The organism is Candidatus Pedobacter colombiensis (genome assembly GCA_029202485.1).
Lineage (GTDB): Bacteria > Bacteroidota > Bacteroidia > Sphingobacteriales > Sphingobacteriaceae > Pedobacter > Pedobacter colombiensis.
This window is the reverse complement of record CP119313.1, coordinates 3,748,646-3,806,316: the sequence shown is the minus strand read 5'-3', so window position 1 is coordinate 3,806,316 and position 57,671 is coordinate 3,748,646. Positions and strand designations below refer to the sequence as shown.

Sequence of the window (57,671 nt, the reverse complement as noted above, 5' to 3'; positions counted from 1 at the left end):
AGGGAGGCAATTCTTGTTTTTTAAATAATAGTCTAGGAAAAGATAAATCTGAAACTTGGAATGTTTAATCAGGAATTGGGTTAAATCCCGTTCCTCGTTAAGGGTATGCACTGAACGAAAAAGCTCTAGTCGTTCAATTAATGCCGAAAAAGAGTCAGCAAATAAAAGGTGATCATCAAATACTATTGCTATGGGCTTTTCTTTTTTCATGTAGCTTCTATAAATGCTTCGAATGTAGCAAAAACATGAGATTTGATACAGCTGAATAATGTTTTTCATGATAAATAGCAATAAAATGCTGTTTGATTAAATAACATAGCATTTTATTGTCTAAATAGTTAATCATTTGTTTCAATTCATAACGTCTGTATTAGTTTTGGATAACCTAATGGCTGAGCTCAATTATGACTATCACCGGTACAAGTATTAATCAATAAATATGATCCTTTAATAATGGTAAGCCATTAGCTGTGCAAATAACATAATAATCTTTAATTTTTGAAATGCGATTAACCATTAAAAATGCCGAAGCCGTTTACATTAATCCTGCTTTACGACCAAGCCGATTAAATGTAGATATTACAGAAATAGAGCTGCATGATGTATTATTTCAGGTAGATATTAACCAAGCTATAAGCTATTACGGTATAACTGAATTACTTGATGCGATTGGTGATCAGGAGATTAGGTCACATCTTTTAGACTTGGAAAGACAGGACCCGCAGGATTAACATATCATAATTTATGCCTGGATATCTACTTGCTGATATCACATGAGGCAATTACTATCATTAATGATGATAAACATTAAGGAAACAAGTAGAAAAACGGCTTTATTACACACCTTTATTTTTACTAATTGCATAACAAATTATTGTTATTCTTCTTAATAATATAGCATGATATTGGTGTAATGCATGCATCCGTGATTTACTTCACAATAAGTAGTCTTAATTTCAGTTTGTCATAGTTTCAATTTAATTATGGCTAGCTAAAAGAACGCACATCATCCCTAACCCCTAATGAAGATAAAATTAAAATCCCTGTTATCTACGGGAAAAGCTCATGCCCATCAAAAAGAAATAATTGGTTTTATATCTGGAAACGATCCTAAAAAAGGTGCGGTTTTTAAAGCTAATATTTTTAAAAACCTTTTGTATTATGACGTAGCCAATATCATGAAAAAAGTCATGTGGATTAGCTTGATATTAGGCTTCTCTACGGTGGTTTCTGCTCAGCAAAAGATAAAAGATGGTTCAGTTGGTGGTAATGGCTTGCCGAACAAAGACGCCATTCTTGAATTGGAGAGTACTAACAAGGGTATGTTACATGTGCGGGTTGCCTTAAAGCTTACTACGGATGCTTATCCGCTGAATATGCATGTAGCTGGTATGATGGTTTATAATACTACTGCTCAGAATGATGTGGTACCAGGTATTTACTATAATGATGGAACGAAGTGGATTTTGGCAAAGGGTACCTCTGGTACTATACATGTGCAAAATATGGAAGGCACAACAGGTGCACCCGGTCAGCCTGGTCAGCCTGGTGGTCCTGCAGCAGGAGTTACCGTTGTAATCAACGATAGTGGCACTTATGTATATAACTCACAAAACAATACATGGACGAATATTAAGGGTGCGACAGGTGCTCAAGGCCCTATAGGGCCTCAGGGTGTTGCAGGTGCTCCCGGACCGAAAGGTAGTTCGGTAAGCATCGGAACAGGTAATCCTGTTAATGGAAATGGGACAGCAGGTGATAGCTATATCAATACGATTACAGGAGAAATTTTTGTTTACAATGGCACAACCTGGATTTCTAATGGTAACATCAAAGGCCCGAAAGGAGAAGCTGGCGCTACTGGAGCAACCGGCGCACAGGGTATTGCAGGAACAAACGGGACCAATGGTACAAACGGGACTTCAGTAAGCAGTGGTGCTGCTGCACCAACTGGAACCGGTACAACAGGTGATACCTATATCAATACGACTACAGGTGAGACTTATGTTTACAATGGTACGACCTGGGTTTCTAGCGGTAACATTCAAGGTCCGAAAGGGGATGCTGGAGCAAGCGGTGCTGCTGGTGCACAAGGTATACAGGGTATTGCAGGAACTAACGGGACCAATGGTACAAACGGGACTTCAGTAACCAGTGGTGCTACTGCACCAACTGGAACCGGTGCAACAGGTGATACCTATATCAATACGACTACAGGTGAGACTTATGTTTACAATGGTACGACCTGGGTTTCCAATGGCAGCATTCATGGCCCTAAAGGGGATGCTGGAGCAACCGGTGCTGCTGGTGCACAAGGTATACAGGGTATTGCAGGAACAAACGGAACCAATGGTACAAACGGGACTTCAGTAAGCAGTGGTGCTGCTGCACCAACTGGAACCGGTACAACAGGTGATACCTATATCAATACGACTACAGGTGAGACTTATGTTTACAATGGTACGACCTGGGTTTCTAGCGGTAACATTCAAGGTCCGAAAGGGGATGCTGGAGCAAGCGGTGCTGCTGGTGCACAAGGTATACAGGGTATTGCAGGAACTAACGGGACCAATGGTACAAACGGGACTTCAGTAACCAGTGGTGCTACTGCACCAACTGGAACCGGTGCAACAGGTGATACCTATATCAATACGACTACAGGTGAGACTTATGTTTACAATGGTACGACCTGGGTTTCCAATGGCAGCATTCATGGCCCTAAAGGGGATGCTGGAGCAACCGGTGCTGCTGGTGCACAAGGTATACAGGGTATTGCAGGAACTAACGGGACCAATGGTACAAACGGGACTTCAGTAAGCAGTGGTGCTGCTGCACCAACTGGAACCGGTACAACAGGTGATACCTATATCAATACGACTACAGGTGAGACTTATGTTTACAATGGTACGACCTGGGTTTCTAGCGGTAACATTCAAGGTCCGAAAGGGGATGCTGGAGCAAGCGGTGCTGCTGGTGCACAAGGTATACAGGGTATTGCAGGAACTAACGGGACCAATGGTACAAACGGGACTTCAGTAACCAGTGGTGCTACTGCACCAACTGGAACCGGTGCAACAGGTGATACCTATATCAATACGACTACAGGTGAGACTTATGTTTACAATGGTACGACCTGGGTTTCCAATGGCAGCATTCATGGCCCTAAAGGGGATGCTGGAGCAACCGGTGCTGCTGGTGCACAAGGTATACAGGGTATTGCAGGAACTAACGGGACCAATGGTACAAACGGTACTTCGGTAACCAGTGGTGCTACTGCACCAACTGGTCCAGGTGCAACAGGTGATACCTATATCAATACGACTACAGGTGAGACTTATGTTTACAATGGTACAACCTGGGTTTCTAGCGGTAACATTCAGGGTCCGAAAGGAGCAACCGGCGCTGCTGGCGCACAGGGTATTCAGGGTATTGCAGGAACTAACGGGACGAATGGTACAAACGGGACTTCAGTAACCAGTGGTGCTACTGCACCAACTGGAACCGGTGCAACAGGTGATACCTATATCAATACGACTACAGGTGAGACTTATGTTTACAATGGTACAACCTGGGTTTCCAATGGCAGCATTCAGGGCCCTAAAGGGGATGCTGGTGTACAAGGTATTCAGGGTATTGCAGGAACTAATGGGACGAATGGTACAAACGGAATCAATGGTACAAACGGGACTTCAGTAACCAGTGGTGCTACTGCACCAACTGGAACCGGTGCAACAGGTGATACCTATATCAATATGACTACAGGTGAGACTTATGTTTACAATGGTACGACCTGGGTTTCCAATGGCAGCATTCAGGGCCCTAAAGGGGATGCTGGTGTACAAGGTATTCAGGGTATTGCAGGAACTAATGGGACGAATGGTACAAACGGAACCAATGGTACAAACGGTACTTCAGTAACCAGTGGTGCTGCTGCTCCAACTGGTCCAGGTGCAGCAGGGGATAGCTATATCAATACGACTACAGGTGAGACTTATGTTTACAATGGTATAACCTGGGTTTCTAGCGGTAACATTCAGGGTCCGAAAGGAGCAACCGGCGCTGCTGGCGCACAGGGTATTCAGGGTATTGCAGGAACTAACGGGACAAATGGTACTAACGGTACTTCAGTAACCAGTGGTGCTGCTGCCCCAACTGGAACCGGTACAACAGGTGATACCTATATCAATACGACTACAGGTGAGACCTATGTTTACAATGGGACAACCTGGGTTTCTAACGGCAACATTCAAGGTCCTAAAGGAGATGCTGGCGCACAGGGTATTCAGGGTATTGCAGGAACAAACGGAACCAATGGTACAAACGGAACTTCAGTAACCAGTGGTGTTGCTGCCCCAACTGGAACTGGTGCAACAGGTGATACCTATATCAATACAACTACAGGCGAGACCTATGTTTACAATGGTACGACCTGGGTTTCCAATGGCAGCATTCAGGGCCCTAAAGGGGATGCTGGTGTACAAGGTATTCAGGGTATTGCAGGAACTAATGGGACGAATGGTACAAACGGAACCAATGGTGCAAACGGGACTTCAGTAAGCAGTGGTGCTACTGCACCAACTGGAACCGGTGCAACAGGTGATACCTATATCAATACGACTACAGGTGAAACTTATGCTTACAATGGCACGACCTGGGGTTCTAGCGGTAACATCAAAGGTCCTAAAGGAGATGCTGGCGCACAAGGTATTCAGGGTATTGCAGGAACAAACGGTATCAACGGTACAAATGGCGTGGATGGTCAAGGTGGTGTTACGCAAGAAGGAACTGGTATCAGCATTACTGGCACTGGAACTACAGCTAGTCCATATATCATTAATAATACAGTTATTGATACCGATAACCAAACTATTACAGATTTTTCGGTTGACGCAGCTACAAAAATACTTACGCTTACTTTAGAGCGAGGAAATACGAAAACAATAGATTTGACTGCCCTAACAGCAAATACTGCGGATAATGGCTTAACCAAAACAGGTGCAAATACCCAATTAGGTGGCGCTTTGATTAAACCAACCACAATTACCGCTAACGCCACCAATACAATAGCAGTTGCAGGTTTACAAGCCGGTACAGTTACAGATAATTTAGTTGTTGCAGATCCAACAACTGGGGTGTTAAAATCTATACCCATGCTATCGATGAATAATATTTATAATGCAAATGGTACGCTTACTTCTACCCGCACACTTGGACTTAACAACCAGCAACTTACTTTTAATGGCACTAAACAACAAACTTTTTGGAGTGCCGATGGAAGTATGAACCAGTCTGGTTCAGGCGGGAGAGCTTCGCTAAGCATGTATGGTGGTGATGATAGTAACCTGTTCATCCAGCAATTTGAAAATGCCGAGGCGCTGATAACTATTGGGGGTAATAGCACTAGTTTGAATTTGAGTACGAACAGAACTAACGTTTCGGCACCCATTACCTTTAGCACCTCTATTGGGACTGGGAGTAACGGTACTGAAAAAATGCGTATTACTGGTGAGGGGAATGTTGGTATAGCTACTGACTCGCCTTCAGAAAAATTAGATATAGGTAGTGGAAATGTACGTATCCGCGATATTTTTGGCGCTGCTGGAAGCCCAACGACAGACAGAATAGTTGTAGCAGATAATACAGGAATTCTAAGAACTGCTGCGATTACCGATTTGAATACCAATATCTACGCCAATAACGGAACATTAGCATCGAATAGAATTGTGACTACAGGGGATAACTTCTTGAGGTTTTCTGGTAATGGAAATAATGTTACGGTGACGAATACAGGTACACAAGGAAGATTAGCTGCAACAGGTAGCACCAGAGGATCCTTAGGTATCATTGGTGGTTCAGGGGCAACTACCAGTTCGCTAGAACTATATACGGATGCGAGTAGCCTCGCACAAATAAATGCTTCTGGTGCTGGATCTACTGGTTTGTCTATCGGAACATCAGTAATTACACCTCTTACTTTTAAAACGAATGGTTCAAGCAGGATGACATTAACCTCAACTGGTGAACTGGCTATAGGTGCTACTACTGCTCCATCATTTGTAGTAGGAGGCTCAACAATCCAACCTAAATTACATGTAGCTGGAGATATTTCTACTACTGGTAAAATCTGGACAACGAATAGTGTTTACGCTGATTATGTATTTGAAGATTATTTCAACGGATTCTCTAAGATCTATAAAGATTACAAATTCAAATCTTTAAAAGAGGTTGCCGAGTTTATCAAAGCTAATAAGCACTTACCAGGCGTAACACCAATTTCAGAAGTTAATGTAGGTAAAAATGGTTACAACATAGATTTAACCCAATTGTCTATGCAACAATTAGAGAAACTAGAAGAGTTGTATCTGCATGTAATTGAGATGAATGATAAGTTGAACCAAAAAGATAAGGAGATCAAAGCACTTCAAAATAAAACTAACGAATTGGAAGAACGCTTGAAAAAACTAGAGCAGTTATTGAATACTAAGCAATAACAGGAAAAGAAAATCTTAATGAGATCCCTTTCTGCTTTGAAGGAAAGAATCCATCAACGAAGACTATGAGAACACTATACGTATTAATATTATCCGCTTTCCTGGCTTGTATTTCCATATCAAAACTACATGGACAAACGCCTGGAGGGGTTTTAGGTCTTGATTTCTGGGTAAAATCAGACGATGCAGGAACTATCTCTACTGCCTGGAAAGATAATTCTTCCAATGCAAATGATATTCCGAATGTAGATGGAATGACACTTTCTCCTGCTGATAGAGCGCATAATTTCTATCCTTATACCAGAGGTTATACTACATCTAAATTCTTTTTCGCAACTTCAGCTCCTAATACAGTTCTTACTAAAAGTGTTTCCCCTGCAAATATTCCTTCTGGTGGTACAGCGACTTATACTTTTACCCTTAATAATACTACTTCCGGTAGCGTTGCGCAAACCAATTTATCTTTTACGGATAATTTGCCAAGCGGTTTGCGTTTGGCCGCCAACCCTAATGTGGTAGTTACTGGTTTAACAGGCGGTACGGTAACAGCAGTTGGTGGAGGAAACGTAGTTACTGTATCTGGCTATAGTCAGGCTGCAAGCTCTACGGCTACAATTACGGTAGATGTTACCAATATGCCCGGCCAAGGAAATGCAAGCTGTGGAAGTAACCCAGCAGCTTTTACCAATACGGCAGTCAATATTACTAATGTGAGCTCAAATATTACTAATAATGTTGGCAATATTTGCCTGGTAGTTTCTCCTTTGCCATTTGATTGCAATTCGCAGATGTATTTAATACAAAATACCAATACAGGGCTATATAATATACTGACTTCTACAAATCCTTTCACTTTCCCTATTATCGGCTCAGCAGCAGCGTATCAATACAATGCAGCTGGTTTTAATCCAGTCGATGGTTATATCTATGCTATGAAGACTTTGAGCAACAATCTTCTTAGAATTGATCTTTCGGGCACCATTACAGATATGGGGGCTGTTACGGGTTTACCAGCTGTAACTGGAACAACTAACTATAATAGTGGAGAGATAGATCACCTCGGGAATTATTACATTAAAGCTTCAGGGGCTAATTCCACCTTGTATAAGGTAAATATAAATACACAAACAGCAAGTACAATCGTATTAAGCCAATCTTCACGACCATCTGATTTGGCGTATAGCGTAACCACAGGGTTATTATATGGCGTTGATTTCGATGGTACATTATTCACTATTAATCCTTCAAGTGGTGCTGTTACTTTTATTGGAACTTCTCCAGGTACGGCAACTTTCGGAGCGCTTTTTGCATCAAGTACAGGTCCTATTTATGGTATTGACAATGCAGGAGGCTTTTTCCAGTTTAATTTAACCACGGGAGCTAGGACGCTTATTTCCGATGCACCATTAAGTGGTAATAACGATGGTGCCCACTGTGTAACTGCTCCCATTACTTTTAGTGCAGATCTTTCAGTTACTAAAACTGATAATGCAACTACTTACACCCCTGGATCAAGTAGGGTATATACCATTGTTGTAAAAAATAATGGCCCTTTCGGAGTGCTTAATGCTAGTGTTCTGGATAATGTACCGTTAGGAATCCCTAATGCTAATGTTAGTTACACAGCTGTTGCTTCTGCCGGTAGCGGAACAGCAGTTACCGGCACTCAAATTGGAGCAATTAACGATTTGGTATCCTTACCTGTAAATGGAACAGTTACTTACACGGTTACGGTTTTGGTTCCCGCTTCTTTTACTGGCGATTTAGTAAATACAGTAACTATATCCCCACCAACTAACATTGTAGATCCTGATTTGAGTAACAATCAAGCAACAGATACAGATATTAATGGTTGTACACAGCCAGGTGTTTTCGATCAACCAGGAGAAATTAGTAAAACCGGTATTTCTGATCTAGAGGGCTTTACTGGCGGAACAACAGGATGGCCAGCTAACGTGCCGAATGGGTTTATTGTTGTTGAATCGAAGAAAAAAGGTTTTGTTATAACTAGGGTGAGCTCTTCTGCTGCAATTACCGACCCTAAAGAAGGCATGTTAATTTATGATTTAGCCGCTAATTGTGTTAAGTTATACAATGGGACAACTTGGAATTGCCTGACTAAAAGTTGTTTATAAACAGATACGAACTTGAAGATGATGAAAAGATTTTTAATATTAATACTATTGGGTTTTAGATTAGGTGTATTGGCTCAAACCGCTGTTGAGAAAAAAACAGTTGATGGAACATCTACAGTTTTGGATTTTGCTTCTGGCACCACAAAGGGTATCATTTTACCCGCCGTTGAAACTTTACCGGTATCACCTGCTAACGGAACTTTTTTACTTGATAAAACGGACAAAAAAATTAAGATGTTCCAGAATAATGTGTGGGTTGAATTATCCGGAGCAGGGGATATTGCAGGAATGGTACCTATAGCGCCATATAGTGGCACTGTTGATAATGGAAAGCAAACAGTAATCGGTGCAAGATCCACCTCGGCAGATGGTGTTTTGGTATTGGAATCTGCAAACAAAGCTATGATTCTGCCTAAAATTTCAAATCCGCATCTTAACGTAAAAAGCCCATATCCTGGCATGATGTGCTATGATACAAATAGAAAGGCATTAGCTGTGTTTGATGGAAAAGTTTGGAACTATTGGAAATAAAAACGAGGTATCAAATGATCTTTTTTAAAATGGAGCAAATTATTAAAAGACGTTTAGAGCTATGTGGTTTAATACTTGTCGCATTTATATGCCTGGTACAAACAAGTGTGGCCCAAACAGGTTCCGGAAGTATGACTGTAGATAATTCTGTTGTTACAGTTTCTGCTGGTACAACAGAACAGCGTTTTAGTGAGGGTACTTATTTTGGTCCGAATGCGAACTGGCAAATCGATGGTACATTAGAAATTTATAGTAAGAATATTTGGATTGCGCCTGGAGCAACGTTTAGGGGTTCTGGTAAAATTGTGATTTATAATCCAGGGAGTAATCCATTTTATACATCGATGGCATCCGGACCAAGCAATATCGATGGAAACAATTCAGACTTCATTAACTTATTAATTGAACATCGCAATTCCGATAATATCCTATTAAAAGATATTAATGATCCTGGGTTTGGAATTACAAACCCAAGTGGGGTATTATCGGCGACATTAAATATGGGAGGTACTTTAGATCTTGCAGTTAATGGTGCCGATGTAGTTCTTAACGGGCATAACTTAGCATTCAACAGTAGTGGGAAAATTACAAATTTCAGCAAAGATCGTATGGTAATTACCGGAAATAGTATTGTTGGTCACTTGGTCAAAGAATATGCCGGTGCAGATTCATTTGTTTTCCCGGTAGGTATTGCAGAAAATGATTATACACCTGCAACACTAACAACCCAAAGTGCCAATAAGTTATTTGTGAGTGTGCAAGATTATGCAAGTGCAGATAAAACAGTTAAAAATCAGGATCAAAGTATGGACAGGGTATGGCACATATACGGTTCATCTTCTGCAATTGCATTAATGACATTACAGCACAATAGCATAACAAATAGGAACCTTTTTACAGATGGAAATGCGGCGATTTCTCGCTACATAAGCGGCGATAGATGGGATATTTTAAAAGGAACTAATCCTGCTCCGGGAGTGCATACGCGGAATAATATAATGGTTTCAACTGATATGGCAGCTAATGGTAGCTACTTTACTAAACTAGCTGTTTCAGGGGCATCGTTATTTATTCCGAACCTTTATACCCCTAATGGCGATGGTAAAAACGATGCTTTTGAAATACGAGGATTAGAGCTATTTGCTGAAAACGACCTTACCATTGTAAATCGTTGGGGTAACGAGGTGTATAAATCTCATAACTATCGAAATAATTGGACAGGAGAGGGCTTGAATGAAGGTACTTACTATTATATTCTTCGGGTGAAAGAGCGTACAGAAGGTGAATGGCAAGTATTTAAAGGATATATCACTTTGATTAGGACATTTTAATATTAATGTACAAGTTGGTGAACAATTATCTTGTTTAGCTAGTTGTCGACCATTGTTCAACCAACATATTTGAAAAACATGAAAAGGATATTACAGATATTAAGCTTACTTTTTTTATTCTCCAATGTGGTTAATGGCCAACAGGATGGGCAGTTCAGTCAATATATGTTCAATGGAATTTATATTAATCCAGCATATGCAGGGTACAGGGAACAGTTAAATCTTCATGCATTTTATCGCAATCAGTGGGCTGGTATTACTGGGGCACCTAAAACCATGTCATTAGCAGTTGATGCCATTGCCAATGATGGAAATGTTGGTCTTGCCTTACAAATTTCAAGTGATCGTTTGGGCGCTCAGCATAACGACGCTGTGTATGGTAATTATGCCTATAGATTACGCATGAACCATGATGGCTCAGCAAGACTTGCATTTGGTCTTGGAGTGGGAGCGGTACAATCGGGCATTGATGGAGCCAACTTGAACCCCAACGAAACTGAAGTTTATCAGCCCGCTGGTATCCAGAGTAGTATAGTGCCTGATGCAAGAGTTGGAGTCTACTTTTCTAATGATCGTTTTTATGCAGGATTTTCGGCAGATAATCTGATATCTCAATATAACAGAATTGATAGGTATACTTTTATTGCCCAGCTAAAACCTCATTATTATCTAACAGCAGGTATATTGTTCCCTTTAAATCAAGATATTTTATTAAAACCGTCGATTTTATTAAAAGATGATCGGGGAGGCCCAACCAGTTTGGATATAAATGCTTTCGTTATCCTGGTAAATAAGTTTTGGGTAGGAGGTTCCTACCGTACTGGAGTAAAATTGTATAATAAAAATTATCTACAAAAAGAGTTAAGCCAATTGAATTCGGCTGTTATAGCTGTACAATTTCTAACAACAGAAAACTTTAGAATTGGTTATGCATACGATTTTTCTATTGGTCCGTTTCAAGGCTATAGTGGTGGAACACACGAAATTTCGATAAGCTATTTATTCAATCGAAAAAATACGAGAATGCTTACACCGAGATATTTTTAGTTTCTGTTCAAGTTTAAACTAAATTCCTGGAGAAAAAACATGAAAAAAAGCATATACAAATTAATTATAATTGTTATCACTTTGTTTATCAGCCAAACTCAGGTACGGGCTCAATATGTACTGCTTGAAGCCAATAAGCAATTTGAGCTTTATAACTTTAAAAAAGCTATTGATTTGTATGAACAGGCATATCAAAAGAAGCCAACATTGCATGCGGCCGAAAGACTAGCGCAAGCTTATGGCTATCAGAGTAATTACAAACAAGCTGAAAGCTGGTATGCCATTGCCGTTGGAATGCCCAGCACACCAATAGAAAATGTACTGCAATATGCTAAAGCATTACAGCAAAATTCAAAATATGCAGAAGCAAAAGAGCAGTATAAAAAGTATATACAATTAAATAAAACGGTTGATGCAAAACAACAAAATCTTTGGATGTTGAGCTGTGATTCGGCCAGGTATTGGTTGGAAAATCCTTCCAGGATTGTTATAACTAATGAGAGGACATTAAATACTCCCCAATCAGATTGGGGTGCAACCGTTTACGGGCAAAGCATTGTTTTTTCATCAGATCGTAGAAGTACACTGAATGACAAAGCATCGGTAAATAAGCCCTTCCTAAAGTTTGATCATGGCAAAAAACCAGATCGATTTATTTATGGTTGGACGGGAAACCATTATCTAAAACTTTATAGAAAAAATCAAGATAGCATTTTCAGTTTTGATTTAAATGTAAATACAAATTATCATGTTGGACCAGCAAGCTTTACGAAAGATGGAAATGAGGTCTTTTTCACTTTAACCAGAATACCCAAAAAACCAAAGTATGTTAAGGGGAAATTAGCTACTGTAAACATCGAGATTTATTCCAGCAAAAAAGATGCGCAAGGTAAATGGACAAATCCGGTCCCATTTAAGTATAACAAAGTAGATGAATATTCTGTTGGTGATCCTTTTATAACCGAAGATGGCAAACAGCTTTATTTTGTATCTAATATGCCAAATGGACTAGGTGGAACAGATATTTATGTAAGCGAGCGCAATGATAATGGAGATTGGAGATTGCCCAGGAATTTAAAGGAAATCAATACCAAAGGCAACGAACGTACGCCAATACTTGATGGTGATAACAATTTCTATTTCAGTACTGATGGTAGGATTGGAATGGGAGGTTTGGATATCTTTAAAACCCAATTGCTGGGAGGAAATACTACTGAACCCAAAAACTTAGGTTATCCTACAAATTCTCCGCAAGATGATTTTGCCTATTTAAAAACTTCTGAACTGACAGGTTACTTTAGCTCAAATAGGGCAGATGGATATGGCAGCGACGACATTTATAGTTTTACGGCGGAGAAGATTTTAAATTTTAAATTGAGCGGTAGGGTATTTGATAGAAAGAGCAACCAACCGTTGATGAACACTATAGTGAGCCTTGCTCGCAACAATAGTCAAATTTTAAAAGTTCAAACAGATGAAACAGGGAATTTCAGGTTTAACCTCGACCAGAACGCTGATTATCAATTAACAGGAGAAAAAACAAATTACAGAGCTGATGTTGCAATACTTACAACAAATAATTTAGCAGCCTCTACTGAAATCAAAAAAGACCTTTATCTGGAGAAAATTGAACTAGAGAAGGCCATTAAGATTGAAAATATTTATTATGATTTTGACCAGTCGAATATCCGACCAGATGCAGCTATTGAATTAGATAAATTGGTTAAAATTTTGAAAGATAATCCTACAATCTGGATTGAACTGGGGTCACATACCGATAGCAGGGGGAATGATCAATACAACCAATGGCTTTCGCAACGTAGAGCAAATGCAGCAGTTCAATATATCATCGACCGTGGTATTGATAAAAATAGGATCACGGCGAAAGGCTACGGCGAAAAGATTTTATTGAACAAATGTGCTAATGGTATTAAATGCTCAGAAACGGATCATCAGTTGAACAGAAGGACGGAGTTTAAAATAACTAAAAAATAAGAAAGGATTGGCCGATCTGTCATTGCAGTCCTACATTTGCTATCATAGCGTCCGTAGCAAGTAGTGGCTGGGGATTTTGGCCATACGAGGGATTACAATGGAATTGTTATCACAATTTCGGTGCCCTTTGTTCGGGAACTGATCTTGATATCTCCATTGAGGTATTTGGTACGCCTGCACATAGATTCCAACCCTATGGCAGATTTCCCATTTCCAGATTTCATTTTCCCTAAACCAACCCCGTCATCCATGACTTCCACGATAAGACTGGCTACTTCCTCGTAGATCAGGATATCGATATTTTTTGCCCTGGCGTGTTTGATAATATTGGTGATAGCTTCCTGGATGATATGGAGCAGTGCAATTCGCATATCCGGTCCAACTTTGCTCATCGCGTTGTCGTCAATGTGGATATTCTTGTTGTAACGGTCGTCGGGTAGTGTCTTGTCTGTCAATAATTTGATCTGTTTCTCAAAGGACTGTTCCAGTTGTCCTGCAGAAGCATTGAACCACTCGTGGCTTTTGTTCCGGGTTGTTTCGTAGGCCTTTGCTGTTTCCAATTGTAGTCTTCCAAGCCTGTTTTTTAAATTCATATCCTCTGTATCCATTGATAGAATTTCCAGTTGGTGTCTGATGGATGCAATGGAAGAGGAAAGTCCGTCGTGGAGATCCTGCCCCAGCCGCTGTTGTTCTTCCTTTACGGCCTCATATCTTGCTTCCTCCATTGCAACGATCTGCATGTTTGCAATGTTATTGAGCGCTTCTACCTGTGCCTTTGCTTTTTTGCTTCGATAAACCATAGTAAGATAGATGACCAGTATAAGAACAGATGCAGAAACAGAAATAAGTACCAGCCACATCGTCCGTTGATGCTTTATTTTTTCCGTCTTTTGAAGTGCTATGCTACTGTGTTCTGCCTGGGTATAGGCGTACAGGAGATCGCTGGATTCTGTCATAAGGCTTGCCTGTAGGTCCCGTTCCAGCTCCAGTGCCTCGGCAAGATGACTGTAGGCTCCTTGGTAATCTCCTCTTATCACCCGTAGCTTGGCTTTGAATTCGGCAAGGTCTGCGCTTTGGCTTTTGCCGAAATTCGAAGAAGATTCGTATTTCGCAATGTAGGATTGGAGACTGTCGGGATTCTTTAGGTTAAGGTAGTTTTCTAAGCGCAGACGCACCAGATTAATATCGATAAAGCTTGTCGCCTGGTCCTTATAAGTAGCTTTGAGAGCCTCCATACGGTTCAGCAGTTTTTTTACATCACCATACCTGTGTTCAAAATTAGCAACAGAATGCTCAATGTCAATCATTAAAAGATCGTTGTATAGCATCTGAGGCCTTCGGATCGGGTATTTGTGTTGGAGTGCTGTACCGATTTCCCTAGCCAATATCGCAGTTCGACGCACCGATCCCGTATCATTTATCTTGATATATCCCGTCAGAACCGGGGATAAAATATACATGGCATTGAGTCCGACCGACTCATCAGTACGGTTCTGTCGCAGGCGCATGGGGAGGCTTTCCAGGTATTTTTTTTCGTTCCTGAATACCTCTATGACTTTGTTATAAAGCCTTTGCTCCTGATAGATCTTACATTTTTGCAGTTGTTCAACCAAGGGGTGTTCTTCACCCTGTTTTTTATATTCTTCGGTAATTTTTTCCGCATAATACATGGATGCGCCTTTCTTCTTAAACATACGTGCATTGTTGAAAAAAAGGAAGTAATAGCTAACGCGGGCGCGTCCGTATTCTGTTTTGCTCCATGCTGTTTCTTCATATAGGTCTAGAAGATCAAGTAGTTCTTTGGTCTCAAAATGTCTGCCCTCAGAAAATAGCTGATGTGTAATGGAATCTGCCTTGATAAAGTACTGTAGTGCCGATACTTTGCCAGAATAGTATGCGTCATTCAGTTTGCCAAATTCTTTTTGTGGATCTGTCTTGGATTGGCCAAAGGCTTTCCGGCTTTGCCAGGTCAGCAAAAGAAAGAAAACAATCAGAAAATAAAAAATGCTCTTGGATGGGTAAAATCTGTTTTTCACAAAGGGGACAATAGGTAATTTCATGTACAAAGAAAAATAAAAACCTCTAAATCCAACTCAGAAAGATATTTTTTGTCTGATTTTTCTTTGATCACCTGTTGATAGGGATACAGATGGAAAAGGCATCAATTTCGGTAGCAAGTGTTAGAATCGTTGTTTTGAGATCAAGAAATTCAATAATACTATTATAAGAACTTATCAATTCACTAATTTGTTGCGGGATTTAAAGTTGGATTGCAATCATGTCCGTAACATTTTTAATAGATACGTCGTCTTAAGCTACAGTATCATGTTATGATAGAAATATTTCAGAACATCCGGGAAATCTATGACTTTACTGAGCCGTGCGGAGAGTTGCTGCCTTACGTGGAGTTCTTTTCAGAATCTTCTACAGAAAAGTGCGGGCTGTACTTTAATCGGGGCCATGCTAGTGTGACGATGTTCCAGAGTTGGACACCGACCTTCTATATTAACCTGACGGGTGGCTATATGATTGATGTCGGCGGTAAACTTCACGTCATCGATAATGAACAGGATATCCTTATCCTGCGAAATGGGACGGTGACGAGGCAAAACCGGCCTGGCGACCGTATCTTTACGGTCAAGTTTTACCCAGGCGGGCTGGAAGCGGTACTGGGCCTTAACCAAGTGTCCATGAGCGACCGTGTTATTAGCCTGGATCGCATAGTGTCGGTAGCATTGCTCGCTAAGCTGAAAGGCGCTTCGTCTTTTTGTGATCGGGTAACTGTTATAGAGACGTTCCTGCTGACCGCAATACGGGGAAAAAAGAAGGCCGACTACTATTCGCGGATGGTTAATGAGGCGATTGGCGAATATACCGCCACGGGTTTGCAGCTGAATACATCGGAAATTGCTGAACGCCTGTTCCTTACTTCAAAAAGTATGACCCGCTATTTTAATCGGGTGGTCGGTGTAGCGCCTAAAAGTTACTTTTCAGTGCTGCGGGCAAGAACAGCCTTGACGGCGATGATCAGCGGCCCTAATGGATTTAAGCCCTGGGCTTATGGTTACTATGATCCGGCGCATTTCTATAAGGATGTATTCAAGTTTACGGGGCGAAAAATCAGTGAGATTTTTTAAGATATGCAGATTGTCCGTTTTTTACTTTAAGCCGCAAGCTAATTCAAGTTACTTTGAAGTATGAAAGTCTATTCTCTTATCCGCATATATCTGACCTTAGCGCTCGGGCTAGTATTGCAAATTTTTGGGCAACCGGCATTTTCACAAAAATATTCGGTCCTTATTGAGCCTTGTCCCAAACTGGTAAAGGCTGACCCGCGGCTGACCCTGAAGACCGGCTACCTGGTGGTGCCGGAGAACCGGGGCAAGCCCCAAGGACGCAAGATAAAGCTGCCCTTTTTCTTTGTGCGACGTCCGGACCAGGACGCTCGCAAAAATGTATCGATCTATATAACAGGCGGGCCGGGTTACAGTACTACGGCGGGTATCGACAGTATCAGCTATAACTCAGGTTTTCTCAGGTACGGGGGCTTTATCGCTTTTGATCAGCGCGGTACAAAGCGGGCCATACCGAACCTGGACGCCGATGAGGTGTATGACGCGATAAAACAGAGCTATCTCGAAGATAAGAACAAAGACAGCCTTGTGATGCTGGCGGTTAAAAAATCCCGTGAGAATTTAATCAGTCAGGGCATTGACCTATCTGCCTACAATACGGCGGAAAGCGTGGAGGACATCAATGATCTGCGGCTGAAGCTTGGGCTTGACTCACTCAATCTGGTCGGCATTTCCTACAGCGGTGGGCTGATGCTGTCGATGGCGCAGCAGCATCCTGAAGGTGTGCGGACGCTGGTGCTGAATTCACCGCTGCCATCTTTTGTCACTTATGAGGAAAGTGCGCTAAACAATATCAATGAAGCGCTGGAACAAGTGTTTTCCAATTGTGCGGCAGATTCGGGAAGTGTCTATAAAGATCTGAAAATCCGCTTTCATAACTACTTCACTGATCTTGGAACTAAACGATTCCAGGTCAGGTATCTGGAAAAGAACGGTGCCGACAGTACTATTATTCATTATGGCAAACAGGAACTACTGGACGCTATTGTAAACCGACTCAATACGGCGCAGGTAAAAACGGTGCCATTGGTGATCTCAGAGATCCTGAGCGGACGAGCAGAACCCTATGTACGTGAGGTATTGGATGGTCATTTTGCGGGTAACCCATCTGTAAGCTTGGCGATGCGTTACTCCGTTTATTGCAGCGGACAGATCGCCTTTGCTAATCCCAAAGTCCAAAAACAGGAGGAAACACGTTTCCCGTGGCTGGCTGGTTATGTCTTCAACAATGTGGACCACCTGGTCTGTGATTGCTGGCAGGTGCGCCCTGTACGAAAAGCAATCCGGAAAAAGATATATTCTACTGTACCGGCACTGATCACTGCAGGCGATGCAGATCCCTGGTGCCGACCTTATTATAACCGGCTGATCAAAAGTGGTATGCCCAATGCGCAGCTGCTGATCTTGCATGACAAAGGGCATGGTCCAGGTTATGTATTTGGCGGTGTAAACTATCTTGACGAATTTATGAAAGCGCCGATGCAGCGGCTTAAGCCTATTGCAAGTGGTGTTACCGTTGAGTAATAGTGATGCTCAGCTCATGGCTTTTGCCAGAAATAATTGGGATTATTGGTAGCGTACGAAATGTTATCACCACTTATTTTTTTAGTTTGCTGCTGTATGGTACTGTACTTACCCGGATATAGGTTTACGTACTCGATAAATTGCTTCTCACCTTTTCGTGTTTCAAGATCCCAAGTACTTTTCACTGCACATTTTAGCCAATACAAGTTTTTAGACATGTAATAATCAAGGTAATTTTCCTTGGTTTTTTTCTCCTGATTATTCCAGTTGGCACCATCGTTCAACACCAAAGGACTCCCGTTGATCAATCTTGCCCTTACCTCTTCAATGCTCAGTAAGTTGCCTTTGTTATCACTTACATAAGCGTTGAACGTAGGGTCCATCCAGAGCCATTTATTCAGTGATCTTGACCATACCACATTGATTACATGGCAGTCAAAATCGGCCGTATCTTTTGGCATACAGGTTACCATACGTGATTTAAAGCCCATCGCCTGGTAGGCATCCTTCAATATAGTGGCCATCATCCTACAGTTAACTCCACGATTTTCCTTTTTGCAAACAGCAATCAGGTCAATTGCATTTCTCGATTTGGGGTTATCCGATGATCCATCATGCCTAACCACATTATGCGCCCAATACAAAAGGTTTTTGAACTTGCTGATCTCATCGCCATTACCACTTATGGAGTCGAGATTAAACTGATTTTTAAATGCAACCAGCTCTGGCGCTGATGCTTCTTGGTAAGAAAACGTGGGTAAACCGACATTTTGGGCAACATTATACGCACCTGATATTTTGAGTATATTACCATAATCCCCCTTTTCACGTAGCCGCTGTAAGGCATCTCTAAATCTTTTATCCTTTCGCAATCTGTCCAGATCACTATCTTTAACAGCGTGTGCATAGTTGGAATAACCCGCATCAACAGCTTGTCCAAAATAAGCAATCGCCTTTTCTTTTTGCCCTTCAAGAGCAGTAAAACGAGCTAGGTAATAATAGATATTTGGAACATAGCTTTGGTATTCTTTCTTTAATTCCGGAGATAACTCATTGTAACGCGCTAACACCTCATTAATTATAGCAAGCCCCTTAGCGTAATCTTTAGCTGCAGTAGCCTCCTTAATACTTTTGCTACAGGCACTGACAAAGGAGGTAAAGGCATTTCCATTGTTTTGTTGAGCCTGAGCAAAAAAAACAATTAGGCAAAGGTTTGAAATCAATAGTATCTTTTTCATAAATAAAATTTAAGTTTAACTGTTGACGTTCTGATTCGAAAAAAGGTTGCATAGCAAAAAACAGTCTGGGACTGTCATTGTAAACACTAAGTGTTCAAAGTATTCCCATTGAGGGGTACATTAAACCCTCTTTAATTAAGTTTAAAGAGGGTTTTTTGATTTTAAGAAAATTTCGATAATCTCATCAAAAGTAATTACAACTAAAATTGCTTATCGGGATGGATGATTCTTAACCCGAACTTAGGTTACTTAAGATAGTTTTGATACTCTGCATCTGTGGCAGTATCCCACCAAACAGGCATAGACCAGATATTTGGATCAGTTGCATGAGGATTTAAAGCAAGTGTATTTATAGAATTGTACTGTATTTCATATACCGGTGGTAATGCCCAACGGCGCATCCAATATCTTGGATCAGTTTTACCAGCACCCGTTAATTGAGCAGTACCTGTAAATAATGGCCCCCTGTCATAACCAGGATAAACAATCCCAAAGGATCCTACATTCCCTGCGCTAAAATTAAAACGGCGCATATCGTTCCAGTTTTCAAGGCTGCATCCCATTGCGATATATTTTTGCAACATAATGTCCTGCATGGTTAAAGCACCTCCATTCTGAACAACCGCATTACTTAAAAGATAGGTAGAAATGTCCGCTGAGCTCATTGGTTTCATGTCTGGATTTGTTGTACCATATACACCTTGCCATTCGGTCAATTTTGCCTGCATCATATTCAGGTGCGCATCTATTCCTCTTCTATAAGCTGTATAGGCACTGCCGGTTTGGCCTTTTCGCATATACACCTCAGCTTCAATAAAGCACATTTCATGGTAGGTTAAAATCTCAAAATCAGAAACCGGATGAATTTGGTATGAACCGGTAGAGCCAACCACGCCAGCTGTATACGCTGTAGAATTGACATACCAATTCACATCTGTCTGAGGTTGAGCTGCTATTCCCGAAGTGGCAATGGAGTTACTGCGTAAGTTTACATAAACCGTATCGCCAGCATATACATAATTAGTACTGTTGATATACATCGAACCAACCGGATAAGTAATGGTTATATCATTTCCGCTAACAGTATACGTTTTTCCTTTAGCAGCTAAAGAAGCAATAAAATCAGTCCTGTCACTTAAGTTTGATATGGTATACTTTATAGATGTATTTGTAGTAGCGTAAGCTGGCGTTACAATAGAAGTAGGGCTACCTGCTTTCAGCAGTCTTGTTGCGGAGCCATAGGAATCTACACCTATTGAACGGACCCAGGTATAAGATTGTACTCTACCATTGGCATCCAGTTTAACATTCGACATGGAAGCAGGTACAATTTTGGTCATCCGGGGATCTATTGCATTTGAACCACGCAAATTGGTTAGCAAGTTATAATAAAACTGAGAAATACGCTGATTGTTACCATAACCGGCATAATTAAAGTTTCCATTTGTGACTACAGGATCGGCAAGTAAATAATCAGTTGCCGTGCTGTTATTAAGACCTTGTTCTACTATATTATCGCCAATGGATTGTGGTCCTTTTGATAAACAGTAAAGAATAGAATCTGCATTATATAAATCTGATTTTTTTGATAGCTTAAGCATATAACGGGCTTTCAAGCCCCAGCATAATTTTATCCATTTGGATGCATCACCTTTGTTAATCATATCACCGGCTGCGAGCGCAGGCGCCCCTGCTTCCTGTGCCTTACTGAACAGGCTGATGGCTTCGTTCAATTTTGCCATACATCCATAATAAATGGTTTTGCCATCATCAGGCTTAGGGCTTGGATTTCCTGTCGCTGCCTGTGTGTACGGCATTTCGCCATAGAGGTCAAGCATTTGCATATAGCCTAATGCATGGAAAACATCGGCTGCAGCCATATAATGATAAGCACCCTGTGTTTTAGCTTTATTGTACATATCCTCCACGTTCGAAGATGTGGCCACAAACCATGTTTGGTATGGAGTGGTGGAATTGGCATTGGAACATTGCCATGTGGTAGAAAACGTGTTTTGAGCAGCTGCAATGGCATAATAAACACCAGCCTGGCAGGCCGTACGGAAATTAGTTACTCCTGCCGAATACATATAAAAGTGCTGAATCCAGGGCAATCTGTTTTCGATCTTTACAGTTTCGGTGTTTGGGTTATCTGGATCTACGTTAACATCTAACCATTTTTTACAGGAAGTTACCCCAACTATGAGTATGCATCCAAGTATAATATATTTTAATTTTTTCATGATTTATTTTTTGAAGTAATTAAAGACGAAAATTTAATCCGAAGGTGAAAGTTCTGACTGCAGGTACACCGAGGTAATCTATTCCCGTAGAGCCTGAGCCGCCCGTTCCTCCTGCAGCACTTACTTCAGGATCCATTCCTTTATAGTTCGTTATGGTAAAAAGATTGGTGCCTACTGCCGTAGCCGACAAGCCCTTGATAAATTTTACGTTCTTCACTATATCCTTAAAGTCGTACGTTAAGGATAAAGAGCGTAATTTTAGCCAATTCACCGAGGTGATAAAGTTATTGGAATTGGCCGCATAGTTTTCCCAATATCGTTGAATCATAGCTGTACCTGCAACAGTAGTGGTGCCGATGGGATAACTTTTATCAGCTTCGTAGGTTTGTATAAAATCTGCTCCGGTTTGGCTGTTAACTCCGGTTACAGTAACCGATTGCCTGTCGTTTAGTAAGGTTCTTTTGCTTAACCCATTTAAAACCAAAGCATATTCGGTACCATTAAACACATCACCTCCTTTACGAATATCAATCAGGAATGAAAGTGAGAGCTGTTTGTATCGTAAGGTGTTATTGAAACCGCCAATAAAGTTTGGCTCACGGTTACCTACAACCGGGTTATTGGTATTTAATTTATACAAGCCGGTTGTTGGGTCAACCTGATAACGTCCATTTGGAATTTCTACTTTATTTGCGTCTAATTCACGGAGATATGGCTGACCAGTCATTCCAAGGAAGAAACCACCATTAGGAACAGATGCCGCTTTTACTGTTCCAAACTGGGCATCTGTAGGATAAAAATAGGCAATTCCCGGAATAAAGGCGCCCAATCTACCTTTATTGTAGGAAAAGTTAAGCATTACATCCCATGAGAAATTCTTCTGCGCGATAGGTTTACCTGTCAGTCCTATTTCCATACCCTTGTTAATTACGGTACCACTATTAAGCGTGCTGAAAATAAATCCGCCGGATTGCGCTAAACGTGGTGACCCAATTTGATTTCTTGTCGGGCTATTATAGTAGCTATAATCTAAACCAATACGCCCCTTCAGAAATCTAAACTCTCCACCAATTTCCCAGGAATTCTGCATCTCGGGTATTAAATTTGGATTACCTGCAGCATATTGATTGCCCACACCGGTAAAAGAACCAATATTGATTGGTGGATTTACGTATGTACTGGTTTGGTAAGGATCTGTATCTTTACCTACCCTTGCCCAGCTTGCCCTGATTTTTCCGAAAGAAAGGATATTGTTTTCCGGCAGTAGTTCAGTAAAGATAAGTGATCCGCTTACGGAAGGATAATAATAAGAATAGTTCTCTATAGGCAATGTGGATGCCCAGTCATTGCGTCCGGTCACTGTTAAATAAGCAATGCCTTTATAAGATATCCCTGCCTCACCATAAGCACCTATTAAGCGCTTTCTTTTGGTGGCATCTGTAAAAAATTTATTGGTGTTGGAAATATTGTTTAAGCTGATGGTACCAGGGGTTGCAAAATTATATCCGTAATGGTTCTGAATTAATATTTCAGTATTTTCAGTCGAACCACCGATCATGAGGTGGGCCTCAAAATCTCCGAATGTTTTATGAAAGCTGCTCATTAGGGTAGTGGTAAGGAAGGTATAATTAACCATATCCTTGCTTAAACGGCCATTCTGATATAATTCAGCAACAGCCGACCCCGGGGCAATGTAGGTATAATCATTGGTGGTATATTGATCATAACCAAGACGGGCAGTAACATCCCACCAGCTGGCTATTTTATAATTACCAGTAACACCTCCGGTAAAACGCTTGGTTTGGGATGTTAACTTATCTTTATTAATGATCCAGTAAGGATTGTCCTTATCATCTTTTAAACTAAGCGTTGCCTGATATGGACGATGTTGACTCCCATCTGGATTCAGATAATCCTTTATATTAAATACGGTGGGCCAACCGTACAATGCCTGCATACTTCCCACTCCACTTCCATATAAACCAGAGGTTGTTAAGGTCCTGTCCATATCAGCGACAGAATAAGCTACATTTGCATTTATCGTTAAGTTCCCGTATTTCTGCTCGCCGTTAAAACGGAAAGTCGTTTTATCATAATCGGTACCGGGTACAATACCTGACTGATTAAAATTAGATGCCGATAAATAGAATGAACCGTTTTTTGAACCGCCGGAAACATTAACGTTATTGTCATACACAGCCCCATTTCTAAAAAAGGTCCCAATATTATCATACACCGGAGTAGCTGTGGTAATCGTTTTTCCCCATGAAGAATAAGCATTCAGGTCACTGAAAACACCATTAGCCGCATAAGAACCCGGGCCAAACTGGGTTTGAACCTCAGGCAACTTATTAGCTTGTGAGGTACTTATCCTGGTACTGAAGTTTACCTGCGTAGCACCTTCAGCTCCCTTTTTAGTTGTTATAATCACCGCCCCATCGGCAGCCCTGGAACCATACAAGGCAGCCGCGGCAGCACCCTTTAAAACTGATAGAGTTTCAATATCTTCAGGGTTGATATCCATAACGCGGTTAGAATAGGTGGTATTGCTACGTGTTAAACCGTCTGTACCTGAATTACCCGTTACCGTAGTTGAGTTGTCATAAATAATACCATCCACAACAAATAGTGGCTGGTTCTGACGGGTCTCAGAAGTAGATGTACCTCCACGAATGGTGATAGATGCTCCTGCACCTGCCGAACCGCTAAATTGGGTAACATTTACGCCCGGAATTTTACCCGCTAAGGAATTTACGATGTTGGTGTTTTTATTTTTCATCAGTTCCTCTGCATTTAACTCGGTAACCGAATAGCCCAACGCCTTTCGTTCTTTTTTAATACCCAGGGCAGTAACCACCACACCTTCTAGTTGTGCGGATGATTCTAATAAGGAAACCTGCATGTTATTGCCTGCTTTCTGGCTTTGGGCAATATAGCCCAGATAGCTAAATTCCAGCATCTCTCCGGGGGTTGCCATAATTGTGAATCTACCCATGGCATCGGTAACCGTTGTCCGGAGAGGGTTGGTTGCTTTAATTGATACCCCAGGAAGAGGTATTCCTTCCGAAAGTACCCTTCCGCTAATAGAGACTCTCTGAGCCATCAGAGGGCCTGAGATCATGCAAAAAAATGCACACATGATCCAACTAATAAAAAGTCTGCGTTTTCTCATCGTTTAGTTTTAGATTGTTTATAATTATTTGTTTTGTTACACAATTAATAAGAACTATCAAAACCTCTAAAAAATCACTTATCCGACAAAATACCCTGAGCTTTAGAAGCTAGTTTTCAGTTATTTGAACTCATTCCCTCTATAATCTTTCTAGGTTAAAAAGAAATCAATAACAAATTAGGAATAAAAAACATTTCAAACTAATTTAATATATGTTTGATGTGATTTCTTATTTTATTGATTGATTTTCAGATGGTTAAATTAATTTCAAATGACTGGTTATTTACAATTGCTTTGATCTTTAATACTTTCGCTTCATGAATTTGTCTTAACACAAAGTTTAGCAAAAGTCTAGCTCGCCCGGCTTGAACCGTACGGATGGGGCTGTCGTTCACGCTCTTGCATAGACAATACTCAAACAAACACCATCAAACGGGAGTGTCAAGTGAACTGTGTTGGTGTATAATATATACTGGTCTCCTATTGGTCTTGTACTGCTATTATACTGGTATGCTACTGCTTTACTAGTATAATAGCAGCATAATAGCAGTTTAAATATAAATAAAGGATAGTATATGTATTAATTCAATGCCATCACGCTGGATCCAAAATTTCATTATATTGCCCTTTATGTAGAAAGAAGGAGCTACAAACAATTATTAAATAGTATGATTAGCAGAAATATTGCCCAGAGAATTTTATTGTTGTTCCAGATGTTACTGGTTTTTACAAGCGGCTATGCCCAGGAGAATAATGGGAACAAGATTGACACGACAGTATACAGAATACTTAAAATTAAACCGGGAGTGACAGATCCGTTGGTGAAAAATTGTGATACACCAAGCGTTATAATTTATAATCCATTGGTAAGTCAGAACAAGATTCTTTTATGGCTAACTGGTACTGGAGGAAATTCATTGAATATACCAAAGACCTTTATTAATACAGCTCTTGAATGCGGATATCGAATCATATCACTTTCCTTTATTTCAACACCAGGTGTTTCTCAGATTTGTGTGGGTAACAGGCTTGAAACGGATTCGGATTGCGCTTCAGCATTCAGGAGAAAACGAGTATATGGAGATGGAACCTTTGAAGGAATCCCAGATGAGCCACAGGATGCTATTATTCCCAGGCTGCAGCATCTGCTAAAGTATTTGGACAAGAATGACCCTCAGGGAGGGTGGAATAAATATATTAATAGCATTTCTGCTAAGCCCAATTGGGGCAAAATTGCTGTTGTCGGACAGTCTCAGGGTGGTGGTATGGCAGAATATATTGCGCAGAATGAAGCTGTTTCCAGGGTAATCAGTTTCTCAGGTGGCTGGGACTTTTCAAATAGCAAAACAAAAAAAATAGCGGGCTGGTACTATAATAAAAATGTAACACCGGCCGATAGGTGGTATGCTACCTATCATGTTAATGAAAATGCGGCTAAAGAAATTGCTGAAATTTGCAGGGCATTAAAAATTCCCAGAGATCATATATTTGCTTTGCAAAATCCGCTTTCCAATCGTTCCGAAAATGCCAACAAGCGGAGTGAGCACGCTAATCCTTACCACGTTGAAGGAATTCGGAATCCTGTATATCTCCAGATATGGAAAACACTGCTGGGAACCGGTCTAGACTAATCTATCCGGCCTATTACCGACCATGCAGTACCCGTAGCTGTTTTTTTGCATGCTCATTTCCAGGTTGAAGCTGCAGGCAACGAGTATAATTCTCGATGGCCTTTTTTTTATTTCCCGCCACCATGTAAGCTTCTCCTAAACTGTCGTACACATTAACCGATCCGGAGTAAAGCTGAACGTTGAGCTTCAGTACTTCAATGGCTTCATCTATATGCCCGGTATGCAACAACATGTAACCCCAATCGTTTACAGCATATTCAGAAAGTTTAAATTCCGCATCTTTCTGCCTGAGGTCGGCATACACATTGGCTATTTTTCCGAAGCCCTTTTCGAGCAGTTGTTGATGTATTGCTTTCGCGGCAGGCTGCAATGCATTCCCTGTATAAGGGTGCAACTGTGGAATATAGAACCCGGCCACCTGTTCAATAAATCTTTCCGGATTAGCACCGCGCAGATTGGTAAGAATGATTACACCCAGCCCTTCATTGGGATAATAGGAAAATGCGGAGCGCATGCCTCCGCTTCCTGAAACAGCCGGATGTTGCCCCTTGCCGCTTACAGACCAACCAAGTGCCCTAGGAGCCAAAGAACCATCGTTGTGATAGACAGGAGTCCACATTATATTGATCGATGTTTTATTGATAAATTTTCCGCCAAGCAGGGCAATCATCCATTGCGCTATTTCTCCCGCTGCGCTGTTGATACCAGCGGCTGGCCTCGTGATGAGCGCAAACTCTTCAAATACACGCTTTAATTCGGAGCTTCGTCTCCATAAACCGTTCCTGTTATATGTATATGAATAAGCTTCGGATAGGCCCGGTATGACATCATGGGAATCGCCGAAACGGCTTTGTGTCAGGTTTGCCGGAACAAACTGTCCCTGCTCTATAAAAGAAGTGAATGGCGTGCCGGAAATATGTTCGATCATCAGACCCAGTAATACATAGTTTGTTTGGTTGTATTCTGACCTTTCGCCTGGAAGAAAATGGATCGGTAGTTTTTTGACTTGAACCAACGCGATACTGTCTTCGCCTTCTGCAATCATTTTCCCGCTGTTGCCATCTACAATATCAGGAAGTCCGGAAGTATGAGTAAGCAACTGTTTTACGGTAATTTTTCGCCATTCTTCAGGAAGGTCATTCAGGTATTTTTCTGCAACATCATCCAGTTTAATTTTACCTGCTTCAACCAACTGCATAATGGCTATCCCGATAAAACATTTGGTTGCCGAGTTAATCGGGAACAATGTTTTGGCAGTAACAGGTACGGAAAACTGCACATTGGCCAGCCCATAAGCTGAAAGATGTATGATTTTCCCTTGCTTAATCACCGCCACCTGCATACCTGGTATGCCATAATAATTCATGATGCCTTTTAGAAAGATATCAATATTATTCTTTACGGACTGGCCCAGGGCCGCCATGTTGAATAGCAAGAAAACCAGGACCAATAACGCCTGAAACTGTTTGACGTATGCTGTTCTATAGAAAGTTTTCATATCGCATAAATCTTTTATGTTAAACCATTAAATGTTTTTCAAAGAAAAAGCGATCGAAGGCCAAAAAATAGAACAGGATTAGCCTTCTTATAATTTTTGAAAATGTTTAGGATTAATTCCAGTGTAATGCTTGAACACCCTGATGAAATGACTTTGATCGGCGAAACCGCATATGATCGCAATCTCGGTAAGGGAACGGTTGCCTAACCTGATTAGAGGAAGACTCTTACTTATTCGCAGTCTTCGCACATAATCACCATAGGTACATCCAAAATATTTAGTGAAGTATCTGGATATAGTCACTGGGTGAACTGTGAGTCGTTTTGACAGCTCGGCCAGGCTGTGGTTTTCACTCCATTCATCATTCAGTATTTCTCTGAGTTGCTGGCACCATTTTATATCTTGATAGTTGCCAACTGAAGTATTTTTTATAAACCCTAATAAAAGAGAATGAATAGAAACTGCTGTTAGTGTATCGTTGAGTTGCACATCGGAATATACTTTTAGCATGAATAATCTGCTGTATTCGATCCTTGCTACGGATTTATACAGTTCATATTCCGAAAGGGAATTTTCTTTTAAAAAACTGGCATCTATTTCAAGATTAAAGTTACATGTTTTGTCATTTAAAGGTAGAGTCTTATGCAATTCGCCGGAATGGTAGAATAAAATATCACCAATGTTTTTTATGCTGGTTTCTTTCTGTTTATATTCAATATTTCCTCCTTGCAGTATAAAGCTCAGGTGAGGGTTTTCGTGATAGTGGAATTCTTTCTGGCAGTCTGTATAAGCCGTCTTACTGGTAATAAAACCAGCATATTCTTTTAACAGCTGAACGGTGCCTGAATAGTTGCCTTTATTTAATCTTAGTACTTGTTCCATTCCAACCGGTATTAAAATAATGCTTTTAGCTATCAACAATAATGGTCAATCAAAATTTCCGAATACTAATTTAAAAAAATAATCGGTTCTCAGCATTCTTGAGTCGCTGATAATCACAGGAAGAAAGGGTAGTACAAACCGGATCAAAACTCCTCTTTTATAATGGACTTCTCATTTACCCCTAAATCGTATAATTGCTTTTCTATTGCATCCATCATTGACTCCGGGCCGCACACATAAAATTTTTTGTTAAAATCGGTAATATTAGCTTTAAGAAACTCTTTCGTAATATGACCATGCGGATATTCATCAATTTTTTCTCTTGATAAAATATTGATGAAATTCTTATTTAACAATTTTTTAAACTCTTGTTCAAGTATAATGTCTCCTTTGGTTTTATTGGCAAAAATCAACATGTTATTTCCTATTTCATTTTTTGATTGGAGGTGTTTAAAAATGCAAATAAATGGCGTTACACCAGCACCACCAGCTATAAACACCCCTTCACCTTTATAAGAAATCGTTCCGAAAACTTCGTGTAATATCAGTTCATCATTTTCAACCAAACTCAAAAGCTGATTAGTTACACCTTTACGTAAGGGGTAGGTTTTAATTGTAAATTCTAAATGATCTTCATCTGGAAGGCAGGTGAAGGTAAAAGGTCTTAATTCATTTTTCCAACCATTTTTATTTATAGAAACTTCTGTAGCCTGCCCGGGAGAAAAAATAAATGAAGGAGGTTTCTCTGTAATAATTTTCAACACATTATGTGTAACGTGCTCAGTTGATTTTATTTTTACAAAATGCGTTTCCATATTAATTAGATTTTTGTGGTTAGTAATTCTTCCAATAAAGAAGAAAGGCTTAAGGATGCACAGCCGATCTGTTGGTCGGCTGCACCATAATAAATATATAAAGTATCATCAAATAAGGCTGTGCCCGTAGGAAAACATACTTTATTTACTACTCCCGATAGCTCATAATCATTTTCTGGCTTAAACAACTGGTAAGGTAACCGGGCAATTTCTTTTGTGGGATCGTCTAAATCCAATAAGGCCACGCGAACTGAATAAGTGTACTTTCCTGCAACCCCCTGCACGCCATGGTAAATTAATAGCCAACCCTCTTTTGTTTCAATAGGGGGACAACCAGCACCAATATAACTCAGTTCCTGACTGTACCTGGGAGTGAGCATAATATTTTCATCGAAGTGCTTGAAATAGTTTTCCCAAAACGTTTTGGTAAGCTCCTGCAAACTATTTACCGAAACCAATTGTATTTCTGGTTTTATGCGGTGCATGAAATACAATTGGTTGTTAATTCGCCTGGGAAAGAAAACCACGTCCTTATTCATCAGGATGCCATCCCCGGTATTCATAGTAAAGTATTTATTGGTTACTTTATCTAGGGGCTGAACAATATCTATAAATTCATTAATCTTAATCTCGGGAACTATTAATCCCTGTTTATCGAATTTTTTTAGGTCTGTTGATGTTGCCAATGCTCCCAAGGCACTTACACCATTATAGGCAACATAGGTCAGGTAATATAAATCATCAATTTTTACAATGCGTGGATCTTCCATTCCGTGTGATTCATACTCAAATTCAGGAACAAGAAAAGGCTTGTCATAACGTTCTTTAACTGTTAAAGGACCATCCAGTTTACAAAAGCCTATACTTGAATAGTTGCCTTTTCTTACTGCTCTGTAGAATAAATAAACAGAATCCCCTTCGCGTATTACTGCAGGGTTCAATACCGACTCATTTTCAAAATCTAAATCTGTTCTTCTTAATACAACCCCTTCTTTTGTAACTCTTACCATAATTTATTGTATTAATATTTGATTAACGATAAAAAGAGGGAACTGGTAAATAACAAAACAGAATGATAATAGGTTTTAGCTGCCAAAAAATTAAAAAAATATGAATATAAGTTTCGTATACAAAATGGCCTTGATTTGACGTTAATGCAGATATGAAGTTGATGACCATTGCCCTTTTGTTTTTATTTCCTTTTACCTCAACGTCTCTTAAAGAAAAAACACATTCAGAAAATTACATATTTAAAGAAAAATATCGGACAGCAGACAGCTGGTCACGAGAAGAATTAAAGAAGGCAAATACAGCCGGAAATGCAAATTACCTTAGCCTTGAGGAAAAGGATATGCTCATTTATCTAAATCTGGCGCGAATAGATGGAGCAAAATTCTTTGATACTTATTTCCAGGATTTTGTAGATGAGCGCAATCAGGTCATGCGCCAGTACAGTAATTATAATGATTTAAAGATAGACAGAAACAGCAGTTATTACCGGAGTTTGAGGAGAGATCTCCAAAATATCAAAAATCTGCCCGTATTTTGGCCCGACGAAGTGCTTAGCCAGGTAGCTACCCTACATGCCAAAGACTTAAACAGAAATAATTATATAGGTCACAATTCAAGTGATGGCCGTAGCTCAGGTGAACGCATCTCGAGAGTTTACCCCAGAAAAGCCAATGGAGAGTGCCTGGCTTTTGGATATAATTCAGGCTTAGATAATATCTGCATGTTACTATTGGATAAAGGTGTTCCTGATCTTGGCCATAGAAAATTAATGCTGAATACTTCCGCACAGTTGAATACTGTTGGCCTCAGTTTTCATCCCCATCAACGATACAAATACTGCGCAGTAATTGACTTTGTATCCCTTCCGAATTAATTTTATTACATTCTTCAGCTATGTTTGCAAACCGTATCAATTCTGCTGATGAAATTTACTGCTTAAAATTTCGCCAGTCTACTTTTATAAAGTCAAATCGTTTTAAATTTTTATTGAATTTAAGGATGACCTCGTTGCCCTTGAAACAGTCACTATTTGCTTTTTTAGTCAAATAATAACAAGATATGCTGATTAGGTTTGGATTGGAAAGGTTATATGTGAACATCCCCATTTCTTCTTCTGATATAACTGATTTACATTTTTCACTGTTGTTTTTAAGCAGTAGGTTTCCGGGATTTGCACCGATCAGATTATCTAAGCTTAAAGCGGTGATCTGTTGATCCTTCACTTCAAATGCATTAATTTTATACCCATCGCCTTGGACGTCGTTCGTGATTACGATATAGTGATTTTCAGATACCTTATAAAGAGATGCAGTCCAATAGCCATCTACTACGCTAGTTTCGAAATAATTGGGTGTTAATTTTGTAATCGTGTTGAAATTCTCTGTAGTATCTGCAAACTGGTTGTTGTCTGCCAGACTGCGAACCATTCCTTCCCGTTCTTCTTTTTTCCATTCCCAGGTTGCCATGGCACTATCGGGTAACAGTGGCAGGATGTCCAGAATCTCTTTGTTCTTCTGGTAATCTATTTTGATAATTTTTGAATATGCAGCTCTTGTTGCAGCTGTCTGCAATGTGTTGTTGGGAGCGGCTGCAGATTCAATTGTAGTGTGCAAGGAATCACCCTTTTTACCTTGCTGATCGGTGGCTGAGGAATTACAGGACGCAAACAGAACTAAACAATTTAACAGAAGGGCATAGTGTGTTCTCATATTAGGATCGATGTTTAATATTTAGTTATCAATTGGGGCTAAATATAACAATTCCTTAGCCTTTTCAATATTTACAATAAAGCCAGTGAAGCATAGAAGGTTTTGCTTTCGGTTTGATTATTGTTAAAGGTAAAATATTTGAATGAAAATTAACCAATGTTGGGCGGACATTGAATGGGATTATCCGTTCAGTGTCCGTCCAGTATCCGTTCAATGTCGGTTTAAATGCCGTTCAATATTTGCTTACTTTGTGTTAACTATAACGAAACAGGTTAGTGCTAGATATCACGGAAAAGGGTATTAAATATTGGAAAATGAAAACCAGTCAATATCAGCGACAGCGCCTGAAGAAGCCTCGAATCGTAAGGTAATAGCGTGTATGCCCTTTAATGTATTAATGGGGAGACTTAAGGTTTTACCTGAAACGGATTTATCCATTGGTATTTCAACAGTAGATATGGGATCTGTTAAGTCATTGTCCACATACACTTTAATTTTTCCTCCTTTGTCTTGAAATAAAGCAATTGACATATGGTTATATCCTTTGCCAAAATCAATCCGATTGAATTTCAACCATGCGCCGTCAATTGTGCCTGTAATACATTGGCCTTTGGTCCATGGAAGATTGTCCCTTGTTCCTACTTTAGCCATATGGATTTCGTCGTACATTTCAGCTTCAATTTTCGAGGTTGCTTTAAAGAGATTCGGGGGACCTTGGCGCAATTCCATCCTAAACCAGTTAAAATCTACAAAGCCACCTGTTTGTGTTGTAGCGTAATTAAATAAGACAAACCTGTTTCCAGTAAACATTTTAAGGTCGAATTTCATATGGAGGGTATTGCCCAATGCTATGAATTTCTGATTGTTAAAACTGTAGGCGAAAGTAGCCTCATCCTGGGTCGTATTGGCCATAGCCTTAAGGTATATGGTTTTATGATTTCCTAAAATTACACTATCGATTGTTTTTCCATTATTGACCATTACGATTGATTTCTCATTAGCATTAGCTTTCAGGCCAATAAAAGCATAAGGCACTTGCAGTACGCCTAGCCCTGCATAGTCTCCTGCTTTCATATGGGTAATATCCATTTCGGTTGTAACATTGGAGTAAGGACCAAACATACGTTGAGCTAATGTATTTCTGGCTGAAGTTAATTCAGTGGCACTTTCGCTGGTCCTCAATCTTAAATATCCCTTTCGTTCTTTGAGTGACCATTTATTGTCATCAGGGTTGTGGTTCCATGCCCACTGTTTGCCAAGCTCTGGACCATCAAACTCATCACTGGTTGGCAATACCCTCACTGGCCAGTTTTTCCCAACATTTGGTTTTTTGAAAGTAACAACAGCACGACCGTTTTTACCAATAATTGGCCAGTTGTCAACCCAGGTAACTGGTTGTAGGGTCGGAACACGACCGACACCTCCGCGGTCTTGAAAAATAATGCTCCACCATTCCCCACTTTTAGTATCTACAAGTGCCCCTTGATGAACACCCATGCCTTTCAGGTTCATGTCATCCTTCAATACAACTTTTTCCTCGTATGGGCCATATATGTTTTTTGAACGGAGGCAGGTTTGATAGCCATCAGGTCCGCCATAGGTCGCATATATGTAATAATAGCCATTGATCTTATACATGTGGCAACCTTCTAGTCCTGGCCTTTCGCCTTTGTTGTAGATCATCGAATCTGCTTTAAGTGGCTGGAGCTTGTCATCTACTTCTGTAAGGGAAAGTTTGGAGTAACCATGCACAACATAATTTTTTCCATCTTCATCGAAAAAAAGTCCTGCATCATAGAAGGCTTTGGGTAATTTTTGCATTTCCCATGGGCCTTCAGCATTTTTCGCAGTATACAAGAATCCGCCCTCATCAAGGGTCAGAAATAAGATATGGAATTTTCCTTTATGGTAGCGGATACTGCTTGCCCATTGTCCTTTTCCATATCGGTTGCCCCCCTTTAAATCATAAAAGGGGTGTTGCTTGAAACGGTCTACTGCATTTGATGCATATTCCCAGTTTACCAGATCTTTTGATTTAAGTACAGGTACACCTGGAAAAAAGTACATGGTTGTGCAAACCATGTAATAGGTATCATCTATCCGGATTACATCGTTATCCGGAAAATCTGACCAGATCACAGGATTGGTAAATGTTCCATCTCCATTGTCGGATCGCTGTGCTTTAAGTAAAGTAGGAGTGAAGAGCATCACCAGGAGGATTAGAAAACCCAAAGCCCTGAGATAGTATATTTTAATCATTAGTCCATTTGTTTCCAGATTAAAGATATCTTTTAATCTTTTAGGAATCAAATGAAAGCCCTCTCTACTTTTGCAAAGAGGGCTCTTTGATATTAGTCAAATCTATCTAAATTCATAATTTTATCCCAGACTGCTACAAAGTCTTTCACAAATTTGTGCTGCGCATCTGCGCTTCCGTATACTTCAGCAATAGCCCTTAGTTCTGAGTTGGAGCCAAACACAAGATCTGCACGTGTAGCTGTCCATTTTACATTACCAGTTGCGCGATCACGGCCTTCATATAGTTCCTTATCATTAGATAAAGCTTTCCATGTAGTATTCATGTCTAGCAGGTTTACAAAGAAGTCATTGGTTAGCTGTCCTACATGAGAGGTGAAAACACCATGTTTGGAACCATCAAAATTTGTGTTCAATACCCGAATCCCCCCCAGTAAGACTGTTAATTCAGGTGCTGTAAGTGTAAGTAATTGCGCTTTATCTATTAGCAACTCTTCGGTAGATACAGGGATTTTTGACCTACGGTAATTGCGGAAACCGTCAGCAAGTGGTTCCAGGTAGCCCATTGATTCAACATCCGTTTGTTCCTGCGAAGCATCCATGCGGCCGGGTCTAAAAGGAACCATGTGTTCATGCCCTGCATCCTTAGCTGCTTTTTCAATACCAGCACAACCGCCCAGTACAATCAAATCTGCCAGAGAAACTTTTTTACCATCTGATTGTGCCGCGTTAAAATCTTTCTGGATACTTTGTAATGCATCAAGTACCTTTTGTAATTGTGATGAATTATTTACCTGCCAGTATTTTTGAGGAGCCAGACGAATACGGGCGCCATTAGCCCCACCGCGCTTGTCTGAACCACGGAAGGTAGAAGCTGAACCCCATGCTGTGGAAACCAGTTCAGATATGTTCAGTCCTGATCCTAATATTTTTGCTTTTAAAACTGCAATGTCATTTTCGTCTATTAGTTTATGGTCGACCGCAGGAATAGGGTCTTGCCAGATCAGTTCCTCTTTCGGTACATCCGGACCCAGATAACGTGCACGAGGCCCCATATCACGATGTGTTAATTTAAACCATGCCCGGGAAAAAGCGTCAGCAAATTCATCTGGATTTTCCAGGAAGCGCCGGGATATTTTTTCGTATATCGGATCAAGCTTTAAGGAAAGGTCGGTGGTAAGCATAGTAGGGGCATGTTTTTTTGAACTATCAAATGCATCCGGAATAATATCTCCTGCATCTTTAGCTACCCACTGGTGTGCACCGGCCGGACTTTTAGTCAGCTCCCATTCAAAACCAAACAGATTTTCAAAGAAATTATGGCTCCATTGGGTTGGTGTTTTTGTCCAGATGACTTCAAGTCCACTTGTAATCGCGTCAGGACCTTTACCTGTTCCGTAACTGTTCTTCCAACCTAATCCTTGCATCTCCAGATCAGTAGCCTCGGGCTCGTTGCCTACATGAGTAGCAGGAGCAGCACCATGTGTTTTTCCAAAACTATGGCCTCCCGCAATCAGAGCAACCGTTTCTTCATCGTTCATTGCCATGCGGCCAAAAGTATCACGGATGTCTTTCGCGGCGGAGATAGGGTCTGGATTACCGTCAGGACCTTCGGGATTCACATAGATGAGCCCCATCTGTACAGCGGCAAGTGGCTTTTCCAGATTTCTGGAGTGAATATCTCCGTTTGCGTTATCGTCTGTCACCACTACAGCATGTTCTTTTTCAGTACCTTCAGAGCCATGTCCATAACGCAGGTCGCCACCAAGCCATGTGCTTTCAGCACCCCAATAAACATCATCGTTTGGCTCCCATACATCTGCGCGTCCACCGGCAAAACCGAATGTCTTGAAACCCATTGATTCGAGCGCTATATTTCCTGCAAGAATCATTAGGTCAGCCCAGGAAATCTTACTGCCATATTTTTGTTTAATAGGCCAAAGCAGTCTGCGGGCTTTGTCAAGACTTACATTATCAGGCCAACTATTAAGGGGCGCAAAACGTTGCTGTCCTTCACCAGCACCACCACGGCCATCACCTACACGATAGGTGCCTGCACTATGCCAGGCCATACGTATAAACAAACCGCCATAATGACCAAAGTCTGCCGGCCACCAATCTTGCGAGTCGGTCATAAGTGCATGAAGGTCTTTTTTCACAGCTTCCAGGTCAAGGCTTTTAAAAGCTTCTGCATAGTTGAAATCTCCCATAGGGTTGGATAATGAGGAGTGCTGTCGCAGGATATTTAATTTCAATTGGTTGGGCCACCAGTCACGGTTTTTGGTGCCACCGCCACCAACATTGTGTTTCATGCTGCCATTATGAAATGGGCATTTGCTGATATCATTTGATTCTTTATCCATTTTTATAAATTTAGAATATTGAACTTGTTTATAATTAGCGTTCTGAGTATGTATAAATTTAAGGTATTGAGACAAATAATCACAATCATTTAATTCTATATTACGATAGCTAAAATCTATTCACGAGACCGTACCTTTGTTCAATAAAAAAAATGATATGAATACTGAAAAAGCCATTCTGGCAGGCGGTTGCTTTTGGGGGGTAGAAGAATTAATCAGACATTATCCAGGTGTCGTTTCAACTGTGGTTGGATATACTGGTGGGGATGTCCCTCATGCAACTTACCGAAATCACGGGACACATGCTGAAGCCATAGAGATCATATTTGATCCGGCACAATTATCGTATCGTAAACTTCTTGAATATTTTTTCCAGATTCATGATCCAACAACACGAAACAGACAGGGAAATGATATTGGTACTTCTTATCGTTCGGCCATTTTCTTTATGGATGAGCAACAGGAAGAAACTGCAAGGACTTTAATTGCAGAAATGGATGCTTCTGGTATATGGCCGGGGAAAATTGTAACGGAAGTTGTTCCGGCAACTGATTTTTGGAATGCCGAAGCAGAGCATCAGGATTATTTGCAAAAGAACCCATACGGATATACTTGCCATTTTGAAAGACCCGATTGGAAATTAGGTTAATTTAGATGGGTTTTTAGTATTATTTTATTCAAAATCAAATTGTTGCAGCTTTTTGAAGAGCTAGCAATTGTGTCTTTTTTTGTTCAGATTTGATGGCGATTTTCATCCAGTTGTTAAACATATCGAAGCTCCAGCCTGTCACCTTTCCATTGATGTTTTTTTTCTCGATCAGGTCCGATTCTGCCTGTTCATAAGTTTTTTCTCCATGGAGATACATCGCTGTGCTCAAAAGATAATTCTTTATAGGGATGTAGTTTTTAGGGAATCGCCTATCCTCATAACTATTCAATAATTCAATAGCTTTTGCGAATTGGTCTGCAATGATTAGGATTTCTGCATATTCAACAATAAAAGAAGGATCGAAAGGATTCTTATATTTTTCATTTGCTAAAGTCCGTTCCTGGTAGCTTAACAACACAGTATCCATTAATTCTTTTGCTCTTTTATCATTGCCTAGTTCTTTGTACAATACAGATGCCTGGGCAAAACCATTGATATGGTTATGATGCTTTGCAAAATAGATGTGGGTATCGGCAGCTTTATCTTTTTCTCCAAGTGCCTGATGGGCATCAGACTTATACTGCTCAACCTGATCCAGGCTTGCTCCCCAGTGGATATTTCTTTTTGATTCTTTGATGATAAACTGATCAAAATCCCTAATAGCACCTTTGTAGTCACCAATCTTAAATCTACAGATTCCTATTTCATCCCAGTCAACTTTAGACTTGTAAGCAGTACTGTCTATTGAGGTAGCTTTATTTGCGTAGGTGATAGCTTTACTGTATTTTTTGCTCCAATAGTAATCCGAAACCCGCTCAGCCAAAGCTATTGCATATTCTGCATTAGAGACCGTGTTGTTTTGTAGGGGCGTACCTAATTCTTCATACAAAATCTTCATGTCGGATTTATTTTTGATAGGCCTGTTACAAATAAATGGGTCAATCCCTAAGGGATTATTATTTAGCGTAAGGTTATTATAACTCTTCATTTCGGCAAATTGAACAGGTAAAGCAGTCAGTTTATTGCCATTCAAGTTAAGCCCGACAAAGCTTACGGTTTTCCATGCTTCATCAGCCGGGATAGTCAATAGGCCTATTTTGCTCAGATCTACTGATAAGTATTTTCGTGGCATTGATAGCAACACATTAAATACTGAAGTTGGGTCTATTGAAGGATTTTCTCCGATATTCAACAGCCCTAAATTTTTGGTGTCTTTGAGGCCTTCAGGCAAGGAAGTGATGAAGTTGTTGTTAAGTTTAAGCTGTTTTAGTTGTTTACAATCTCCAAGTGAAGCGGGGATGGAGATTAACTTGTTGAAGTCTGCCCAGAAAACCTCCAATTGGTTAAATTTACCAATATTTAAAGGAAGCTGAGCAAACTGGTTTCCGGTTATGATTAGCGATTTTAATTGATAACCATCGCCGTCCAATTCAGGGAAATTGCCGATTTTATTATGTGAGAGATCAAGAATCATTAACTTTTTAACCAGTTGTAATCCCCCAGGAAATTCTGTAATTTGATTGGTATTGAAATTTACATTCCTCAATGCGGTCATTTGTTCCCAGCCTTTAGTCGGAATTTCTTTTAGCTTATTGTTAGCCAGATTAAGTATTTCCAATTGAGGTAAGTTTAAAATAGCCCTTGGCAAAACAACGAGCTTGTTGAATTGCAGGTTAAGCACTTTTAGTTTTGTACAAGCATATTTCGATAAATCCGGTAGTTCACTAAGCTCATTGCCAGCGAGGATTAATGTATCCAATGATGGCAATAGAAAAATGCTGTTGATTGCTTTAGATAGGTCGTTTCCGCCAATAGTCAATGATTTTAATGTTTTAAGATTCTTGAAAAAGTCAGGAATGATGATGTTGTCGCCAGATTGTAATTCTAGGGATTGAAGCCTCTTTAGTTTGCCTACGCCTTCTAGTTGTTCCGGATGTGATTTTAAAGAAATGAAGTTCCGCAGTTCTAATGACTTCAATTTTTTTAGTGTTTCAATGCCTGTTAGCATTTCCGTAGTATCGGTAACTCCAGCCACAAAGAGTGTTTGTAAGTCTTTTAAAGCCGAAATATTGGTAAAGAGTTCGGACCACTGTGCAAACTTAGGTGAATATATAGCTAAGGATTGAAGATTTTTGAACTTACTGATCACCTTAGCATTGGGTAGGGCACAATATTCCAATGTCAGGTCGTTCAAGGATTTTACTGTTGTAAGCTTTTTGATGATTGCTTCATCATTAAGCATATTCGGACTCGTTCCTGCTAGTTTTAACAATTGCCAGTTTACTTTATTTAATTCAAGTCCTTCCAGATTTGCAGTTGAGAGTTTTACGGATCTAATGTTAACAAGATCAGCCATTTGTTGTGGTAGCGCATAAGGATATGATACAAACGACAAACTCGTCAGATTTTTTAAGTGCGATAGCTTCGAAATGGCATCAGGCATATCGAGGTATTTATTTCCGTAAAATTCTATAAGCTTAAGTTGCGAAAGTAATTTTATAGCTTCAGGTAATTGAAATTTGCTTTTTCTATAATTTCCGAAAAGTGGGATGTCATCAATTTGAAGATATTGAAGGTTTGGAAATTTGACCAATAAACCGATACATTTATCAAAGTTAATGGAGTCCTTTGTTACCAGACTAATGCCATATATATTATTTACGATATGATGATTTAACAGGTTTTCTATGTCTGACAGCTGCTCAATCTTTACATTAATTATCTGTGGAAGATTTCTGGCTTCTTCAAAACGCTGGTCTAACAGGAAATTAGCAGGACGAAATTCATAAGCAGCACTTTTAAGATAAGAGCTGTATAGACTCCGGGTAGATTGTCCGGTACAAAGTGTATAGCAAAAAGAAAAGATCCCACAGAGCGAGATAAATTTTAGAGCGATAGATTTTAACATAATAAGAGTCTATAAATAGAAAGTCAATATACGTTTTAATATTTACATCAGGCATTACATGTGAATTGTCTTTTTTATTACAGTCTGCTCCTAAGCTAAATGATCATGTGAATGTAGAACTTCTTCGCTTCAAAACAAACCGTCGGGCTAGGTGTTATTATAGCTCAAAATCAATGTTTTTATGAAAAAGCATAAAATACCTGGTCCAGGTTCTAAAGAGTATGATATTGAGAATCCTCAGAATTTGAATATCCCCACCTACCATAGCAGTACTGACTATCGGAGTAGTAAAGAGTTGCCATCTGTGGAAAATCTGGATAATGAGTCAATTAGTGAGGCTGAAGATGCTGAAGATTTAGAAGTTACCAAAACTAATCTGGGTAATAAAAGGATGAAGACAAAAAAGTAGAAGAAGTTTAAAAAATAAAAAGATGAAATATACATTAACAGGTTCCTTAGGGAATATAAGTAAACCATTGGCTCAGGCATTAATCGATGCAGGACACCAGGTAACCATCATCAGCAGCAATGCTGATAAGGCAAAAGCTATTGAGGCGCTAGGAGCCACAGCTGCTATCGGTTCGATCACTGACGTAGCTTTTTTAACAAAGGCATTTGCGGGAGCAGATGCTATTTATACTATGGTTCCACCAAATTTCGGAGCAGGTGACTACAGAGCATATATTTCGGGTATAGGTCGTAATTATGTTGCCGCTATCCAGGCCGCGGGAATTTCGAAAGTAGTAAACTTAAGTAGTATAGGTGCACATTTATCGGACGGTACCGGGCCCATAAAAGGATTGCATGATGTAGAACAGCTTTTTAATAGTCTTGAAAATGTATCTGTAAAACACTTACGTCCGGCATATTTTTATGTCAATTTTTATGGCAATATTGATATGATTAAACACGCTGGAATACTTGGGGGTAATTATGGTGAATCTACTTCATTAATTATGGCTCATCCTGAAGATATCGCAGCGGTTGCTGCCGAAGAAATACAGAAACCGTTTAATGGACAAAGCATTCGTTATATTGCCAGTGATATACGCACTGCTGGAGAAGTTGCAAGCGTATTAGGAGCTGCTGTCGGTAAGCCTGAACTGAAATGGGTGGAGTTTACCGATGAACAAGCTTTGGATGGAATGATTCAGAGCGGATTACCGAAAGAGATAGCCAAAAATTTTGTGGAAATGGGTACTGCTGTCAGAAGCGGAAAATTGAGGGAAGATTATGATATAAACCCACCCATACTTTCAAAAAGAAAATTAGAAGATTTCGCTAAAGAATTTGCAGCTCATTTTGAGGGTTAAGCTATAAATGATATTCCCCTCCCCAAAAAGAATAGGGAGGGAATACTTTGCTGCTGAATCTTATATGATTTCAGGTATTGCGAGATTAGTCATAGGCGATAAGGGGCATTATTGAAGTGATGCTAATCCCAAAAAAACAATCATCAACACAATTTTTTGGCACATACCCACAAGAAGAGATCATCCCATTGTTTTTCGTCTCCAGAGAAACGTCTGCATCCTTCCTTTTTAATAGCCATTCGGTCTTGGCTTTGTTATAGATTTCATCCAAAGTGAATGTGGAATAGCCATTTGGATGGGTGTTGAGGCTATTTACATCTTCAGTCCATTCCTCATGTACAACAATCTGGTTAGATGGTCGTTCCACAGTTTTAGCGATATAAACACGCTCCACTACTTTACCATCTTTTACAGTAATCGTGGTTTCACTGCTGAAACCAGTCCATGATGAGGTATATACCTTGTAACGGTACGAATTGTTAGATGATGCTTTGAAAGCAAGCCAGGCTTTATAGCTCTTATCAAAGCCATTCTCATAAGCGATGTCGCTTTTTTTGCAGGAAGTAACAATGCTTGCAATTAGCAGCATGATAAATAAGTAGTAGTTTCGGTTCATATTAGATTGTTTTTTACTAAAACGAGTAAAAGACAAATTATGCTACAATTTATTTTCTTATTTAATCAGTTAAGTTAGTGTCTATTGAATGCTGATGTTGTATTTTAAGGCTACTTTTAAATAAGGATAGGTTCTGGTTACCCTTTCATTACTTTTATAGTTCTCTTTTAAAATAAAATACCCAGGCTCCGTACAAAAAGAAAGGTCATCAATAAACTTAAATCTAAGCTCGCTTGAAAGACTTTGTAGGAAAAAGCTGGATGTATATCCATTCCATGTGTGAAACAAACCGTTGTTGTAGGTCAGCCCATAAAAGAAAATATTCTTGATATTAATTTCCGCATTGGCATTCAAGCCAACACCCGAACAAAAATCGTAGCTTCTACCATCAAATAAATATTTTTCGGGGATGGCCGCTAACAATACCGGGCCAATACCTATTGATGTATTAATTTTCGTTTTACTTTTTAATCCAAATTCTGAAAACAAATTGGCTTTAAAACTTTGCCCGCTGTAAGAAAACGCTTGATTTAAGATGTAGTCGTAATTGGCGGTTAGTACTGCAATGTGCCTGGAGTTTTCGGTCTTGCTAACCGGCCATCCTTTGATGGAGCCAAAAACATTTATTGCATTTACAAAAGTACTATCGTCTTTTCCAACTTCGACATTAACTGTAATGGTGCTAAAAGGGATTTTATAATTCTCAAAAGGACTGCCGTATAGTAATTTTACACGGGCATATCCTCTAAAGTTACTCTTGTGGTCATTCAAGTTAAATTTTCTAAGGCCTGCATCAATCTCTAAATCTATTTTTGAGGAATCTACGTCCATTGGGTTGGGAATTTTCCCCCACTTTCCGTCTAATATTCTGTTAAATCCATTGGCCGGATTAATCAACAAGGCCATGGTTTCGTTCACATGCCTTCTAAAGCCTCTTCTACGGTTATTAATCAGTTTTCCGGATAGTCTGTGAACTATTTCGCCAATGATAACGCCTCCGAAACTTGTATTTAAGAAGTCGTTTTTTGATGGAGCTTGATTTTCTCCGGCTGTTTCCCAAATGTAACTACCAGCAATTGTTGCTGGAATAGATTGCCAAAAGCTATAGCCATTAGATCTGAAAGAGTTAAAAAATATACTGCCATGACTGGGGTGGGCCAGTTGGTTTGTGGTAAATGAATCATTATCCCATGCCCAGCTGCTGAGCTTTAAATTTTCGCTTATCCCTTTGATGTTGATTCTTGCGAAGTCAGCATTAACCACATACCTGTCGAATGACCATGGTATTACTTCTGTAAGAGAGAAAAGTATAGCGGCGCGACCAAATCTTTTTTTAACGGGGTTCTCTGTTATTGGCGCTCTGGTAACGGTATCTCTATGATAATGTTGATTATAAAATGAAATTTGGGCGTATATAGGGGTTGAAATACAGAGCACAAGAGAGAGTAGTATGGTTCTGAAATCGAGATTCACTATCATGATACTGTGTTTACTGCCCTGTAAGTCAAAGTTGCATCTTATGGCGTTTAACAAACAGCATTAAACCAATAAGCGTAGCAAAAGTGTAACACCAGAGTAGGTGGGATTGTTTCTCATTTTTGACACTTATTAGCAAGTTTCGGATTTTTTGTGTTGATAAGTCTTTCCATATTTGTAGTGTGAAAATAAAGGACATGGAAACACAAGATCATCTTAATTATAAGCGCATTGCAAAAGCAATAGATTTTATAAAAGAAAATTTTAAAGCACAGCCAACGCTTGAAGAAATTGCTGAAAAAGTGCATTTAAGCCCCTTTCATTTTCAAAGGCTATTTACAGATTGGGCAGGTACCAGTCCCAAAAAGTTCTTGCAATATATTAGTGTGGCACATGCTAAAAAGATGCTGGCAGAAAATCAATCTACACTTTTTGATACTGCTTACGAAACTGGGCTTTCAGGAACCAGTAGACTGCATGATTTATTTGTGAATATTGAGGGTATGACCCCTGCGGAATATAAAAATGGTGGCAAGGACCTTATTATAAACTACAGTTTTGCCGAAAGTCCATTTGGCGGTCTCATTGTTGCTTCTACAAGCAAGGGTGTATGTTATATGGCTTTCAATGAAGATGAGTATCAGGCGCTGGAAGACTTAAAAGGAAAATTCCCTAATGCTTCATTTACGCGGAAATTAGATCTGATACAGCAGAATGCGTTGTTTATTTTTCAAAATGACTGGAATAAGCTACCGGAAATAAAATTGCATTTAAAAGGGACAGATTTTCAGTTAAAAGTTTGGGAAGCGCTGGTGAAAATCCCAATGGGACAGCTTTCTACTTATGGTGCAATTGCGAGACAAATAGATAAACCTAATGCATCAAGAGCAGTTGGGACGGCCATTGGCAGTAATCCGGTAGCGTTTTTAATCCCTTGTCACCGCGTAATTCAATCTACAGGATTATTTGGTGGGTACATGTGGGGAAATACCAGAAAGACAGCCATAATAGGTTGGGAGGCGTGTCATCTGTTACCATAAAATATTTTATTTCTGTATCTGTATTAGTTTGCCAAAGCTACATAGATTTGTATAAAACAAATAATGAGATGATGGAGATTGTAAAAAGTACGGATCAGGATATAGATGTTATATTTGAACTTTACGATGCCGCTACTGCTCATCAGAAGGCCGTGGCACCAATGCACTGGTTGGGATTTGAAAGAGTTATGGTAGCGCAGACCATTAAAGATGGTTTTCAGTGGCAGATTGTTGTTGACAGGGAAATCGCCTGCGTATTTACATTGGCTTTAAATGATCCTTTAATTTGGGAGGAAAAAGATAAAGACCCTGCTGTATACATCCATCGCATTGCTACCAATCCTAAATTCAGGGGGATGCATTTTGTGAAGCATATTGTAGACTGGGTTAAAGCATACGCCATAGAGCAGCATAAATCCTATATCAGAATGGACACAGGAGCAGGGAATGATAAACTGAATAATTATTATGTGAGCTGTGGTTTTTCTTACTTAGGCGTAACTAGATTAGCCAATACCGAGGGGCTTCCGTTGCACTACAAGAAAGGAAGATTCAGCTTGTTTGAAATTAAGTTGAACTAACTATATTTTTAATTTTCTTCTTCCAGGTAGATTTCGTGCACTAAAAATTTCACCTGTTTTAAAGGTTCTAAAAGCTCTGTTATGTCTTCTGAATCGATATGGTAAATGGTTTCTCCAGCATCTGGGATTTCGGAGTTGGGGATCAACTCAAAGAATTTAACAGGCAGATCGGTAACCAACTCAACAAGCTTGATATAGTCTACGCCATTGTCTTTCCAATCTTTAAGGATTTGCTCGTTAAATTGAACATAAGGATTTTTGTTTTCATCTTCCATGGGGTATAGCGATTAGCATTATGAATTGAAAAGTTCAATGATATTTTTGTAAGACAGGTCTGTGTAATTGTCGATGTATAAATTACAAGGGGGTAACTCTTCTTTAGTGTGAGAGCTAAGTACACCAACAACGCGCATTCCGGCGTTTAATGCTGCGGTGATGCCTGAAAAAGAATCTTCAAATACAAGGCATTGCTCTGGTTTTACACCCAGGTTTGCGGCCGATTTCAAGTATACTTCCGGATCAGGTTTATGTTTTTTTACATCTTCGCTAGCCAGGATCGAACCCAGTTTTTTGTGGATATCAATTTTACTTAGAATCAATTCCAGATTGGCATATGGAGCTGAGGTAGCTACACCTAGTTTTACCCCATTTTGATTTAAATCCGAAATAAATTCAACAATTCCAGAGATAGGTTCAATATAAGGTTCATAAATTTTACGGAACAATCCCTCTTTTTCCTGTTCCAATTCCAGCAGTTCGGCTCCAGTAACAGGACGTTTAAAAAAGTGACTTAAGATATAACTATTGCTTTTGCCAAACATGTGTTCTGCAAATTCTTCGTCAGTAGGAGCTAAGTTCCTTGCCGCGAAAAATTCACGAAAGGCAAGAGAGTGATATGGGTTGGTATGGCATATTACGCCATCCATGTCAAAAATAACTGCAATCTCATTGTTCATTACGCAAATTTAGGATGTTTTTTTGGCTTATATGTTATTTCTATTTGATATTAAACTTTCAGTAATTATTGAAAATTTAATATATTTGTGTATATTTGTTCATGGAATTGACAGCAGCAAAACAAAAATTCATAGAGGCATGGGGCAAGCTGGGCTCAGAATGGGGGATTAACCGTACCATGGCCCAGGTTCATGCGCTACTCCTGGTGTCGCCGGAAGCGTTGACAACAGAAGAGATCATGAAAGACCTAAGTATTTCGAGAGGAAATGCAAATATGACTTTAAGAGATTTGATAGGTTGGGGATTAGTAGAGAAACAGCATAAAGCCGGTGAGCGGAAGGAGTATTTTTATGCGGATAAGGATACCTGGAATATAGCTCGGCAGGTAGTAAAAGAACGTAGAAAGAGGGAACTAGACCCTGTTTTGAAAATCCTGGATGAGCTGTCGAATGTACAGGGAGATACAAAAGATCCCGAATTTAAAACCTTCAATAGAACAGTTACGGATATCAATAACCTTGCTAAAAATGTGGATAAAACATTGGATACCATGCTTAAAGCAGAAGAAAACTGGTTTTGGGGGGCAATTTTTAAAATGTTTAAATAGCGAATGATATGAAAACGCTGAAAAACCACCTGATCCTGTTTGATGAAGAATGTCCGATGTGCAGTATATATACGAATGCATTTGTGAGTATAGGCCTTTTAGAGAAGGAAGGACGGGCTGCTTATCAGGAATTACCTGCTCAGGCATGTCCAATGGTAGATCGGCAGCGGGCTGTAAACGAAATGGCTTTGGTGAATCAGGAAACAGGAGAGGTGACTTATGGCATCGAAAGTCTATTTAAAATTTTTGCAATCATTATGCCTTTCTTCGGACCTCTTTTTAGATTTAAACCTTTCATTTGGTTAATGGGCAGTGTATATGCATTTATCGCTTATAACAGGAGGATAATTGTGCCGCCGACTAAAGGAGAAAGGTTTCAATTTCAGCCAACATTTAAACTACATTATCGTATTGCCTATTTGATTTTTACCTGGTTGGTAACAGCATATATCCTTTCTGTTTATAGTGGTTTAATGTCGGGCTTGTTGCCTAAAGGTCATGCTTACAGGGAGTATTTCGTTTGCGGAGGACAAATTTTATTTCAAGGATTGATCATCACATTTGTCAGTAGAGATAAAATCTGGGGATACCTGGGCAATATGATGACGATCTCCTTTGCAGGGGCATTGTTGTTGTTACCGGCAATGCTGTCATCAGTATGGTTAACGCTTAGTCCATATTTTTATCTTGCCTGGTTTATGGCGGTTGCAAGTCTGATGTTGTTGGAACACATCAGAAGAAGCAGGCTTTTACAAATCGGCTGGACGCTGACGATCACCTGGGTTTTATATCGTATTGCAGTACTTTTCATCATAATTTAAACACTTAATCATGAAATATAATAAGATCATTTTGGCTGGGGGAAACGGCTATCTTGGAGGTGTTTTGGCTCAATATTACCAAAATCTTGCTGAAGAAATTATTATTCTGAGCCGTAAACCAGCACCTGCTGATGGAAATATCAAAACGATAGTTTGGAATGGAGTTGATGAAGGTGAATGGGAAGGTACTTTAGAAGGTGCAGTGCTTTTGGTCAATCTATGTGGTAAAAATGTAAATTGTAGGTATACAGAGAAGAATAGAAATGAGATTGTAGCTTCAAGGATCAATCCAACAAAAGCTTTGGGAAGGGCTATCAATAAAATGAAAAGTCCTCCAGAACTTTGGATAAATATCACTTCTGCTACTATTTATCGCCATGCAGAGGACCATGCTCAGGATGAAGAAATGGGTGAAATTGGATATGGATTTTCTATAGATGTTTGTCGTCAATGGGAGCAAACTTTCTTCGAAACAAATACTCCAAATACGAGGAAAATTACTTTGCGGATGGGAATTGTATTTGGCAGGAGCGATGGCGCTTTCCCTCGTTTACTCAATCTTGTCAAATTCGGTCTTGGAGGAAGGCAAGGAGATGGCAACCAATATGTATCATGGATTCATGAGCAGGATGTTGCAAAATGTACGGAATGGTTGATGCAGCATAAAGACCTTAATGGTGTTGTCAATTGTACGAGTCCGGAAGCAGTGAAAAATGCAAAATTGATGAAAATAATACGTACTGCCTATGGTATCCCATTTGGCTTACCATCTCCGACATGGTTATTAGAACTAGGGGCTATATTTATTGGGACAGAAACTGAATTAATTTTAAAAAGCAGATGGGTTGCACCAAAACATCTTGCGGACTCCGGTTATCCATTTATTTTTCAGAAGGCGGAACATGCAATTAAAGACATTTTAAGCATTCGCATCTAGGTCAAAATTTGAACGTATTAACGCATATTTAATCATTTCTTAATTCATTAAAACTGAACAATATTATGAATTTGAACTTTTACAAAACCAATTTATTTAAGGGATTTGCTGCATCAAACATTGTCGCAATGCTGATTGTAGGAATCAGTAAATACGCTAATTTTAAGGAGAGCGGGACACTGATATTTTCAGTGTTTGTGATTGTACCTTTATTGATGGGAATTATTAGTTCATGGTTCTGGATAAAAGACAATTTAAAGAGTAAAGCGCTTACTGGTTATTCCGTTTTGAATGGTGTAGTAGCCATCTTGTTAAGTTATGTCTTTTTAAAAGAGGGAGTCATTTGTTTACTTATCGTATCTCCGCTTATTTTCGGCTTTATTATAACCGGGGTATTTATCGGACAACGCATGTTCAGAAAAAATAATCAAACATTAAATGTGAGTGTGTTCTCGTTGCTCTTTGCGGTTTTTGTGTCTGATTCTCTATCCAATCATGATTATGTGAATCTGGTGGCTGACGAGATAGTTGTAAATGCTACGCCCGAGGAAATTTGGAAAAATGTAGTCGCATTTGATAAAATAGAAAAGAAAGAGAACTATTGGTTGTTTCAAATAGGTATGCCTAGTCCTATGCAAACCACAGTTGAGGGGTATTATGAAGGAGCAGGTCGCAAATGCATATTTAGTAATGGCTATACTTTCGATGAAAAGATTGTAACCTATAAACCTAATGAGAATCTTACTTTTGATATTGTAAAACAGCCACTAGACCCTGAAATTATGGGACATATCGATATTCTTCGTGGACAGTTTTTGTTAAAGGACAATGGAAATGGAACAACCACTTTGGTGGGTAATAGTTGGTATAGGCTGCATGTTTTCCCGGTATGGTATTATGATATCTGGGCCAAAAGCATTACTAGAAATGTGCATTTGAGAGTCATGGAACACATTAAAATGTTAAGTGAAAAATAAGGGACTGTTCTCATTTGTTGTTAGGTACTTGGGCTTTTTAAAGTCAATACCTTTATTTCCACATGTATTTGATAGCTTGTTGAAGCTTTGGGTATTTATGACCAGATCTTACCTGTTAGATTGGTTCGATGAAATAGAGTATGAAGTGTTAAGTTGGGAGGGAACTAGTGTAAGCATGCATAAGTATGGGGGGCTGCAGTTTAATTGCAGGGGCAAAGAAATTGGACACTTACATGGTAATGGATTACTTGATGTTTTATTCACCAGAGAGATTAAGCAGCAATTATTAGATAAGGGTAGGATACAACCGCATCATGTTTTTGAAAAATCTGGATGGATAAGTTTTTACATCGTGAATTATTATGATAAAGCTTATGCTGAAGAATTATTAATGATCGCTTATCAGAGAATTACTCGTACCTCAGTGCTTCAATAGGATCAAGTCTACTGGCTTTTTGTGCCGGGTAGTATCCAAAAAATATACCGGTAATACCACACACCAAAAAGGAAATAACGATAGAAGCCTGAGAAATTAATATTGGCCAGTGTAAAAAATAAGCAATTAAATAGGCTGAAGTTACTCCCAGTAAAACGCCGAGTACCCCGCCTGTGATACTGATTAAAACAGCCTCGATCAAAAATTGCATTAATATATCTTTGCCGCGTGCACCAATAGACATCCTTAAACCTATCTCCCGCGTTCTCTCAGTAACTGAAACATACATTATATTCATAATCCCTATACCACCAATCAATAAGGAAATCCCTGCGATTGCGGTTAATAAAACAGTAAGCATACTACTCGTCGCAGTAATAGTGGCAATCAACTGTGCCTGAGTACGGACTTGAAAATCATTATCCTGCGATGGTAATAACTTATGACTTTCTCTTATCGCATTGGTTATTTCATTCGTAGCAGCATCACTGGCCTCTTCAGAAACGGCAGAAGCATAAATCGCTTGTAAGTAGTTAGTTGCAGTAATTCTATTTTGTACTGTAGTGTAGGGGGCAAGAATAATATCATCCTGATCTTGTCCGAAATTACTTTGTCCCTTTGGCACTAATGTACCAATCACCTGAAAAGGAATGCTTTTGAAACGTATGATCTGACCAATCGGATTACTTCCATCAGGGAAAAGATTATCTATTACGGTTTTACCCAACAGGCAAACCTTTGCCGATTTTTTGATGTCGTTGTTGGAAAACATAATTCCATCCAAAAGCTCGAGCTGTCTGATGTGCATATAATCCAGGCCAATACCCGTAATGTTGGTTGGCCAGTTGTTCCCCGCTTTAATGGCTTGACCGCTGCTGGAAATTACGGGTGAAAGGCCATTTATGTTATCGGATTGAAGCCTTTTTATGGCATCAATATCTTGCAGTTTTAAAGTCTGAATACTGGTTCCTGCTAGCCTTACACTTCCAGGAGTATTACTTTGAGGCAGCACAGTAATCATGTTAGATCCCATACCTGACAAAGAAGCTTTGATGCTTTGTTTAGAACCCTGTCCAATAGCCATCATGGCAATCACAGCAGCCACGCCGATAATAACCCCTAACATGGTTAAGAAGGCACGTAGTTTGTTTCTTTTTAATGCCCGAAAAGCGATCTTTAATAGATTTAAAATGCTCATCTTATCAGTTTAATAGTCGTCAGATTCTGGAAACGTAGCCAGGGCTTCTTTAGCAGAACGGGGATTTTTATTGATGTTATCTTTTAGCAATTTACCATCCTTGAGCATAATTGTTCGACTGCTAAAGGCTGCAATATCGGGTTCGTGTGTCACAAAAACAATGGTTTTTCCTTGTGAATTGAGTTCCTGCATTAAGGCCATAATCTCATAGGCTGTTCTGGTATCCAGGTTTCCGGTAGCCTCATCAGCAAGGATCATGACCGGTTCATTAACCAGTGCCCTGGCAATGGCTACCCGCTGTTGCTGTCCCCCTGACAATTGGTTAGGTGTATGATCAAACCGATCACTCAGTTTTACAGCATCAAGTGCTTTGATGGCCCTTTCTTTACGCTCTTCGGCAGTCATATCCTTATTGTAAAAGAGTGGTAGTTCCACATTCTCTAACGCATTTGTTCTGGGTAATAAATTATAGGCTTGAAATACAAAACCAATTTTTTTATTTCTCAGCCCCGCCAGTTCATCACTATTTAAAGTCTTAATATCAATTCCATCTAAAAAATAACTTCCTTCGGTTGGCTTATCCAGACAGCCTAAAATATTTAAGAGTGTTGTTTTACCGGATCCACTGCTACCCATAATGGTCACAAATTCGCCGGAGGTGATTTCAAATGACAGCCCTTTTAATGCTTTAACGGTCATCTCACCCATAACGAACTCTCGTTTCAATTCATGTAATTCCAGTATCTTATTTGCCATTATCGTGGTTTATTATTACTGCTGCCAGGACGTTTTGGCATAAATGGACTCGAAGCTGCTGCACTTGCGGCGGCGGCCCTACCTACTATCCGACTGCCAACAACTACGATGTCATTTTTCGTAATGCCGCCCAAAACTTCTACCTGAGTATTATTATTGATGCCTACTTCTATTTTCTTTTGCTCCAGTTTATAATCACCGGTTTTGATCCATACATAACCTTCAACCGGGGACGTTGGCTTTCTGGCCTTATTGATCCAGACCAGTTGATATTTTTTTAATGTGGTATCGGGCATAAACTTAAGCGCTTTTGCTGGCACCAATAATGCATTGTTCACTTCTTTTGCCAATATGGTTATGTTGGCCGTCATTCCCGGTTTTAACTTTTGATCACTATTGTCTGTTTTAATGATGGTTGTATAGGTAACCACATTGGAGGTGATGCTGGGTCTCAACCGGATTTCCTGTATGCTCCCTTTAAATGTGTCATCTAAAAAAGCATCAACAGTAAAGGTTGCACGTTCTCCAATTTTAAGGTCTCCCACATCAGCCTCATCAACGGCAGCTTCTACTTGCATTTTTGTTAAATCTTTAGCAATAGTATATAATGTTGGTGTATTAAAGCTTGCTGCAACTGTTTGCCCCTCACTTATGCTTCTGGACAGTACCGTTCCATCAATCGGAGAATAGATACTGGCCAGAGCGAGATTCTTTAGAGCCGCGTCTAATTGTGCTTTGGTACTATTTGCATTTTCAACCGCGGAGTTATAGTTATACAAAGCAGTGTCATAATCAACCTTGCTAATGGCACCTACTTTGTAGAGCTCACTTTGTCTGTAGAAATTCGCCTTTTGAAGCACAACTAAACTTTGTGCACTGGCTAGAGTACCTTTGTACTGATCTACAGCGGCTTGAAATAAAGTTTTGTCGAGCTCTGTTAGCAGTTGTCCCTTTTTAACCTTAGAGTTGAAATCTGCATAAATATGTGAAATTGTACCAGATACCTGCGAACCTACTGTTACTGTATCCACAGGTTCAATCCTTCCGGTAGCAGTTACATTTTCCGAAATATAACCCATTTTAGGGTTTTCTGTTTCCAGTTCAACCACCTGTTCCTTTTCTCGGATGTCGAAGTACCAGAAGGCAAAGCCAAGTACAAGTATGCCTAAAATGATAAATATGATTTTCTTCGTTTTCATTTTTGTTTGTTTATTCAGTAATAGGAACGCCTGTGTAAAAATCGTAAATTTTGGTATTTAAGTTGGCCGTGTATTTTGCTTGTATAAAGGCTTGTAGTGCCTGGATATACAAATTCTTTTGCTGCAGGTATTCAACGATATTGTCAACACCTAGTTTAAGTTGTGCGGCAGCAACCCTTAAAGCTTCACCGGTATAAATAAATTGCTCTTTTGCTGCATCATATTGACTGTTGGCATTCTGAACATTCAGGTATGCAGTTTCTACTGCCTGGGTTAACGTTGTTTTGGTATTTAGTAAGGATAATCTGGCTTGTAGGATTTCAATATTGGCTTTGGCTACATTGGTTTGGGTTACTTTCCTGTCGAAAATGGGAATAGTTAAGGTTAATCCAAGAGCCTGATTAAAACTATTATTCAGTTGGTTTGGATATGAACCAAAACTGGTGCTGCTATAACCCGTAGATAAGGATCCTCCTAAGCTTAAAAATGGTCTGATCGTTGCTTTAGCCTTTTCCATCTCATTGATCTCTAGTTGTATGTTTAGCATTCCACTTTTAATTTCAGGTCTGATTTGCAGTGCTTTGTCCTGTGCAGCATTAAGATCCATTAAGGTCTCTGTATTTTTTACTGTGTCTGTTATTGCAACTTCAAATGGAATTTTGGTAGGTAGTTGCAATAATTGCTTTAGAGTAAGTATATTTTGCTGGAGCTGATTTTGTGCAGTTACCAGCGTATAGTTGTCGCTTGCCATAGCTGCTTGTAGCTGAAGAAGCGCGTTCTTTGCAATTGTACCAATTTTATATTCTTGCTCACCTTGAGTAACCTGCGCTTTACTTGTTTTAAGTAAATCATTCAAATAAGTAATGTTCTCTCTGGTTAGTAAAATGTTTAAATAGGCTTGCGTAATCTGTATGGTCGCATCATTTTCAGCTGAAGCAATGGCAAGGTTGGCAATCTGCTGACTAAAGTTCTTCGATTTGATGTCATTATTAAGATAGCCCCCATTGTAAAGAGTAATTGCTGAATTAAGTCCATATCCACTTGAACTTTGCGTACCTGAATTATAATGCGCAGCATTCTGCGTTACGCTACCTGTTAAATTGGGGTATTTAGCAGCTTTGGAAGCGATCAAATCTTGTGCTGCAGATTTTGAACTGAGCTTTAAACTGTTGATAGTGTAGTTGTTTTTTTTTGCGTAAGCTATACACTCATTTAGGTTCCATACTTTTGGTAGATCATTATATAATGAGTCTTGTGCAAATAGATTTTGTGCATTGAAAATTGCTACAAAAATGAAAAGCAGCACGTTAATTTTTAATCGCGACATATTGGGTGTTTAGGTCCTGAATAATTAACCAAATCGAAGTTAAATTGTTTGCTACTTTGTCTTAAATTTTTATTGTCGTAATTCCCCTTGATCATGCCGATTATACTCACCTTTATTTAAAACAATGGATATGACATTTACATTATAAATCTACTACTTCCGTAGTTAATTTTATTAGTAGGTAATTCTTTGGTTGTAAGGGAGAAAATATTTTATAGCTTTGTAGAATGGTAATTTTTTTACCCGAAAAATCCCTATTCTCGAATAAATGATGAACGATTAATTCGTCAATTTGAATTGAAAAAAAACTATTTTTTCTTTATTCGAAAAAGTACGGCTTTTTTATGGTAATTAGAGTTATACCTGTTTTTTGTGCAGTATCTCTTTTTTCAAACATGACCCGAATTTTCCTTAATAGCGTAACAGTTTTATTATTTTTCATTTTTTCTTTTGCTCTTGATACTCAGGCTCAAACCAGGTATTATGTTAGTGCCACGGCAACTGGTGCGGAAACGGGTACAAGCTGGCAGGATGCATTTACAACGCTCACCGCAGCCATCACCAAATCCGCTACTGGAAATGAAATCTGGGTTGCCAGGGGAACATATATTTCAGCGGCTACAACAGCGGGAACCTTTACCCTTAAAACAGGTGTTAAGATTTATGGTGGTTTCGCAGGGAATGAGACTTCTCTGAGCCAACGTGTTGCTGGAGCAAACGGTCTTTTTACCGTTAATGAATCGATATTAGATGGTCAGAATATTAACTATCATGTGGTTACTTCCTCGAATAATAATACCACTTTGCTAGATGGGTTCACCATTACCCGTGGTTTAACATTAGGAACTTCTACTTCACTTTCTGCGGCTTATATCGGTGCCGGAATTTATGTGAGCGGTGGGGCGGGAGTATTTCAAAATCTATGGCTTAAAGGAAATAATGCATCCGCAGGCGGTGGAGCAATTTATTCTGCCGGTGTGTCCGCAGCTTTTAAAAACCTTTTAGTAGAAGGTAATAACCTTCAGCGGGCAGGTTCTGGTGCCGGTATCTATAATACGGGAGCATCCGCAACCTTTGAAAAAATTACATTTAGAAACAATACAGGTGCCAGTACCGGTGGTGGTATTAACAATGTTGAAGCCAATGTCACAATGACTGATGTTGCCTTTGAAAATCATAGTGTTACCACTTATGGCGGTGGATTATTTAATTCCGGAAATAACTTAAACATCAACCGGGCCTCTTTTATTGGTAACAATGCTATTGTGCGGGGTGGCGGTTTATATAGTGTTACGGGAACAGGTTTTGTCTTGAACAACAGTGTGTTTAGTCAAAATGCAATCACTAGCGTAAGTGCGTCTTATCTGGGTGGAGGCTTATACTTTGCATCAGGATCAGGAAATATTTATAATTGCACTTTCAGTAACAACACAATTCCTTATTCCATTGACAATGTGAATACTTATGGAGCGGCTCTCTATTCTAGTCCTACGACATTCAATGTGTACAACAGTATTTTTTGGGGTAACAAGCGTGGTGGCGATGTCCCTGATCAGTTAAATACATCTGTTAAGTTTGGTGTTTCCAATAACCTCATCCAGAATGGATTCGATAATTCCGTAAATACAATTATTGGTGACCCTGAATTTGAAAATGCAGCAATCAACGATCTGAGACTTAAGAATGGATCTGTAGCCATCAATGTTGGAGTTAATGCACAAGTAGGAACTGTTACGGATATTGCAGGGAATACAAGGATCGTTGATGGTGTGGTAGATCTTGGAGCTTATGAACATCCAATAGGTGCTCCGGCATCTATCCTACTTCAGCCCTCGGTTATTGGTAATGTTACACGTGGTAATCCTTATCAACTACAGCTAACCACTTCAGGGTCCGGGGCTGCGACTTTTCAAGTAACTTATGGCAGCCTGCCCCCGGGGATTAAGTTGAATACACAGACGGGACTGTTGAGTGGGATTGCAATGTTGAGTGGCGACTATAATTTTGTGGTGAAAGTTAGCGGGGGGGGACAGACAACCAGCAAGCAGTATACCATGAATGTCAATACTTCCCCTGCTAGATTACATGTTCGGGCATCCGCCACTTCTGGAGATAACTCGGGTGCAAATTGGACTGATGCTTACGTCAGACTGCAAACTGCGATCGAGCTGGCGAAGAGTGGCGATGAGATTTGGGTCGCTAAGGGAACTTACTCCCCGGCTCAACATATCGATTCTACTTTCAACATGGTTTCGGGAGTAAAAATTTATGGTGGTTTTGCCGGAACGGAGACGCAGTTGAACCAACGCGTAGCAGATGCAAAGGGAAAATATACCGTCAATGAGTCTATATTAAGTGGTAATAACATTAATAACCATGTGGTATACAGTGTGCTGGCATTAAGTTCGGAGTCAACACTTGATGGCTTCACCATCACAGCAGGATTAGCTAACTCAAGTGGTGTGAAGTCGTATGGGGCAGGTATTTATATCAGTGCTGTTCCCGGAAATGGAATCTATAATAATCTGGTCATCAAAAATAACAGTGCCAATACTTATGGCGCTGGAATGTACAATAACTCAGTAGGAATTCATCTGAATAATATTTCGTTTGAAAACAATGTGGTGACAACCACTAACAGGTATGGTGGCGGACTTTACAATAGTGGTGCCAATCTGGAATTGAACAATGTTAGCTTTAAAGGAAACCAGGCCATAAATGGTGGCGGGATGTGGAACAACGGCGCGGGGGTCACCATTACCAAATCAACCTTTGAGGAAAACGCAGCAACAAGTGGTGGTGGACTATATACTAGTGGTACAGTTAACATCAACCAGGCATCCTTTATTAAGAATACCTCTATTGGTAAT

General features: G+C 39.8%; 43 protein-coding genes (2 of these 43 running past the window's edge). 22 read left to right on the top strand and 21 right to left on the bottom strand.

The genetic code is table 11. The annotated features are described in order from the left end of the window. On the bottom strand, positions 1–210 hold the 5' portion of the coding sequence (locus P0Y49_15915; GenBank protein WEK18278.1) for a response regulator transcription factor. The gene continues 420 nt to the left of window position 1, outside the view; only the first 210 of its 630 coding nucleotides appear in the window; it begins with the start codon at positions 208–210; its stop codon lies beyond the left edge, outside the window. A 293-nt stretch (positions 211–503) separates the two neighbouring features. Between P0Y49_15915 and P0Y49_15910 the strand changes: the two genes are divergently transcribed. The 7 genes from P0Y49_15910 to P0Y49_15880 all read left to right on the top strand — a co-directional run bounded on the left by P0Y49_15910 (position 504) and on the right by P0Y49_15880 (position 13,530). Next, positions 504–731: a hypothetical protein gene (locus P0Y49_15910; protein ID WEK18277.1), complete on the top strand. Its 228-nt coding sequence runs from the start codon at positions 504–506 to the stop codon at positions 729–731. A 291-nt stretch (positions 732–1,022) separates the two neighbouring features. After that, positions 1,023–6,491 (top strand): hypothetical protein, encoded by a 5,469-nt coding sequence (locus P0Y49_15905; protein ID WEK18276.1) that lies wholly within the window; start codon positions 1,023–1,025, stop codon positions 6,489–6,491. Between the two features lie 65 nt (positions 6,492–6,556). Further along, on the top strand, positions 6,557–8,626 hold the full coding sequence (locus P0Y49_15900; GenBank protein ID WEK18275.1) for a hypothetical protein: 2,070 nt from the start codon (positions 6,557–6,559) through the stop codon (positions 8,624–8,626). Positions 8,627–8,644: 18 nt separating this feature from the next. Then, positions 8,645–9,157, top strand: coding sequence for a hypothetical protein (locus tag P0Y49_15895; GenBank protein ID WEK18274.1), 513 nt, complete (start codon positions 8,645–8,647; stop codon positions 9,155–9,157). A 14-nt stretch (positions 9,158–9,171) separates the two neighbouring features. Then, entirely contained in the window at positions 9,172–10,488 is a 1,317-nt protein-coding gene (locus tag P0Y49_15890) for a gliding motility-associated C-terminal domain-containing protein (protein ID WEK18273.1), read from the top strand. 78 nt (positions 10,489–10,566) lie between these two features. Then, positions 10,567–11,535, top strand: a complete 969-nt coding sequence (locus tag P0Y49_15885; GenBank protein WEK18272.1) for a type IX secretion system membrane protein PorP/SprF — start codon at positions 10,567–10,569, stop codon at positions 11,533–11,535. 39 nt (positions 11,536–11,574) lie between these two features. Beyond that, positions 11,575–13,530: an OmpA family protein gene (locus tag P0Y49_15880; GenBank protein ID WEK18271.1), complete on the top strand. Its 1,956-nt coding sequence runs from the start codon at positions 11,575–11,577 to the stop codon at positions 13,528–13,530. 92 nt (positions 13,531–13,622) lie between these two features. Here P0Y49_15880 and P0Y49_15875 read toward each other — a convergent pair whose 3' ends face one another. After that, complete coding sequence (locus tag P0Y49_15875) at positions 13,623–15,590, bottom strand: ATP-binding protein (protein WEK18270.1); 1,968 nt, start codon at positions 15,588–15,590, stop codon at positions 13,623–13,625. A gap of 270 nt (positions 15,591–15,860) precedes the next feature. Between P0Y49_15875 and P0Y49_15870 the strand changes: the two genes are divergently transcribed. Further along, positions 15,861–16,667: a helix-turn-helix domain-containing protein gene (locus tag P0Y49_15870; GenBank protein ID WEK18269.1), complete on the top strand. Its 807-nt coding sequence runs from the start codon at positions 15,861–15,863 to the stop codon at positions 16,665–16,667. A gap of 60 nt (positions 16,668–16,727) precedes the next feature. After that, on the top strand, positions 16,728–18,188 hold the full coding sequence (locus P0Y49_15865) for an alpha/beta fold hydrolase (GenBank protein WEK18268.1): 1,461 nt from the start codon (positions 16,728–16,730) through the stop codon (positions 18,186–18,188). Between the two features lie 14 nt (positions 18,189–18,202). Here P0Y49_15865 and P0Y49_15860 read toward each other — a convergent pair whose 3' ends face one another. The 3 genes from P0Y49_15860 to P0Y49_15850 all read right to left on the bottom strand — a co-directional run bounded on the left by P0Y49_15860 (position 18,203) and on the right by P0Y49_15850 (position 24,838). Beyond that, positions 18,203–19,426, bottom strand: coding sequence for a transglutaminase domain-containing protein (locus P0Y49_15860; GenBank protein WEK18267.1), 1,224 nt, complete (start codon positions 19,424–19,426; stop codon positions 18,203–18,205). Between the two features lie 245 nt (positions 19,427–19,671). Continuing rightward, a complete protein-coding gene (locus tag P0Y49_15855) occupies positions 19,672–21,666 on the bottom strand; it encodes a SusD/RagB family nutrient-binding outer membrane lipoprotein (protein WEK18266.1) in 1,995 nt (664 codons plus the stop codon). Between the two features lie 19 nt (positions 21,667–21,685). Continuing rightward, positions 21,686–24,838 (bottom strand): SusC/RagA family TonB-linked outer membrane protein, encoded by a 3,153-nt coding sequence (locus P0Y49_15850; GenBank protein WEK18265.1) that lies wholly within the window; start codon positions 24,836–24,838, stop codon positions 21,686–21,688. Between the two features lie 668 nt (positions 24,839–25,506). On the opposite strand from P0Y49_15850, the gene P0Y49_15845 reads away from it, so the two are divergent. Further along, a complete protein-coding gene (locus P0Y49_15845; GenBank protein WEK18264.1) occupies positions 25,507–26,469 on the top strand; it encodes a hypothetical protein in 963 nt (320 codons plus the stop codon). 13 nt (positions 26,470–26,482) lie between these two features. Here P0Y49_15845 and P0Y49_15840 read toward each other — a convergent pair whose 3' ends face one another. The 4 genes from P0Y49_15840 to P0Y49_15825 all read right to left on the bottom strand — a co-directional run bounded on the left by P0Y49_15840 (position 26,483) and on the right by P0Y49_15825 (position 30,674). Continuing rightward, on the bottom strand, positions 26,483–27,967 hold the full coding sequence (locus P0Y49_15840; GenBank protein ID WEK18263.1) for a serine hydrolase: 1,485 nt from the start codon (positions 27,965–27,967) through the stop codon (positions 26,483–26,485). Positions 27,968–28,054: 87 nt separating this feature from the next. After that, a complete protein-coding gene (locus tag P0Y49_15835; GenBank protein ID WEK18262.1) occupies positions 28,055–28,849 on the bottom strand; it encodes an AraC family transcriptional regulator in 795 nt (264 codons plus the stop codon). A 143-nt stretch (positions 28,850–28,992) separates the two neighbouring features. Further along, positions 28,993–29,664 carry a flavodoxin reductase gene (locus P0Y49_15830; protein ID WEK18261.1) on the bottom strand — a complete coding sequence of 224 codons (672 nt, stop codon included), beginning with the start codon at positions 29,662–29,664 and terminating at the stop codon, positions 28,993–28,995. Between the two features lie 5 nt (positions 29,665–29,669). Continuing rightward, on the bottom strand, positions 29,670–30,674 hold the full coding sequence (locus P0Y49_15825) for a hypothetical protein (GenBank protein ID WEK18260.1): 1,005 nt from the start codon (positions 30,672–30,674) through the stop codon (positions 29,670–29,672). Between the two features lie 152 nt (positions 30,675–30,826). Between P0Y49_15825 and P0Y49_15820 the strand changes: the two genes are divergently transcribed. Further along, the gene (locus P0Y49_15820; protein WEK18259.1) at positions 30,827–31,549 is read left to right on the top strand and encodes a CAP domain-containing protein; all 723 of its coding nucleotides are present in this window, start codon (positions 30,827–30,829) and stop codon (positions 31,547–31,549) included. A gap of 55 nt (positions 31,550–31,604) precedes the next feature. Here P0Y49_15820 and P0Y49_15815 read toward each other — a convergent pair whose 3' ends face one another. The 3 genes from P0Y49_15815 to katG form a co-directional block, all read right to left on the bottom strand. After that, complete coding sequence (locus P0Y49_15815) at positions 31,605–32,384, bottom strand: hypothetical protein (GenBank protein ID WEK18258.1); 780 nt, start codon at positions 32,382–32,384, stop codon at positions 31,605–31,607. A 300-nt stretch (positions 32,385–32,684) separates the two neighbouring features. Beyond that, the gene (locus P0Y49_15810) at positions 32,685–34,643 is read right to left on the bottom strand and encodes a family 43 glycosylhydrolase (GenBank protein WEK18257.1); all 1,959 of its coding nucleotides are present in this window, start codon (positions 34,641–34,643) and stop codon (positions 32,685–32,687) included. 92 nt (positions 34,644–34,735) lie between these two features. Further along, positions 34,736–37,003: a catalase/peroxidase HPI gene (gene katG, locus P0Y49_15805; GenBank protein WEK18256.1), complete on the bottom strand. Its 2,268-nt coding sequence runs from the start codon at positions 37,001–37,003 to the stop codon at positions 34,736–34,738. Positions 37,004–37,160: 157 nt separating this feature from the next. Here katG and msrA point away from each other — a divergent pair, with 157 nt between their 5' ends. Further along, positions 37,161–37,652, top strand: coding sequence for a peptide-methionine (S)-S-oxide reductase MsrA (gene msrA / locus P0Y49_15800; GenBank protein WEK18255.1), 492 nt, complete (start codon positions 37,161–37,163; stop codon positions 37,650–37,652). A gap of 34 nt (positions 37,653–37,686) precedes the next feature. Here msrA and P0Y49_15795 read toward each other — a convergent pair whose 3' ends face one another. Continuing rightward, positions 37,687–40,560: a hypothetical protein gene (locus tag P0Y49_15795; protein ID WEK18254.1), complete on the bottom strand. Its 2,874-nt coding sequence runs from the start codon at positions 40,558–40,560 to the stop codon at positions 37,687–37,689. A gap of 181 nt (positions 40,561–40,741) precedes the next feature. On the opposite strand from P0Y49_15795, the gene P0Y49_15790 reads away from it, so the two are divergent. Together P0Y49_15790 and P0Y49_15785 are read left to right on the top strand one after the other, a co-directional pair. Further along, positions 40,742–40,969: a hypothetical protein gene (locus tag P0Y49_15790; protein ID WEK18253.1), complete on the top strand. Its 228-nt coding sequence runs from the start codon at positions 40,742–40,744 to the stop codon at positions 40,967–40,969. Between the two features lie 22 nt (positions 40,970–40,991). Beyond that, on the top strand, positions 40,992–41,873 hold the full coding sequence (locus P0Y49_15785; GenBank protein WEK18252.1) for an NAD(P)H-binding protein: 882 nt from the start codon (positions 40,992–40,994) through the stop codon (positions 41,871–41,873). Positions 41,874–41,958: 85 nt separating this feature from the next. Here the strand turns inward: P0Y49_15785 and P0Y49_15780 are convergent, their stop codons facing one another. Both P0Y49_15780 and P0Y49_15775 read right to left on the bottom strand, forming a co-directional pair. Next, on the bottom strand, positions 41,959–42,489 hold the full coding sequence (locus P0Y49_15780; protein WEK18251.1) for a hypothetical protein: 531 nt from the start codon (positions 42,487–42,489) through the stop codon (positions 41,959–41,961). A gap of 81 nt (positions 42,490–42,570) precedes the next feature. Continuing rightward, entirely contained in the window at positions 42,571–43,968 is a 1,398-nt protein-coding gene (locus P0Y49_15775; protein WEK18250.1) for a DUF3943 domain-containing protein, read from the bottom strand. A 194-nt stretch (positions 43,969–44,162) separates the two neighbouring features. Here P0Y49_15775 and P0Y49_15770 point away from each other — a divergent pair, with 194 nt between their 5' ends. Further along, positions 44,163–45,005, top strand: a complete 843-nt coding sequence (locus P0Y49_15770) for a methylated-DNA--[protein]-cysteine S-methyltransferase (GenBank protein ID WEK18249.1) — start codon at positions 44,163–44,165, stop codon at positions 45,003–45,005. A gap of 68 nt (positions 45,006–45,073) precedes the next feature. Beyond that, complete coding sequence (locus P0Y49_15765; GenBank protein ID WEK18248.1) at positions 45,074–45,586, top strand: GNAT family N-acetyltransferase; 513 nt, start codon at positions 45,074–45,076, stop codon at positions 45,584–45,586. Positions 45,587–45,594: 8 nt separating this feature from the next. Here the strand turns inward: P0Y49_15765 and P0Y49_15760 are convergent, their stop codons facing one another. Together P0Y49_15760 and P0Y49_15755 are read right to left on the bottom strand one after the other, a co-directional pair. Further along, positions 45,595–45,861 carry a hypothetical protein gene (locus P0Y49_15760; protein WEK18247.1) on the bottom strand — a complete coding sequence of 89 codons (267 nt, stop codon included), beginning with the start codon at positions 45,859–45,861 and terminating at the stop codon, positions 45,595–45,597. A gap of 18 nt (positions 45,862–45,879) precedes the next feature. Further along, on the bottom strand, positions 45,880–46,542 hold the full coding sequence (locus P0Y49_15755) for an HAD family phosphatase (GenBank protein ID WEK18246.1): 663 nt from the start codon (positions 46,540–46,542) through the stop codon (positions 45,880–45,882). Positions 46,543–46,643: 101 nt separating this feature from the next. Between P0Y49_15755 and P0Y49_15750 the strand changes: the two genes are divergently transcribed. The 5 genes from P0Y49_15750 to P0Y49_15730 all read left to right on the top strand — a co-directional run bounded on the left by P0Y49_15750 (position 46,644) and on the right by P0Y49_15730 (position 50,321). Then, on the top strand, positions 46,644–47,150 hold the full coding sequence (locus P0Y49_15750) for a helix-turn-helix domain-containing protein (protein ID WEK18245.1): 507 nt from the start codon (positions 46,644–46,646) through the stop codon (positions 47,148–47,150). A gap of 8 nt (positions 47,151–47,158) precedes the next feature. Then, a complete protein-coding gene (locus P0Y49_15745; protein ID WEK18244.1) occupies positions 47,159–47,971 on the top strand; it encodes a DUF393 domain-containing protein in 813 nt (270 codons plus the stop codon). Between the two features lie 10 nt (positions 47,972–47,981). After that, positions 47,982–48,908 (top strand): TIGR01777 family oxidoreductase, encoded by a 927-nt coding sequence (locus P0Y49_15740; protein ID WEK18243.1) that lies wholly within the window; start codon positions 47,982–47,984, stop codon positions 48,906–48,908. A 65-nt stretch (positions 48,909–48,973) separates the two neighbouring features. Further along, positions 48,974–49,885, top strand: a complete 912-nt coding sequence (locus P0Y49_15735; GenBank protein ID WEK18242.1) for a hypothetical protein — start codon at positions 48,974–48,976, stop codon at positions 49,883–49,885. After that, on the top strand, positions 49,875–50,321 hold the full coding sequence (locus P0Y49_15730) for a DUF5519 family protein (GenBank protein ID WEK18241.1): 447 nt from the start codon (positions 49,875–49,877) through the stop codon (positions 50,319–50,321). The genes P0Y49_15735 and P0Y49_15730 overlap by 11 nt, the downstream gene beginning before the upstream one ends. On the opposite strand, the gene P0Y49_15725 is transcribed toward P0Y49_15730, so the two are convergent. Genes P0Y49_15725 through P0Y49_15710 form a run of 4 tightly spaced genes read right to left on the bottom strand, consistent with a single transcriptional unit; the run spans position 50,296 to position 54,801 of the window. Continuing rightward, on the bottom strand, positions 50,296–51,519 hold the full coding sequence (locus P0Y49_15725; GenBank protein ID WEK18240.1) for an ABC transporter permease: 1,224 nt from the start codon (positions 51,517–51,519) through the stop codon (positions 50,296–50,298). The two genes, P0Y49_15730 and P0Y49_15725, sit on opposite strands and share 26 nt — an antisense overlap. 9 nt (positions 51,520–51,528) lie before the next feature. Continuing rightward, the gene (locus P0Y49_15720) at positions 51,529–52,275 is read right to left on the bottom strand and encodes an ABC transporter ATP-binding protein (protein WEK18239.1); all 747 of its coding nucleotides are present in this window, start codon (positions 52,273–52,275) and stop codon (positions 51,529–51,531) included. After that, a complete protein-coding gene (locus P0Y49_15715; GenBank protein ID WEK18238.1) occupies positions 52,275–53,474 on the bottom strand; it encodes an efflux RND transporter periplasmic adaptor subunit in 1,200 nt (399 codons plus the stop codon). Before P0Y49_15715 ends, P0Y49_15720 begins: the two co-directional genes overlap by 1 nt. Before the next feature lie 10 nt (positions 53,475–53,484). Continuing rightward, positions 53,485–54,801, bottom strand: coding sequence for a TolC family protein (locus P0Y49_15710; protein ID WEK18237.1), 1,317 nt, complete (start codon positions 54,799–54,801; stop codon positions 53,485–53,487). A 395-nt stretch (positions 54,802–55,196) separates the two neighbouring features. Between P0Y49_15710 and P0Y49_15705 the strand changes: the two genes are divergently transcribed. After that, positions 55,197–57,671, top strand: partial view of an Ig-like domain-containing protein gene (locus P0Y49_15705; protein ID WEK18236.1) — the start only. The gene runs 21,096 nt beyond the window's last position; the window shows 2,475 of its 23,571 coding nt (coding positions 1–2,475); the start codon lies at positions 55,197–55,199; its stop codon lies beyond the right edge, outside the window.

Bases quoted from the DNA above. Each gene is read 5' to 3' on its own strand.
- P0Y49_15830 (WEK18261.1), bottom strand. From the start codon at position 29,664: ATGGAAACGCATTTTGTAAAAATAAAATCAACTGAGCACGTTACACAT.
- P0Y49_15740 (WEK18243.1), top strand. From the start codon at position 47,982: ATGAAATATAATAAGATCATTTTGGCTGGGGGAAACGGCTATCTTGGA.
- P0Y49_15760 (WEK18247.1), bottom strand. From the start codon at position 45,861: ATGGAAGATGAAAACAAAAATCCTTATGTTCAATTTAACGAGCAAATC.
- msrA (WEK18255.1), top strand. From the start codon at position 37,161: ATGAATACTGAAAAAGCCATTCTGGCAGGCGGTTGCTTTTGGGGGGTA.
- P0Y49_15825 (WEK18260.1), bottom strand. From the start codon at position 30,674: ATGGTAAGAGTTACAAAAGAAGGGGTTGTATTAAGAAGAACAGATTTA.
- P0Y49_15875 (WEK18270.1), bottom strand. From the start codon at position 15,590: ATGAAATTACCTATTGTCCCCTTTGTGAAAAACAGATTTTACCCATCC.
- P0Y49_15845 (WEK18264.1), top strand. From the start codon at position 25,507: ATGATTAGCAGAAATATTGCCCAGAGAATTTTATTGTTGTTCCAGATG.
- P0Y49_15710 (WEK18237.1), bottom strand. From the start codon at position 54,801: ATGTCGCGATTAAAAATTAACGTGCTGCTTTTCATTTTTGTAGCAATT.
- P0Y49_15755 (WEK18246.1), bottom strand. From the start codon at position 46,542: ATGAACAATGAGATTGCAGTTATTTTTGACATGGATGGCGTAATATGC.
- P0Y49_15785 (WEK18252.1), top strand. From the start codon at position 40,992: ATGAAATATACATTAACAGGTTCCTTAGGGAATATAAGTAAACCATTG.
- katG (WEK18256.1), bottom strand. From the start codon at position 37,003: ATGGATAAAGAATCAAATGATATCAGCAAATGCCCATTTCATAATGGC.
- P0Y49_15835 (WEK18262.1), bottom strand. From the start codon at position 28,849: ATGGAACAAGTACTAAGATTAAATAAAGGCAACTATTCAGGCACCGTT.
- P0Y49_15735 (WEK18242.1), top strand. From the start codon at position 48,974: ATGAATTTGAACTTTTACAAAACCAATTTATTTAAGGGATTTGCTGCA.
- P0Y49_15850 (WEK18265.1), bottom strand. From the start codon at position 24,838: ATGAGAAAACGCAGACTTTTTATTAGTTGGATCATGTGTGCATTTTTT.
- P0Y49_15765 (WEK18248.1), top strand. From the start codon at position 45,074: ATGATGGAGATTGTAAAAAGTACGGATCAGGATATAGATGTTATATTT.
- P0Y49_15750 (WEK18245.1), top strand. From the start codon at position 46,644: ATGGAATTGACAGCAGCAAAACAAAAATTCATAGAGGCATGGGGCAAG.
- P0Y49_15790 (WEK18253.1), top strand. From the start codon at position 40,742: ATGAAAAAGCATAAAATACCTGGTCCAGGTTCTAAAGAGTATGATATT.
- P0Y49_15860 (WEK18267.1), bottom strand. From the start codon at position 19,426: ATGAAAAAGATACTATTGATTTCAAACCTTTGCCTAATTGTTTTTTTT.
- P0Y49_15905 (WEK18276.1), top strand. From the start codon at position 1,023: ATGAAGATAAAATTAAAATCCCTGTTATCTACGGGAAAAGCTCATGCC.
- P0Y49_15715 (WEK18238.1), bottom strand. From the start codon at position 53,474: ATGAAAACGAAGAAAATCATATTTATCATTTTAGGCATACTTGTACTT.
- P0Y49_15775 (WEK18250.1), bottom strand. From the start codon at position 43,968: ATGATAGTGAATCTCGATTTCAGAACCATACTACTCTCTCTTGTGCTC.
- P0Y49_15770 (WEK18249.1), top strand. From the start codon at position 44,163: ATGGAAACACAAGATCATCTTAATTATAAGCGCATTGCAAAAGCAATA.
- P0Y49_15910 (WEK18277.1), top strand. From the start codon at position 504: ATGCGATTAACCATTAAAAATGCCGAAGCCGTTTACATTAATCCTGCT.
- P0Y49_15880 (WEK18271.1), top strand. From the start codon at position 11,575: ATGAAAAAAAGCATATACAAATTAATTATAATTGTTATCACTTTGTTT.
- P0Y49_15890 (WEK18273.1), top strand. From the start codon at position 9,172: ATGATCTTTTTTAAAATGGAGCAAATTATTAAAAGACGTTTAGAGCTA.
- P0Y49_15815 (WEK18258.1), bottom strand. From the start codon at position 32,384: ATGAGAACACACTATGCCCTTCTGTTAAATTGTTTAGTTCTGTTTGCG.
- P0Y49_15870 (WEK18269.1), top strand. From the start codon at position 15,861: ATGATAGAAATATTTCAGAACATCCGGGAAATCTATGACTTTACTGAG.
- P0Y49_15725 (WEK18240.1), bottom strand. From the start codon at position 51,519: ATGAGCATTTTAAATCTATTAAAGATCGCTTTTCGGGCATTAAAAAGA.
- P0Y49_15795 (WEK18254.1), bottom strand. From the start codon at position 40,560: ATGTTAAAATCTATCGCTCTAAAATTTATCTCGCTCTGTGGGATCTTT.
- P0Y49_15855 (WEK18266.1), bottom strand. From the start codon at position 21,666: ATGAAAAAATTAAAATATATTATACTTGGATGCATACTCATAGTTGGG.
- P0Y49_15865 (WEK18268.1), top strand. From the start codon at position 16,728: ATGAAAGTCTATTCTCTTATCCGCATATATCTGACCTTAGCGCTCGGG.
- P0Y49_15840 (WEK18263.1), bottom strand. From the start codon at position 27,967: ATGAAAACTTTCTATAGAACAGCATACGTCAAACAGTTTCAGGCGTTA.
- P0Y49_15900 (WEK18275.1), top strand. From the start codon at position 6,557: ATGAGAACACTATACGTATTAATATTATCCGCTTTCCTGGCTTGTATT.
- P0Y49_15885 (WEK18272.1), top strand. From the start codon at position 10,567: ATGAAAAGGATATTACAGATATTAAGCTTACTTTTTTTATTCTCCAAT.
- P0Y49_15895 (WEK18274.1), top strand. From the start codon at position 8,645: ATGATGAAAAGATTTTTAATATTAATACTATTGGGTTTTAGATTAGGT.
- P0Y49_15720 (WEK18239.1), bottom strand. From the start codon at position 52,275: ATGGCAAATAAGATACTGGAATTACATGAATTGAAACGAGAGTTCGTT.
- P0Y49_15745 (WEK18244.1), top strand. From the start codon at position 47,159: ATGAAAACGCTGAAAAACCACCTGATCCTGTTTGATGAAGAATGTCCG.
- P0Y49_15820 (WEK18259.1), top strand. From the start codon at position 30,827: ATGAAGTTGATGACCATTGCCCTTTTGTTTTTATTTCCTTTTACCTCA.
- P0Y49_15780 (WEK18251.1), bottom strand. From the start codon at position 42,489: ATGAACCGAAACTACTACTTATTTATCATGCTGCTAATTGCAAGCATT.
- P0Y49_15810 (WEK18257.1), bottom strand. From the start codon at position 34,643: ATGATTAAAATATACTATCTCAGGGCTTTGGGTTTTCTAATCCTCCTG.